The sequence below is a fragment of the uncultured Methanobrevibacter sp. genome (genome assembly GCF_937881195.1).
GTDB lineage: Archaea > Methanobacteriota > Methanobacteria > Methanobacteriales > Methanobacteriaceae > Methanobinarius.
In genome coordinates, this window is sequence record NZ_CALGFC010000048.1 from 1 (window position 1) to 50,876 (window position 50,876).

The 50,876-nt window shown below is 26.8% G+C and carries 19 protein-coding genes, 1 tRNA gene and 1 pseudogene; 16 read left to right on the forward strand and 5 right to left on the reverse strand.

The annotated features are described in order from the left end of the window. Nucleotides 1-266 precede the first annotated feature (266 nt). From ileS to Q0087_RS06870, 4 genes are all read left to right on the forward strand, one after another. Nucleotides 267-3,728: an isoleucine--tRNA ligase gene (ileS, locus tag Q0087_RS06855; protein ID WP_297898938.1), complete on the forward strand. Its 3,462-nt coding sequence runs from the start codon at nt 267-269 to the stop codon at nt 3,726-3,728. A gap of 83 nt (nt 3,729-3,811) precedes the next feature. After that, nucleotides 3,812-6,022, forward strand: coding sequence for a phosphoribosylformylglycinamidine synthase subunit PurL (gene purL, locus Q0087_RS06860; protein ID WP_297898939.1), 2,211 nt, complete (start codon nt 3,812-3,814; stop codon nt 6,020-6,022). Between the two features lie 84 nt (nt 6,023-6,106). Beyond that, complete coding sequence (glp, locus tag Q0087_RS06865) at nt 6,107-7,342, forward strand: gephyrin-like molybdotransferase Glp (protein ID WP_297898940.1); 1,236 nt, start codon at nt 6,107-6,109, stop codon at nt 7,340-7,342. A 214-nt stretch (nt 7,343-7,556) separates the two neighbouring features. Continuing rightward, the gene (locus Q0087_RS06870; protein ID WP_297898941.1) at nt 7,557-8,714 is read left to right on the forward strand and encodes a site-2 protease family protein; all 1,158 of its coding nucleotides are present in this window, start codon (nt 7,557-7,559) and stop codon (nt 8,712-8,714) included. A gap of 124 nt (nt 8,715-8,838) precedes the next feature. Here the strand turns inward: Q0087_RS06870 and Q0087_RS06875 are convergent, their stop codons facing one another. From Q0087_RS06875 to Q0087_RS06890, 4 genes are all read right to left on the reverse strand, one after another. After that, nucleotides 8,839-9,534: a DUF166 family protein gene (locus Q0087_RS06875; protein ID WP_297898942.1), complete on the reverse strand. Its 696-nt coding sequence runs from the start codon at nt 9,532-9,534 to the stop codon at nt 8,839-8,841. 113 nt (nt 9,535-9,647) lie between these two features. Beyond that, a complete protein-coding gene (locus tag Q0087_RS06880) occupies nt 9,648-10,025 on the reverse strand; it encodes a putative zinc-binding protein (RefSeq protein ID WP_297898943.1) in 378 nt (125 codons plus the stop codon). Between the two features lie 543 nt (nt 10,026-10,568). Continuing rightward, entirely contained in the window at nt 10,569-10,982 is a 414-nt protein-coding gene (locus Q0087_RS06885) for a ferritin family protein (RefSeq protein ID WP_297898944.1), read from the reverse strand. 291 nt (nt 10,983-11,273) lie between these two features. Beyond that, a complete protein-coding gene (locus Q0087_RS06890) occupies nt 11,274-12,506 on the reverse strand; it encodes an FprA family A-type flavoprotein (protein ID WP_297898945.1) in 1,233 nt (410 codons plus the stop codon). Nucleotides 12,507-13,360: 854 nt separating this feature from the next. Here Q0087_RS06890 and Q0087_RS06895 point away from each other — a divergent pair. Then, complete coding sequence (locus tag Q0087_RS06895) at nt 13,361-14,164, forward strand: V4R domain-containing protein (protein ID WP_297898946.1); 804 nt, start codon at nt 13,361-13,363, stop codon at nt 14,162-14,164. Between the two features lie 211 nt (nt 14,165-14,375). On the opposite strand, the gene Q0087_RS06900 is transcribed toward Q0087_RS06895, so the two are convergent. Further along, nucleotides 14,376-15,182 carry a precorrin-2 C(20)-methyltransferase gene (locus Q0087_RS06900; RefSeq protein ID WP_297898948.1) on the reverse strand — a complete coding sequence of 269 codons (807 nt, stop codon included), beginning with the start codon at nt 15,180-15,182 and terminating at the stop codon, nt 14,376-14,378. 314 nt (nt 15,183-15,496) lie between these two features. Here Q0087_RS06900 and Q0087_RS06905 point away from each other — a divergent pair, with 314 nt between their 5' ends. From Q0087_RS06905 to Q0087_RS06955, 11 genes and pseudogenes are all read left to right on the forward strand, one after another. After that, complete coding sequence (locus Q0087_RS06905) at nt 15,497-17,323, forward strand: helicase C-terminal domain-containing protein (protein WP_297898950.1); 1,827 nt, start codon at nt 15,497-15,499, stop codon at nt 17,321-17,323. 371 nt (nt 17,324-17,694) lie between these two features. Continuing rightward, a complete protein-coding gene (locus tag Q0087_RS06910; protein ID WP_297898952.1) occupies nt 17,695-27,369 on the forward strand; it encodes a hypothetical protein in 9,675 nt (3,224 codons plus the stop codon). A gap of 282 nt (nt 27,370-27,651) precedes the next feature. Continuing rightward, nucleotides 27,652-27,725: transfer RNA gene (locus tag Q0087_RS06915), tRNA-Arg, on the forward strand. A 251-nt stretch (nt 27,726-27,976) separates the two neighbouring features. Then, on the forward strand, nt 27,977-32,725 hold the full coding sequence (locus Q0087_RS06920) for a cobaltochelatase subunit CobN (protein ID WP_297898953.1): 4,749 nt from the start codon (nt 27,977-27,979) through the stop codon (nt 32,723-32,725). Nucleotides 32,726-33,067: 342 nt separating this feature from the next. Continuing rightward, nucleotides 33,068-35,989 carry an Ig-like domain-containing protein gene (locus tag Q0087_RS06925; protein ID WP_297898954.1) on the forward strand — a complete coding sequence of 974 codons (2,922 nt, stop codon included), beginning with the start codon at nt 33,068-33,070 and terminating at the stop codon, nt 35,987-35,989. 276 nt (nt 35,990-36,265) lie between these two features. Further along, nucleotides 36,266-40,822 (forward strand): right-handed parallel beta-helix repeat-containing protein, encoded by a 4,557-nt coding sequence (locus tag Q0087_RS06930; protein WP_297898955.1) that lies wholly within the window; start codon nt 36,266-36,268, stop codon nt 40,820-40,822. A 309-nt stretch (nt 40,823-41,131) separates the two neighbouring features. After that, nucleotides 41,132-46,300 (forward strand): hypothetical protein, encoded by a 5,169-nt coding sequence (locus tag Q0087_RS06935; protein ID WP_297898956.1) that lies wholly within the window; start codon nt 41,132-41,134, stop codon nt 46,298-46,300. Nucleotides 46,301-46,422: 122 nt separating this feature from the next. Then, nucleotides 46,423-47,061 carry a hypothetical protein gene (locus Q0087_RS06940; RefSeq protein WP_297898958.1) on the forward strand — a complete coding sequence of 213 codons (639 nt, stop codon included), beginning with the start codon at nt 46,423-46,425 and terminating at the stop codon, nt 47,059-47,061. 166 nt (nt 47,062-47,227) lie between these two features. Then, nucleotides 47,228-48,025 (forward strand): DUF4013 domain-containing protein, encoded by a 798-nt coding sequence (locus Q0087_RS06945; protein ID WP_297898959.1) that lies wholly within the window; start codon nt 47,228-47,230, stop codon nt 48,023-48,025. Between the two features lie 520 nt (nt 48,026-48,545). Then, nucleotides 48,546-48,989 (forward strand): L-lactate permease, encoded by a 444-nt coding sequence (locus Q0087_RS06950; RefSeq protein ID WP_297898960.1) that lies wholly within the window; start codon nt 48,546-48,548, stop codon nt 48,987-48,989. 467 nt (nt 48,990-49,456) lie between these two features. After that, nucleotides 49,457-50,876: pseudogene (locus Q0087_RS06955) on the forward strand (hypothetical protein); the annotation flags it as partial.

Consider the following 50,876-nt stretch of genomic DNA (forward strand, 5'->3'; position numbering starts at 1 on the left):
ACTAAAATTTATACTAAAATTTATACTAAAATTTATACTAAAATTTATACTAAAAATAAATTTCATAGAAGTAATAGAAGTATTTTATTAAATAATTTTTCAATTAAATAATTAAGGCATTACACTCAATATTTTATAATTAATAAATTAACTAAGAATTACTTATAATAGAGTATATAATTTAATAAAAACCTTATTTTGTAGAAAAATTATTAGATTAAAAATAATTAATAATAATCAACTCATTTATTAGAAGGAGAATTTGAATGCCAATAAAAGAGGCAGAAAAATCATATGAACATAAGAAAATTGAAAAAGAAATCCAAGATTCATGGGTTAAAAATCAAGTTTATTTTAAAACAAACCAGTTAAGAGAAAAAGGTCCAAAATATTCTTTTTTAGATGGTCCTCCTTATTGTAGTGGTAAAATACATCTTGGGACAGCCTGGAACAAGGTTATTAAAGATACTTTTCTTAGATTTAAATCAATGAAAGGTTTTTCACTTAGAAGACAAGCTGGTTGGGATACTCATGGTCTCCCTATTGAACATAAAGTTGAACAACTATTGGATATTAAAAATAAACAACAAATTGAAGAAGATATAGGAATAGCTAATTTTGTTTCTAAATGTAAAGAATTTGCATTAAAAAATAAAGATGCAATGACAAACCAATTTGAAGATCTTGGTGTATGGATGGATTGGGATAAACCTTATGTAACTTTTGATCCAAAATATATGGAATCTTCTTGGTGGACGCTTAAAAAAGCCCATGAAAAAGGTCTTCTTTTAAAGGATAAGAGAGTTATTAGTTGGTGTCCTAGATGTGAAACAGCATTAGCAGCCGCTGAAATTGACTATGAAGATAAAATAGATCCTTCAATATATGTTAAATTTCCATTATCTAAACCACTATTGGATGATGTTGATAATCCTGATGGACTATCTGAATACTTTTTAGTTTGGACTACTACTCCTTGGACTCTTCCAGCAAATTTAGCTATTTGTATGAATCCAAATTTTGATTATTCTTTTGTTAAGTTTCTAAACAACGAATCTAACGAATTTAACGATTCTAATAGCGGAAACAAAAATGAAAATTCTAATGAAGGAATATTAATTTTAGCTAGTGATTTAGTTGAATCTATTTTTGGTCCAGAAATTAAAATAACAAAAATTAAAAAAGATACTGGCGAAATAGACGAAAATGGTAAGTCTATTAAGAAAATAGAAGAAATCAAAGAAGAAGTTTATGAAATTATAAAAGTCGTTAAAGGGACTGACTTAGAGGGATTATCTTATGAATATCCTCTTATAGATGAAATTCCAGAACAAAAGAAATTTAAAAATGATAAAGATAAGATTAATGTTCATACAGTTCTACCTGGAGATCATGTTGAACTCGGAGAAGGAACTGGACTTGTTCACACTGCTCCCGGTCATGGTCCAGACGATTTTGAAATAGGAAAACAATTTAATCTTCCAATATTTTGCCCTGTTGATGAAGAAGGAAATTTTAATTCTCTCGGTGGAAAATATTCTGGAGAATTTGTTAAAGATGCAAATCCTGTTATTATAAATGATTTAAAAGAAAAAGGATTTTTATATATTGAAGAAACAATTGAACATAGATATGGGACTTGTTGGAGATGTAAGACTCCAATTATATATTTAGCTACAGAGCAGTGGTTTTTGAAAATCACTGAAGTAAAAGACAAAATGCTGTCTGAAATTAAAAAAGTTGAATGGATTCCTAAATGGGCAGGAGAAGGAAGATTCCATGATTGGGTTGATAATGCGAAGGATTGGACAATTTCAAGACAAAGATATTGGGGAATTCCTATTCCTGTTTGGGTATGTGAAGATTGTGGAAATATTAAAGTTATAGGGTCTGTCAAAGAATTAAAAGATAATTCAATAAATAAAATCACTGCTGATGATGAAGATTTAGTTCACAGGCCTTATGTAGATGAAATTATTATTAAATGTGATTGTTGTAACGAATCTAATAATTTGGATTTAAACTCTCAAAAGCCTAATAATACAAATAAAATTTGTAATGGGAAAATGAAGCGTATTCCAGATGTTTTAGATGTTTGGATTGATTCTGGTGTTGCTGGATGGGCTTCTCTTTATTATCCTCAAGAAAGTAAAATGTTTGATGAATGGTTCCCATATGATTTTATAACTGAGGGGCACGACCAAACGAGGGGTTGGTTTTATTCTCAACTTGGTACTGGAGTTATTGCTTTTGACCAAGTGCCTTATAAAAAAGTATTAATGCATGGATTTGTTCTTGATGAAATGGGTAAAAAAATGAGCAAATCTCTTGGAAATGTTGTCCAACCAGAAGATGTTATTGAAGGATATGGTGCTGATGTTTTAAGATTCTATCTTTTATGGGCGAGTAAACCATGGGATGATCTCAAGTTTGTTTGGGACGAACTTAATAATATAAAGAAGATGTTCAATATTCTTTGGAATGTTTATGTATTTTCAACAACTTATATGGCTCTTGATAATTTCAACCCAGAAATTTGTGATTTAAATGATGAAAATAGTATTATTCTTAGGGATGAAGATAAATGGATTATATCTAAGGCTAATTCACTAGTAAAAGATGTTGAAGAAGATTTAAACAGTGCTTTTTTCCATAAAGCTACAAGAAAAATTAATAATTTTATCTTAGAGGACCTTAGTCGATGGTATGTAAGACTTATAAGGGGAAGAACTTGGGTTGAAAAAGATGATCCTGATAAATTAGGTGCATATTATGGATTATATACTTCTATTGAAATTTTAATTAAAGTTTTAGCCCCAATAGCTCCACATATATCTGAAAAAATATATGAAAATTTAATTAAAGGTATTAAATCAGATTCGAAATTAAGTATTCATATGGAAAATTGGGATTATGACGAGAATTTAATAGATTCTGATCTTGAGAATAAAATGGATATTGTAAGAGATATAATTGAAGCTAGTGCAAGAGCAAGAGATATGGCTAAATACAAATTAAGATGGCCAGTTAATGATATAACTGTTGTTTCTACAGACAAATCTGTTATTAATGCAGTTAATCATCTTAAATCAGTAATTAAAGATCAATCCAACACTAAACAAGTATTGACTTCTGAAGAATTTGAAAATATTAAATTTATAGCAAAACCAAACTTAAAAACTCTTGGTCCTAGACTCAGACAAGATATGGGTATTGTTAATAAATTTTTAGCTGAAAATGATGGAAATAAAATCAAATTAGAATTAGAAAATAATGGAAAAATAGTTATTCCTATTTCTGATAATGATATTAATGATAAAGAAATTGAACTATCTGTTGGAGATGTTTTATTTGATAATGAACTTCCTGATGATATTGTTAGTTCTGATTTTGATGGTGGAAATGTTTTTGTCAATACTCAAATTACTCAAGAGATATTATCGGAAGCTATGGCACGTGAATTAATCAGAAGAATCCAAGATATGAGAAAAGATATGGATTTGGATGTTGAAGCTAATATTAATGTCACTGTTGATGCAGATAAAGATTTTAAGAATACAATTTTCGATAAAATTGAATTTATATCAAATGAAGTTAGGGCTAATAATATTTTGTTCGATGAACTCCATGGAGATTCTTTAAATTATAAGGATAATAAATATGATGATAAACATATTAAAGAGTGGAAAATAGAAAATGAGAATATTATCCTTAAAATCGAAAAATAGGGTATATTTTAATCATTATATTAAAATTAATTTTACTGGAAATTATTTATTCAAAAAGTTTTAAAAGGAGTACGTGTGTTTAAATGACATTAACAGATTCTGAAATGGATTATATTAGACAAATGCTTGGAAGAAGCCCTAATGATTTGGAAGAAGGGATGTTGGACGTAATGTTTTCTGAACACTGTTCATATAAAAGTAGTAGGCCCATACTCGGCCTATTTCCTACAGAAGGGGAAAATATTATAATGGGTCCTGGTGATGATGCAGGTATGGTTGCTATAACTGATAAATTAGCACTTGCAGTTGGAATTGAAAGTCATAATCATCCATCAGCAATAGAGCCTTATGGTGGTGCTGGGACTGGTATTGGGGGAATACTTCGAGATATTATTTCAATGGGTGCAATGCCTATTGCACTTCTAGATTCACTTCGTTTTGGGCCTCTTGAAGATCAAAAATCTAGATATCTTTTCGAACATGTGGTAAAAGGAATTTCTGATTATGGAAATCGTGTAGGTGTCCCAACTGTTGGTGGTGAAGTTGAGTTTGATGAATCTTTTAGAACAAACCCTCTTGTAAATGTAATGTGTGCAGGAATTGTTGAAAAAGATAAAATTGTTAAAGGAATAGCTCCTAATATTGGGGATGTATTTTTATTAATGGGTGGATTAACTGGTCGAGATGGAATTCATGGAGTTACCTTTGCTTCAGAAGAGCTTACATCCGATTCTGAAATTGAAGATAGGCCTGCTGTTCAAGTTGGAGATCCATTTACAAAAAAGAAGGTTTTAGAAGCCTCTTTAGAAATACTTGATAAAATAGATGTAGCAGGGGTCAAAGATCTTGGTGGTGGAGGATTAACTTGTTGTATCTCTGAACTTGTAGATAAGTGTGGTAATGGTGCATTAGTTAATTTAAATTCTATCCCTTTAAGAGAAAAAGGAATGACTCCTTATGAGATCATGCTTTCTGAATCTCAGGAAAGAATGGTTTTTGTTATTAATCCTAAATATATAGATGAAGCTTTTAAAATTTGTGATAAATATGAACTTCCAAGAGCTATAATTGGTGAGGTCACTGACACAAAATTAATGGTTGTTGTGGATTCAGATAAAAAAGATGACAAAGGAAATAATGAAACAATAGCTAATATGCCTGCTGTACTTTTAGCAGATCCTCCTTCTTTAAACCGTGAAATTAAAGCTCCAGAAAAAATTGAAGAGTATACTCAAGTTGAAGATCCTTCAATTGATTTATCTATCCTAAAAATTTTATCTTCTCCTAATATAGCTACCAAAAAATGGGTTTATAAACAATATGATCATGAAGTTCAAATCAGGACTATTGTAAAGCCAGGGGATGATGGGGCTGTACTTAAAGTAGATGATCAAAATGCAGTTGTTCTTAGCTGTGATTGTAATAGTATTCATACTAAATTGTCTCCTTATGATGGTGGTGCTGGAAGTGTTGCTGAAGCAATTAGAAATGTTGTTTCGATGGGCGCTGAACCGTATGCAGTTGTTGATTGTTTGAATTTTGGAAATCCTGAAAATCCTGAAATACTTTGGCAATTTAAGCAATGTGTTCAAGGAATGTCTGATTTATCTAGAAAATTTAAAACTCCGGTTATTAGTGGTAATGTAAGTTTTTACAATGAAACCGAAGGTATTAAAATTAATCCTTCTCCTACTGTAGGTGTTATTGGTGTAGCTGATCTTAATAATATTAGAACTATGGATTTTAAGAATGAAGGTGACAAAATTATAATTATTGGTTCAACCTATGATGAAATTGATGGTTCTGAATATCATAGGGCCGTTCATGGTCTTGAACAAGGAGAAGCCCCTAAAATTAGAATTGATAATGAGATTGAATCTTCAAAATCAATTTTAAAACTTTTAGATAGCGATTTTGGAAAATTTAATAATAATGAAAATTTTATCACTGCAATCCATGATTGTTCTGCTGGGGGAATTGCAATTGCACTTTCTGAAATGGCTATTTCCAGTGGAATGGGTGCTGAAATTAATTTAACTAATATTCCTATTGGTGATAATCAAAATATTAGTGATAATAACTTATTATTTTCAGAAACACATGGAAGGTATATTATAACAGTCAAATCTGATAAGCTTGATAATGTTTTAGATAGTATTGATGTTCCTTGTGCTTGTATTGGAGAAGTTAAAAATGATTCTTTAAGACTTTTTAGCAATTCTAATGACATAAATATAATAGTCAAAGAATTAAAAGATGCATATAATGGTGTAATAGAAAAATATATGGCATAATTAATAAAATTTTTCTGAAAATAATATTTTCATTTTTTCAGTAAGTGTAAAATTATATTAGTGATTATATTTTATGGAGGATCCATGTTTTTATCAGAATTAATTCCAATGAAAAATGCTTTAGGTATTCTTAAACAAAATCAAAAAATCATGAAAACAGAAATGATTAATTTGAAAGATTCTTATTTAAGAGTTTTATCTAAAGGAATTCATTCTTTTCATGATTCTCCTCCTTTTAATAAATCTGCTATGGATGGTTATGCTGTAATTGCTAAAGATACTTTTGGTGCTTCTCCAAATGTAATAAAAAAATTAGATATAATTGATCAAATTGGCGCTGGAGATTTTTCTAATAAAAAAATTAACACTGGAGAAGCTATTAGGATCGCAACTGGCGCTCCAATTCCTGATGGGGCCAATGCGGTTTTAATGGAAGAATACACTATTACTAGTAATAAAGATTCTTCTGATGAATATATAGAATTTCATTCTCAGGTTACTCCTGGTGAAAATGTTTCATTACAAGGAGAAGATATTAAATTAGGTGATGAAGTTGTTAAACCATTAACTTTAATTCGTCCTCAAGAAATGGGCCTTATTGCTTCTGCAGGAGTGGATTTTGTTGAAGTTTATAAAATACCAAAAGTTAAACTTATTATAACTGGAAATGAGCTAGTTAATCCCACAAAAAATCTAGAAAAAGCTCAAATTATTAATTCTAATCAATATGTAATATCTTCAATGATTGAAAGTTGTGGGGCTCAGGTAGATATTACTTCTGCTAGGGATGTATTTGAGGAAGTTAAAAAAACTTTATTTGAGTCTTCCAAAGATTATGATTTAATTATTACAACTGGTGGAACAGCTATTAGTAAAGGAGATGTTGTTGTAGATGCTGTTGATTCAATAGGGGATGTTTTATTTCATGGAGTTGCTTTAAGACCTGGGAAACCAGTAGGATTTGGTATTATTGATGAAACTCCTGTTTTTATGCTTTCTGGATATCCAGTAGCTGCTATGGGTCAATTTGATGCTTTAGTTAGAAAATTTTTATTCAAAATGCAAAATATGGAGTATAATCCTAGAAAAGAGAAGAGAACTGCTGGTGCTAAAATATATTCTAATTTAGGACGTACTGATTTTATAAGGTCTCATGCTGATTATAAAACTGTTAAGGCAGTTTTGAGTAGAGGTTCAGGTGTTATTAGGTCAATGGTTGAAGCTAACTGTTATATTATTATCGATGAAAATCAGGAAGGTATTTCTAAAGGAGATTTAATAGATGTTGTCTTTTTTGAATCAATGAACTGGAATAAGTGAAATTTCTATAAAAATTGATATTTTTAATTATTTAAAAATTATAATTAAAAAATTATATATAATTCTTATTGGTGTATTAAAAAAATTATTAAAAAATTTTGTAAATTATTTAGATTGAAATCGATTATAAGAATATTTAAGTTAGAAATAATTTTTAAATATTTATAATTGAAAATAAATAATAATTAAATTTATCCTGTTAAAGAGTGAAATAATGAATGGATTATGGTATTATGCAATAGCATTTGCTATTATATGGGCTATTGCCCTAATTTTCAAAAGTAAACTTACTAATCATGGATTAGAAGTGAATTTTCCACTTCTAATGTGGAAAACTAAAAGACTTAGGGGCTTTATTGATAGATTGGCTAATCTTTCTCCAAAATTTTGGAGATGGTTCATGAATATAGGGATTTTTATTTCTTTTGGTGCTATGATTGTAATGACATACTTATTACTATCTTCCCTTTCAACAATATTTGAAACTCCTTCAGTTTCGCTTGTTATCCCTGGAGTAGAGATTCCGGGTTCTCCAATATATATTCCATTTGTATATGGGATAATTGGTCTTGCAACGGTATTAATTGTCCATGAATTCTCTCATGGAATTTTATCTAGGGTTGAAAAAATTAATATAAAATCAATTGGGTTATTACTCTTTGCTGTTCTTCCAGGTGCTTTTGTTGAGCCTGATGAAGATGATATGAATAAAGCAAAAAAGACTTCAAGAATGAGAGTTTATGCGGCGGGTTCAATTGCTAATATATCTCTATTTGTAGTTGCATTTTTAATTACCATGTCAATTTCATCCTTTGTTATTCCAGAAACGTTTCATGAGGATGGAATTCAAATAGAACGAGTTCTTGAAGGTACTCCTTCTTATAATATTTTACAACCTGGAATGATAATTGAATCTTTGAATGGTCAAAACATTACTGATGGAGATACTTATTCAAATGCTATTTCAACTTTAAAACCAAATGAAATTATCAATGTAACAACGGATAGGGGAGACTATAGTTTTAAAGCAGGACAAAATCCTAATAATAATTCGCTTGGATATATGGGTGTTCAAGCTGTTAAAAATTATGAAATTAATGATAATATAGATAATACTTATGGAAACACTCTTCCATGGGTTTGGTTTTCAATCCTTGAATTGTTTAATTGGATAGCATTTCTAAATTTAGCTATTGGTTTGTTCAATCTTCTTCCAATGAAACCATTAGATGGGGGACATTTGCTTGAAGAACTTTTAGATTATAAATTACCTGAAAATATTGTAAAACCTATAGTAACTCTTATATCTTCTTTCATGATATTTATAATAGCTATAAGTTTAGTTGCAGGTTTTGCAGGAGGATTATTTTAATATTAAATTTATTATTTAATATTAATATTAAATTTTAATAATTTAATCTATAATTTTTAATTTTTTAGTGGCTTACACTAATATTCTTCATTTTGCTTGATTTGAATATTTGAGTTTTATTAGTTTATATAGTATTATTATTATTATTTTCTTTTGTATTATTTTTCAATGCTTTTTTAACTGATTCATAATGTAATTGTGATGCTAATTGTTTATGTGATTCCTCATCAGCAAATAACTTCAATTTATGGCCTCTACAAGGGTAATGTTGGATCCTAAGCCCTGCTCTTTTAGCTATGTTTTCTATATTGTCAATTTCTTCTCCTAAAATATCTTCCACCATGAAATTAGTTGCTCCACATGGAGATCCCTTAATAACAGTAATTTCAACAATTTTTTCTCCTTGACAATTTATTTTTATTTCTGGCTTTCCAAATACATTTGTGAATTCATCAAAAACTGGGTTATTTCCATCTGATTCTAATTCACACATTGCATCAGGAACAGAAACATTATTATATTTTAATAATTGATTTTTAAAACCTTCTCCTCTCCAAACTCCAACTATTATCCATGAAACCTTATTTTGCAACTTGTCTATAATTTCTAAAGTCATATCGGCCTGTTTTATATATGTTATAATCAAATCAAATTTTTCTAAATTTTCAATAACCTCTTTGTTTATTTTTATATCATCTATGAATGTTCCTTTCGGAGATTCTATATCGATAATTTTTGTTTCAAATTTTTCCCCAATAGTTTTCAATGCTCTTTCTCCAAGACTTGAATCATCTCGGATAATTCCAATTTTAATACTCATATTATCATTAATTATTTTTTATTAGAATTTTTATATTTTTAATTTGTTCTTTTTTAGAATTATAATATTTATATTTAAATAATTATTTATTTTACAAAAAATCAAACATCTATTTAATATTCTTTTAATTCTAATTTAATTAGATTTTTGAGTTCTTTTACAACTATTTCTCCTTTATTATCTAATCTTGAGGGATCTAAATCTTTTAAATCTTTTTCTTCTACTAATTTATCTATTTTCATTGATTTTTCTGATTTAAATCCTTTTGATATTAATATTTTGTCTATACAATTTTCTGAACATCCATTTATTGCAATTATTGGATATTTTTTAATTATATCGTTAAATTCGGGATTTTCTGCCACAGTAGCAGTAATACATATTGATATCAAATTATCATTCTCGATTACTAAATCATTGCATGCTGCTCTCCCAATAAGCCCTAATGCACTCATTCCATTACATGTAGCTATTGAAATTTTTTCTTCCATTTTCTCACCAACTATGCTTTAGGTTTATTTAAGAATTTTATAATATTTATAAATATTTTTATTTAATTTCAAATTTTTATTTAAATTACTAATTTTATATTATATTGTAATCTAAAAAAGAAATATATGTTTGATTGGCTTATATAATATATAAATATTAAAAAGATGATTAATTATTAAATAAAAATTATACCTGCCGAATTTTTAAAAATAAATCAGATATAATATTATAAAATATATTTTACTAATTTATATATTATATATGTAAATTAGTAATTTAAATAAAAAAAAAGATTTAATATGGGTTTAATAATGAATTCTATATATAAATTTATATTATAATTGGGAATAATGAATTAATTTTATTTTAAAAATAAAATGTCCTAAATTAATGTATTAAAAAATTTATAAATATATTTCAATTTAGTATATTTTAATTAGTATATTTTAATTAAATATATTTTAATGAATCACCATAATTATCGTATATTAATTTAAATTATGGTGATAAAATATAATATGTAATATAAAAATTTAGATTTTTTAGAAGTATCTTTCTAAAATCCCTTCTAATATTTTAGCATGGCGTCCTTCATCTTTAGAGCTTTCTTTAAAGAAATCGCAAGGATCTTCAAGTTCACATCCTTCAGCTTTTTCTGCAGCAGCTCTTTTTTCTTCATTAGCCATTAATTCTCCTTCTAACATCATTTCAATATTTTCTTTTAAAGTTGGCTTTATAACACCATTCATTTCAGCAAATCTTGCAGCATGCTCAGCTTCTTCCCATGCAAGCCTTTTGAAGACTTCGGCTAACTCTCCATATCCCTCTCTTGAAGCTTGTCTAGACATAGCTAAATACATTCCAACTTCTTGGGTTTCACCCATAAAATTTGCTTTTACTTCTTTTTCTAATTCAGTTCCTTTAGTTACTCCTATTTTGTGTTCATATTTTGGCATTTTATCTTCCTCTTATATAATATCCACTTTATTCATTTTATATATTTATTTCACATAAATTAATATAAATTTTTTTATTATTATAACTTTTTATTTTATTTCAGATGATTCTATATAGATAAATTAATTATTTTTATATTTAAATATATAAATATAGAAAATAGAAAATTTAAATTAAATATATAAATATAGAAAATTTAAATTAAATATAGAAAATAGAAAATAGAAAATAGAAAATTTAAATTGTAAATTTATTTAATAATATTCTTAAATTACCAAATTAAACTATAATTAAATCTTTTTTGCTTCTTCAACTAATTTTTGTCCTAATTTGAAGCATGCTTCATTTTCTTCTTCATCTGGAACATAATATACTTCACAAGTATCTACAACATCAAAACCATATTCTCCTAAATCTTTACCCAATGAAGCAGGTGCTCCTCCTTTTCCTCCCATAGAACCGAAAGTCACAGCTTTTCTTTTAATTCCAGTTCTTTCAAATCTTAAACCTTTTAAATAGTACATTAAGTCTCCAATACTTGGGTAAGGTTCATCATTAATTGTAGGAACTCCAATAGCTATTGCTTTACTGTCTAATATGCTTTTAACTATTTCACTTCTTTCATCTTCATGCAAAAAGAACATTTCTACATCATATCCTTCTGCCATTATTCCTTCAGCTATTTCATGGGCCATTTTTTGAGTTGAATAATGCATTGTATCATATACTATAGTCACTTTATCTTTACATTTTCCAGTTGCCCATTCACTGTAAGCACCAATAACTTTCATGGGATCTGTCCAGATTTGCCCGTGTGATGGTGCAATCATTTTTATTTGTTCAAGCAATCCAAGTTCTGTAACTTCTTCAAATTTTTTCAATACAAGTTTCGATAGAGGTACTATAAGATTTCCGTAGAATTTTTTAGTAGCGTCCATTAAAACATGCTCTGGTATTTCATGATCAAAACGCTTTGAATAACATAAATGTTGACCAAATGCGTCATTTGGGAATAATATTCCTTCTTCAACTAATAATGTAAACATACTGTCGGGCCAGTGTAGTAAAAATGCATCTAAAAATGCTAAAGTTTTTCCACCAAGTTCTAATGTATCTCCAGTTCCTACAGTAATAAATTCTGCTTCTTTAATATTTGGATAATGCCTTTTCAATCCTTTTACAGCTATTTCTGTACAATATATTGGAGCTTTTGGATATCTTTTGTGAATGTCTACTAAAACACCACTATGGTCTTTTTCAACATGGTTTTGTATAATTACATCTACTTTACATTCTTCCCCAGTTTTTCCTTCTTGTGCAAACGCATCATCTACACGAGCCATTAATTCTTCAGTTTTACCAGGGTATGCATTATCTATCAATGCTACTTTATCATCTCCAAATATTAAGTATGCATTGTAGCTTGTTCCATCTAGTGTATATCCGTGATAAGTTCTTAAATCCCAATCAAGAACTCCTATCCAATATACTCCATTACCTATTTTTTTTGCCTGTGCTTTCATTTTATATTTCTCCTTATATATTATATCTAAATTCAAAGATTTATTTAAATATTTTAAATATTTTAAATATTTTTAATATTATTCTTTACTAACTGTATATAATTACTAAAGAAATATTTAATATTTTAAAAAAATTTATATATTGAACCAATAAAATTTTGAATTATTTATTTCAAATTTTAACTGTTCGTATATGTATGAACATATATTTAACTGAACTCCTATTTAAAGATTGTTTTTTAATTTTATAATTTTTATTTTCCCGAAAAATTTAGTTATTATATTAAATAGATTTAATCATATTTTTTATTAAAACCTTTTATAATTTTGATATATGTATTATTAACACTTTTTTACTATTTATTTCAATCACTGTGGATTTTAGACATATTATATGTCTATTTACATACTTTCTGATTTATATTTGTCATTAATAATATTATATATATTCTAATTATATTTTCAATGAGTACGAACTGTTTTATCTTAATATATATCTTTGGTAAGATTTATTTTTTTTAAAAACATAATCAAACTTTATTTTTTCCATTTTAGAAGATATTATCTAATTATAATTTCCTATAAACTTATTTAACAATTATTATTTATCTTTAGTTTCCAAGAAAAAGATTTATATACTTCTTTTTATAAATGAAAGTATATATTCTTTCATTAATTGATTAGAATAAATAAACATATAATGTTCTCTTATGTCTAATTTTGGTACTTATATGGCACTATTAGGATTATAACAATTTAAATGAACATGAATTTCAATTAATAATAACAATTATTTTAATAATAATTTAATAATAGTTATAATTGATGTCATATTTATAATAAGGGGTATAAATATGGATTTTACTGATAAGATCAATGAAGCAAAAAAACAAAAACCTATTCAGATTTTCTCTAAGGGTCATAAAGAAATTGGGGTCAATGTAATAAAAAGCCCTGTCAAACTTGTTATATTATCTATGCTAAAAGATAATGAAATGGAATTCGATGAAATTGTTAAAAACACAGGTAAATCAAAATCTACTGTTTCTGTTCATTTAAAATCTTTACGAAAAGATGGAGTTATCTCTTTTAAATTTGATCCAGAGGATCAAAGAAGAAAAATATTCTATATTAATTCAAGATTTTTGGGAGAAATTGAACCTCCTGAACCATTCGAACTTGAAGAACAAAAAACTGATTTTTTATTAGAAAATATAATAAACAAAAATAATGATTCTGGTGGTAAATTTAATTTTTCTCATCTTTTATTCCATACATTTAGGTCAACACTAATTCAAGAAGGAATTAATATTAATCCTATATTGTATGAATCTGGACGTCGTATTGGCTTAGCATTGTATGAACAAATTAAAGCTGATGATGTCGATATTTTTATTAAAAATTTACAAGTTTTTTGGGAAGAATATGGATTAGGCCGTATAGAGTTTAAACTTGGAGAAAAAATAGAAATCACTACATATGACTGTTTTGAATGCGAATTACTTCCTAAAACAGGAAAACCTGCATGTTATCTAGATTCTGGAATAATAGAAGCTACTTTATCTTCTTTCTTAAAAAAAGATTTAAAAGTAATTGAAACAAAATGTTATACAATGGGTGATAGTTGTTGTGCTTTTGAGTTAGAACCAATTGAATAACATTATTTAATTGGTATATTTTTAATAATTTATCTTTAATAGTTTATTTTTTAATAATTTACCTTTAATAGGTTATTTTTTATTAAATTATAGATAATTTTCTATATATAACTATTTTTACTATATAGATATTTACTTACTATATAAATATTCTTTACTATATAGATATTTTCTAATTTTATTTATTAATTCTTATTATTCTTCTTAATTTTTATTTTTTTAATTTTAATATTGTTGTTGTTAAATAAGGTTTATTTTTTGGAAATCCCTCTATTATTTTCTCATTTTTCATTGTACAATTTTGAACAGAAGTAATCTCTTTTTCAACATTTTGTTCATTTATTATATTTTCCAATTCTTCAGTATTTCTGGATGTTTTCATTAAAACAAAGTTATTTCCTTCTTTAAGAAGATTACCAATATTTTCATTTATTTTTGGAATTATCATTAAAATCTCATCTTTTTCCACTAATGGTTTCCCAATACTTGAAGCACATGCTGTAAATGAATTAATTCCAGGAATCATCTCGATTTTAAAATTTTTTTCCAATCTCTTTTGAACATAAGAAAATGTGCTGTATATTGATGGATCTCCTAAGGTAATGAATGCAACATCAAGTCCTTTATTTAAATGTCCTGATATCAATTCTGATGCTTCATCCCAATGTTTTTCTAGTATTGTTATATCTTCTGTCATTGGAAAAACAGGTTCTAAAACTTTTAAATTTTCTTTATTTCCTTTTATATTAGTTTCTTCATCAGAAATTAATTTATTACAGGATTCCTCATTTTTAAAATCATTATTAATCTTTTCAAATGTACTTTTAATTTCCCTATTTTCTCTCTTTTTTAAAATAGGTCTAATGATTGATAGAGCAATGCTTTCTTTTTCTGGCGAAGAACGAGGAGAACATATAACTGGTACATTTTCTAGAACATTCAAAGCTTTTATTGTTAAAAGTTCATAGTCTCCTGGCCCAACTCCAATTCCAAATAATTTGCCTTTTTTCAATGTCAATAAAACACCATTTTTAATTTTTATAAAATTAGTATTATTTAAATCAATTATTAGATTTAAATAAATAATATTAAAATATTATTTTTTAATTTTTAAATTAGAATATAATTTTTATTCTAAATTAGAATATAATTTTTATTCTAAATTAGAATATAATTTTTATTTTAAATTATTATATATTTCTAAAATAGATCATTTTTTCATCATTACTTATAATATTCCATTCATTATTAATAAAAAATTTCAAATAAAATATTATTTTTCATAACCATTAACTATCATTTATTTATACTCCCATTACTAATATACTTTTGATGTCAAATTCTTTGTTTTGCCCAAATTGCGGAATGTTAAAAAACAATTGTGTTTGTAGAAAAACACAAGCAGATTTAAAATCTAATTACTCAAATAGTTTTAATCATCAATCAAAAGATAATCAATCAAAATCTTTTAGTCAATCTATTGATGATGTTTATTCAATAGAAAAGAATTCTCTGGAAGAAGCAAAAATAAATAAATTAAAAACAGAATTTCCGAATATTAATGAAGAAATAATTGAAAATTTCCCATTTAAATCTCCAAGAGAAGGTCAACTTGAAATTATATCTGATATAAATGAAGCTATTGAAAATGGATATAAATATATCATTCTTGAAGCAGGGACTGGTACTGGAAAATCGGGAATAGCCACTACTTTAGCTAGAATGTATCAATCAGCATATATTCTCACTATGACTAAACAATTACAGACTCAATACTTTAATGAATTTAATTTTCCAATGGTTAAAGGCAGGGGAAATTTTTATTGTCTAAATGATGATTTAGATTCTACTTGTGATGTTGGGACATGTAAAACAACTCCAACTTCAAAAAATTTCTTTTGTAAATTTGGAGTTTCTAAAAACCCAAATTTAACTGGGTCTGAAGCTTTTGAAAGTCCATTTGGCGGTTCTATTTTTTATCAATCTGATGAACATTGTCATTATTGGCAACAAAAGTCTAATGCTATTAATTCTCCAATCACTTTAATGAATTATGATTATGCAATCCTTGAATTGAATTATGTAAAGCATTTTCCTCCTAGAAATTTATTAATTCTTGATGAAGCTCATAATATCGAAAATAAATTAATGAATACAATGGAACTTACATTATACAATAGAAGGCTCAAGAAAGACATTAATAGAATTATTAATCCGAGTATACTTAAAGAAAAGGATTATAAAGAATGGATAATGGAGATTGATGCTATAAAAGATGCTTATAGGGATATTGAAATAAAAGATCTTCCAAAAAACAAAGCAGATAGGATTAATTCTACAATATCACGTTTAAAACAGCTTAGAGAAAATCTTGAAAATGAACCTAAAAACTGGATTATTGATTCTTTTACTGATGGTGTTTCATTTAAACCGCTTAGAGTTCATCAATATGCTAAAGACTATTTATTTAAACATGGGGAAGTTTGTATTTTTTTAAGTGCGACTATTTTATCTCATAAGATGTTTTCTAAGTGGTTAGGATTAAACCCTAATGATGTATATCATATAAAAGCTGATAGTCCTTTTTCTCCAGATAAAAGACCTATTGAATTAAATATAGCGGGTAAAATGTCATCTAATAGGATTAAAAGGAGCGCTCCTAAAACTTTGCCAATTATTGAATCTATATTGGAAAAACATAAGAATGATAAGGGTTTAATTCATACTAATAGCTATAAATGTCAAGAATATATTGTTAAAAAAATAAATAATCCTCGACTGATTTCTCATACTTCTAAGAATAGAGAAAGAGTTTTAAATCATTTTGAAAAAACTAAAGACTCGCTTGTTTTAGCTAGTCCCTCCATGAGTGAAGGAGTTGATTTACCCTACGATAAGTGTAGATTTCAGATAATATACAAGGTTCCTTTTCCCTATTTGGGAGATGAACAGGTAAATATGAGAATGAAAAGAGATAGAAGATGGTATGCATATAAAACTGTCATGACTTTAATGCAAGCTTATGGAAGAGGTATGAGGGCTGAAGATGATTCTTGTTATACTTATATACTTGATGGGGACGTAGATATTTTATTTAAAAGTCCACTATATCGTTCTTTAGTTCCAGAATTTTTTAAAGAGGCTATTATTAAAAAATGAATTATATTATTTGTACTTAAATGTTTTAACCTCTTTTAATTATATATTTATAATATTATTTTATCTATTTTTTACCTTTTATTATTATTTTTTTAGTTATTAATATATAATTAATATATATTTATTATTATTTATTAACTAATTTTTATTTCTATTTTTGTTCAATTATTTATGCTTTTTCATATTAATTATTAACTTTTTTTATTTTTTCACTGTTATTTTTTCTAGATTGTTTAATTTTTTTAATATATTGAATATTTAATTAATTAAGAATATTTTAATAAATACTAAAACTTTATATATAATTAAAAATAAATCTTTTTTTTTAATTTCTTTAAACTTATTGTTTTTAGAAATTTTGGGGGGAGAATATGAAATTTAGATTACACAATGTAATCCTATTTTTAATCTTAGTTTTAACAATAACTTTAAGTATTGGTTTTGTATGCGCAACAGACTCACAAGTAAATAATAATGAAATCACAGATGATTCTATTACTGTTCTTGGAGTTAATGAAACTTCTTCATCTAATTTTATAGATAATGATTCTAATTCTTTATCTGATAATAATATTATATCAGAAAATAATAATAATGCTATTAATACTTCCAATGATAAAATTAATACTACTTCTAACAAACTTAAAAATATTTCTATCTCTGGAAAAGTAATTAGGTGTGATTCTGGTTTAGCTTTTTCTGGAGTTACTATTAAAATATTTGACTTAAAAAACAATTTATTATATTCTACCAAAACAGATCAAAATGGTAAGTATAGTATAAACTTAATTAGTCAAGATTCTACTTTTAATGTAGTTGCAAGTTATCCTGGGCATGTTACTTTATCAAAAATTTTGAATTTGTCTAATATTAATGGATCTTATTTTGGAACTGCTAATTTTCAACTAGGTCCAGAGCCAATTATTATATCTAATGGTGCTTTAAGTGAGTTTATAAATGAAACTTTTAAATTCCAAATTAATTTTGACAATGTGGGTAATGAAACAGGTTTTGGCCCAATTGTATATTTGACACTACCCCCAGGTATTCAATTTAAAAATGCAACTTTTTTAGGAAACCAAGTTAAAGTGACTTTTGTTGGAATATTTCCTGGTAACTCAACTGGGACTTTAGTGGATCCTCTCACTAAAATGAATGTGACAGGTATATCAGGAGATAGTTTTTATGTGTTAGAATACCCATTAGGTAGCTACACAAAAGGACAACCTATTGCTACTATGGAGATAACAGCATTTCTTTTAGGTAATAATACCATTGGCCTACCTCTGAATATTACTGCTACCCCTGTTTTCAGATTTGGTGCAAATGAAACTGGGACTACTCCTCTAATTGGAAATAAAACTAATTTAAAAATTACTCCTAATGTAATTAAGATTACCAAAGTTTCAGATGCTCCTGAAGATGAAATTGCAACTGGTAAAAGTAATCCTCATATTTATAAGTTAATAATTGACATTGCAGATGGCCAAACTGTTACAAATATATCTCTTAAAGATATTTTACCAAATAATATTCAATTCATTGAATTGCTTAATGGTGCAAATGGTACAATAATTTATTTGCCTTCTCAAACAGTTCCTGGAGGAATATTAGAATTATATTTCAATAATATAACTGGTACTTTAGGTAATGATAGAATTATAACATATTCTTTTTATGCTCCTTTACTTGATAGTATGAATCAATCTGTTATTGATCCGAATACTGGAGCATCAGTTAATGCTACAAATCAGGTTAATATCTCTGGTATATATAATTCATATAATGTTTCATCAAGAGATAACAATACAGTAATTTTAAAATCTGTAGCAACTCAAAAATATGTTAATGATACTAGTTCGTCTAAACCAAAACCTACTGACATTTTAGAATATGTTATTAATTTTCAAATTTCTGACTACTTCTCTTTAGATAATTTAGTCATCACTGATATTTTGGGTGATGGTCAAACTTTCCTAGGAAGTCAAACTCCATATTTAAATATTCATCTTTCTAATGGAACAACAATATTTTTATATTTTAATCTCACTAATCCAAATCAGTTTCAAGCTGTCTATGATGGGATATCCGGAATTACATATCTTAAATTTAACATAACTAGACTTTTAATAGATAATCAATATGATGGTGGTTTAGAAGGGGCTGATTATTATGGTAATGGATCATTAAGTCAAGTTTATGGAAATTTAACATTTAGAAGTAAGATTAATATTAATTATGTTGTAAATAATAATACTATAGTTTCTAATGATGTAATAAGAAATAATGTCGATTTGAAAGCAAACTTAGATAATCAAACAGCAATTGTGGGAGATAGTAGTGGAACTCAAATTACAATTGTTTCTCCTGTTTCAAAAAAAATTATTTATCAAATTAATGGAAAAAATGTAACTGGTTCTAATTTTGTAATTAAGCCAGGGGATAATATAACATTTTCTTTAGAAATCTATGTTCCTACTAGTAATTTGAATTCTTTTGTTATAATTGATTATTTGCCTATACCTTTTTTAACTGCACTTCAATTTTACACAGGTCAATTACAAAATCTATCTTTAACTGTTCCTGCCAGTGGGCAATGGAGATTAGGTGAAAAAGATACTTTAACTGCTTTAACTGGGGTAATGCCATATTTAACTATTGATACTGCTCAAAATGCACTTATATTTTACTATGGTAATATTTCTCAAGAGTCTCAAATGTCTTCAACTGCCCATATACTCTTTACATTAACAGCTACTGGAGCTCCAATGGCCGATGGGTTATCTCTTGCAAATTTTTTAAATGTTAAATATGAAAATACTGAAAATCTTACTTTTTCAGATAATTATATTGTTAACTTTATAACTTCTGAACCAGAATTATCAATTGAAAAAAATGCGACTCCTAAAAAAGATTTAGAGGCAGGAAATAATGTAACTTACACTATAATCATTAAAAATAATGGTAATGGAACTGCATATAATGTTGTTGTTAAAGATAGTTTATTAATAGATAATCCTGGTTATTTTGATTCAATTAATATCATAGCTTATTATCTTAATGGTGCCCAAATAACTGGATTAAACCTTAATGATTTATTTACTTCAAATGGTTTAAATTTTGGGGAGTTATATCCTATTTTTGGAGTTAATGGTACAAATAACACTATAATAATTACTTATAATGTAACATTAGGTCCAAAAGTTTATCCATTACAAGTAATAAATAATACTGCAAAAATCACTAAATTTACTTCATTGCCTGATGTTTCAAGCCCAAATTTTGTTCTTAATCCTTCTGACTATGAAAGTAATGCCACTGTTAGCCTTAAAGGCATTGATTTTAATAAAACATATATTGGATCTAAAAATGGTTCAAGTATTGGTTCTAATTTAACAATTGGGGAAGTAGGAACATATAGGCTTGTGATAACATTACCTTCTGGACAAATAAAAGATATTGTCATTGTCGACACTCTTCCTAATGGTCTTAAATATGTAAATAATTCTATAAATGTTGTTTCAAATGGTAATATAGAATTACCTAATTATACAATTGATATAGTTGGTAATGTTATTACAATACACTTTACTGGTTTAACTAACACTTCAGATGGCACAAATAAAACTTTTTATGTAGATTTTGATGCAATCGTGCTAAATAATGCTACATTAAACCCTCCTAATACAAATAATAGGAGTAGAACAAACACAGCAACTATTGATTGGAATAACACTGGCCATATTCCTATTACATCATCTGCTACAATTAATATAATAGAACCGAAAATCACTGCAAATAAAACATTTAGTACTAATGTTGTTTATGGTGATAAATCTATAACTGTTTATATCAATATAAAAAATGATGGGCTATCAAAAGCATATAATGTAACTATTAAAGATTATCTTGCTAGTGCAGGTAATATATTTAACTTGACTAGTTCTAATGTAATTGAAATATCTACTAAAGCAGGTTTTACTTTTAATTATGATCCTATTAATAAAATTGTTACTTATACTGGTGGAAATCTTGACGTTGGTGAAACAGCTACTTTTTCATTTAATTTAACTGCTTTACCTGATCCGGTGTTAGGTTCAAATTATACTAATGTAGCTAATGTCACTTATTGGTCACTCCCTTGGATTGATACTATTCCTAATCCCGATAGTAGGAATTATAACACTTCTGGAATAGACAGTCTATTAGTTGGTGATCCTAAAATAAATAAAGCAGTCATCAATTCAACAATTCATGGTTCAACAGGTAAATTAACTATTGGGGAATATATAACTTATCTTATTTCAATAGAACTTCCTAAGGGAAATGCAACAAATCTTTTAATAACTGATATCTTGCCTAATGGATATAGTTATATTAAATATACATTAGATTCATCTACTTGGATTGGTAGTTTAGGTAATTTAGTTGTTGGAGTTAATGGCACAAAAATAAACTTCAACTTCACAGGAATAACTAATAGTCTTTCTAATAATAATACTTTTTATATTTATTTAGTAGCTCAAGTACTTAATGATTCATCAAATAGGGTAGGGCAAATAAAGACTAATAATGTAAATTTAACATGGGATGAAAATCTTAAAGGACCATTTAAATCTTCTGTAAATACAACTATTGTAGAACCAAGTTTACAAATTGTTAAAAGTGCAAATGTTACTAATGTTGATGGTGGAGATAAGGTTTTAATCACTATTAAAATTACTAATAATGGTAATTCTAATGTTTATAGGTTAAATATAACTGATTTATTAGATACAAATTTATTTAATCCAAATACTGTTAATTTTAATTTAGTTAATGGATTTAATTTTACAAGAGATAATAATATCATATATATAATAGCGGATAATGATACATCAATTGCACCAGGAAATTCTGTAAATTTCACTTTCTCTGTTAATGTAATTCCTAATGTTGTAAGTAATTCTACTTTTACAAATATTGTAAATAGTAGCTTTTCATCTATGCCTAATGGATATGATATTACAAGAAATTATACTAATATTTCAAATATTCTTCAATTTAAAACTAACTCTCCTAATATTTCTAAAACTGTTAATTCGACTTCAGAACCAGGATCTACTGGATTATATTTATTAATTGGGGAAGTTGTTACTTATAAAATTGATATTACCATTCCAGAAGGTAAAACACTTGCTGCAGTTCTTAAAGATATATTATCAAACAATGTAATATTTAATAATGGTTCAGCTAAAATAATGCGTAATAATATTAATATTATTGCCTCAGATTTTGATTTTAATTCTAATCCTAATGAATATATTAATTTGTCTGATAGTTACTTTTTGAATAATATTTTGAATCTTTCCTTTGGGGATATATCTTTTAATGGTAGTGAAGGAACTAGCAATGGGTTAATAAGTATAATTTTTAATGTAACACTTTTAAATATCCCTCAAAATCAAAATGGAACTAAAATATCAAATAATGCATCATTAACATTTAATAATGCTAGTGGAATTCAGAAAAATATAGTATCTACTGCTTCTAATTTAACAGTAATTACTCCTAAACTTATAATTAATAAAACATCTAGTAAAAACATTATTGAGGGAGGAGAATCCTTTTCATATATTATAATACTCCAAAATAATGGTACGGCTCCTGTTTATGATATTGTAATCACTGACTATTTGCCTGATGGTTTATCTTATGTTAATTATATACAAATTCCAGAAAATTGGACTATAAACATCACTGGTCAAAAAATAACTTTCATTTCACCTTTAGGATTTAATATTAGCTCTGGAAATAATGTAACAATAGAATTTAATGTTACTGCTTCACAAGACATAAATTATGATTCAAAAATAATTAATAGTGTTAATGCTACTGGAACAAGTTTACCTGGTATACATGGGACTAATAATTCAACTATAGGCAATCCTGGAGAAACTAATGGTGAGAGAACTGGAGATTCATCTCAAGGTACAGTTAATAATATATTTGCCAATGCTACAAACACTATTAATACAAGGGCACCATCAGTTTCTAAAGATGTAAATAATAAAACTGCTCCAATAGGAGGAAATTTAAATTATACTATTGTTATTAATTTACCAGAGGGATATACAAAAAATCTAACAATTTCCGATTTGTTACCTTTAGGGTTAATTTATCTTCCTGGAACTCTTAATATTTCTTCCTCTAGTTCTATAAACTATGAAAATATTATAATTAATATAATAGGTAATAGAATTGATGTTAATTTTGGATGGTTAAATGCTACATCTAGTGGTAATATAACTTTAATATACACTACATTAGTTCAAAATATTCCAAATAATGTTAACGGTACTATTTTATCTAATAATGTAACAATTACATTCATGAATGGAACAGAAAATAATTCCACTGTTCGTGATAGTGAAAATATTACTGTAGTAGAACCTAAACTTAATATTAATAAGACTTCAAACAAAAATAATTACGTCCCTGGAGAAAATGTTGTTTTCACATTAAAAATAAGCCATAAAAATGGAAGTGCATCATCTGCTTATAATTTAATTGTAGTGGATAATATACCTGTTGGATTAATTTATGTAATTGGGTCATCAATACTTCCAGCTGGATGGTTTGTTGATGAAAATCAATCTAACTCTAATATATTAACATTTTATACTACTCCTGGTTATGAGCTTCCATTAGGTCAAGAAATTACAATTAGATTTAACTGTACTGTTGGTAATTATATTTTTGCTGGTCTGAATTTAACCAATAATGTTGCTTTGAATTATTCTTCAATTAATATTACTAACAATTCAAGGTTGTATGGCCCAATTAATGCTAGTTCTACTATTCATGTTATAGGTTCAGATATTTATGTTATCAAATCAGGAAATATAACTATAAATGCCGGTGAATCATTCAATTATTATATTGAAATTGGAAACAATGGGCCAGATTCTGCGATTAATGTTACAATTTATGATTTAATAGATCAAAATTGGTTTATATGGATGAAAAATGTTAAATATTATTTAAATGGAAATTGGTATAATTTCACTAATCCATTAAACATTACTATAATAGGAACATTATTGTCTGGCCAAAAGATTTTTATAAATGTTACAGGGATTTTAAACTCTTCAGCACCAACTGGAAATGTAACAAATAGCGTTGTTGTTAATTCATCAACTCCTGATCCAAATACTAATAATAATATGGACAATTGTACAACTGAAATAAAACAAAAATCTGTACTCATAGTAAATAAAACTGTAAATGAGCCTATTGTTATAGCTGGAAATTCGATTCATTATACTATTAAAGTTACAAATATTGGTCCAAGTTATGCTTATGATATAATTATAAATGATAATTTGCCTCATTATGTAACTGGAAAATATTATTCTCTTAATAATGGTACTACTTGGGTTCCATGGGAATCTGGGTTATTAGAATTTAATCATCTAGCAGTTGGAGATACTATAGAAATATTGGTTAATGCAACTGTGGATTCTTATGCTCCTAATGGTACAATTTTAAACAATATTGTAAAAGTAAGTCATCTTGGGGCCCCTGATGAAGAGAAAAATGCATCTTCTATTGTTTATTGTGTTGCTAATTTGACTTTGGTTAAGTCTAATGATCCTGTTTTGGTTGTTGTTGCTGGTGAGGGTATTGTTTATCAGCTTGTTTTAAGGAATAATGGTCCTTCTGTAGCTTTGAATTTGACTTTTAATGATAAGTTGCCTGTTGGTTTGTTTGATTCTTATTATCGTTATAGTGTTAATAATGGGTCTTGGTCTAATTGGGTTAGTTTTAATAGTCTTTTGTCTTTGAATGTTTCTGAGTTTTTCCCTGATGGTTTTGACTTGGATGATGTTTTTGTTGTGGAAATTAAGGCTATTGTTAATGCTTCTACTGTTAATGGTACTGTTTTGGTTAATAGGGCTAATGTGACTTCTGGTACTGATCCTTTTGTTGTTGTTTCTAATAATGTTACTAATGTTGTTAAGAGTGTTGCTAGTTTGTCTATTAATAAATCTGGTGATATTAAGGTTGTTGCTGGTGGATTGATTCATTATGTTATTACTGTTCATAATGGTGGTCCTAGTGATGCTGTGGGTACTGTTTTAATTGATGCTTTACCTAATTATGTTAATGGTTTGTATTATTCTCTTGATAATGGAGTTACTTATTATGCTTGGCCTTCTACTGGTAATATTAGTTTAGGAACTTTAGGTGTTAATGAAACTGTTGTTGTTTGGATTAATGGTAGTGTTGATTCTGCTACTCCTAATGGTACTATTTTAAATAATACTGCTTTTGTTAGTTCTCCTTTTGATCCGGATTCTCATAATGATTCTTTTGTTACTAATGTTACTACTCAGGCTAATTTAACTTTGAATAAGAGTGTTAATTCTATTATTGTTGTTGCTGGGGAGAATCTTGTTTATACTATTGTTTTGACTAATAATGGGCTTAGTGTTGTTCGGAATTTGACTTTTTATGATGGTCTTCCTAATGGTTTGATTAATTCTCATTATAGGTATAAAGTGGGTAATGGTTCTTGGTCTGCTTGGGATGATTTTAATGGTTCATTTGTGATTGTTTTGCCTGATGGTTATCTTTCTGTCAATGATTCTGTTGTTGTTGAGATTAACTCTACTGTTAATTCTAGTGTTGTTAATGGTACTGTTTTGGTTAATATGGCTAATGTGACTTCTGGTACTGATCCTTTTGTGGTTATTTCTAATCCTGTTAATAGTACTGTTGTTTCAGTTTCTAATTTGAGTTTGAATAAGTCTGTTGATCATGTTTGGGTTTATGCAGGTAATGGTTTGGTTTATTCAATTGTTTTGGTGAATCATGGTTCTTCTGCGGCTTGGAATGTGACTTTGAATGATGCTGTTCCTAGTTGGTTGGTTGATCGTTATTATCGTTATAGTCTTAATAATGGGTCTTGGTCTAATTGGGTCTTGTTTAATGGTGATTTAGTATTGGATGTTTCTGGTCTTTTCCCAGATGGTTATGTTGGGGTTAATGATACTTTTAATTTAGAAGTTAAAGGGTTTGTTAATGCTTCTACTCCTAATGGCACTGTTTTGTTTAATAATGCTAGTGTTGTTTCTTTAACTGATCCTGAAGGGGTCATTTCTCCAACTGTAAACACAACAGTAAAAACACTTGCTAATTTGACAATTACTAAAACAATAAATGTTGAAAAAATAGTAAGGGGTCATTCAGTACAATATGTTATTGTGATAACCAATTTGGGGCCTTCTGATGCTTTAAATGTATCACTATACGATTATTTTGATACAAGTATACTAGTTAATACTATATATTCCACTTCTTCAGGAGTTTCTTGGACAGCTTTCAATGGTCCATTGAATTTAACCTATCTTGTATCTTCACTTTCTGCTGGAAGCAATGTTACTATATGGGTTAATGGAACAATTTCTAACAATACTACAACTGGTATTACAAATACTGTAATAACTAGTTCTGAAACTGATCCTGATGGTAATAAATCTGCTAATGTCACAACCCCAATACAAAAATCTCATATAACTATTAAAAAGACGGTCAATAATAAAAAACCATATCTTCATGAAACAGTTTATTTCACATTAACAGTTAAAAATTGGGGTCCAGATACTGCTATTGATGTTTATGCAATTGATATTCTTCCAAAAGGTTTTAAATTTGTTTCATTTAAGACTAAATACGGCTCATATAATTATAAAACTGGGTTATGGTATATTGGAAATATTTCTAATGGAAGCACTATTCGATTGGTAATTGTAGCAGTAGTTGAAAAATTAGGAATTATTGTAAATAATGTAGAAGTTTTTACAGCTTCTTATGATGGCTCAGAAGAAAAACACAACGCTTCTGCAAATGTAACGGTTTCTCCTGTCCCTGATCCAGATCCTAAACCTCAGCATAATCATGGTAATCTTATACCTATGAAAAACACTGGAATGCCTATTCCAATAGCAATTTTGGCAATTTTAATAATGTTTGTTGGTTTAGTAAGATTTAAAAGAAAATAAGGTTTTTATAATTAATTATTTTTAATTTTTTATAATCTCATTACTTTTTATTTTATTATTTTTTAGCTATTTTTTTAATTATGATATTATAGATTATTTATAAAAATTTTTATATCGTGTTTTTTCAATATTTTCCATTATTTTTTTATTATTTTTTAATTATTTTTTCAATTATTTAGATACTCATGAAATCCAATAAAAAATTATTTAAGTGTTATTAACAAAGATATTAATGGATTATATATATTTGAAAAATAATCTATTCATTACTTATTTTATCCAGGGCCTGTGGTCTAGCCTGGAATGACGTAGGACTTCGGATCCTAAGATCGAGGGTTCAAATCCCTCCAGGCTCGTTTTACTTTTTATTATATTAATTAATATTTTTATTTTTTTATTATTCTTTCTTTTCTTCTTTTATATTATTTTTAAGATTTTTTTAAACTTATTATTGTCTCTATCATTAATTAAATAGTTTTTTATAAAATTATTTTATCAACTTTACTTGAATTTTATTAAAATTAAATAGATAATTTTATATTGTTGAATATTAAAAGATATTAGTTATTGGATTAATCTATTTAACATAATTAATGAGGAAAATTTTATGGGTCTTAAATTTAAAAAAATAGCTATAATAACATTATTAATGATATTTGTAAGCTTAATTTTTATTAATGCATCTTTTGCTGCTTCTGGATATGTTGATGTCATTGTAAAGGATGCTCATAATTCAACTTCAAACAAATATTCTGAAGAAGGCTTTGCAGTAAAAAATGCTACAATTAAGGTTATAAATAAAACAACCAATAATGTTATATTATCTGGTAGTACTGATAATAATGGTAAATATAGAATCTCTACAAATAATTTGAATCCAGGGGTTTATTTATTAAATATTAGCTATTCTACATATTTAACATACTCAACAAATCTAACAGTAAATAAATCTTCCAATGCTGGTGAAGTTAAATGGAGATTCACTCCAGATATTGCTTTTGTTTGTTATTATGCTGGCCATAAAGAAAAAGTTAATAGCTTGATGAATATAAGTAAGAGGGTTTATTATATTGATTCTATGAACTATGATCAAGAAAAAGAAGATAAATTATGGCTATTAAGGTATGCACAATTTTTATATTTAGATATGTATGCAGATGGATCATATACTTTTGATACTAGAATCTTTTCAAATATTCCTGCAAATATAAACTATAAAATTGCCTATTGTTTTGGGGATTATAATCCTGATAGATTAAAAGATTTTGGATTAAATTTTATTGGTTCTAATTCTTCTAATAATACTCCTCATACAATTGAAAACACTTTTATTGGGTCTTATTTTAAATCTCAAAGTTCAGAAAATATGAACTTAGAAATACTAAATGAGAATATGCAAAATTTATTTGATTATATTAGGTATTTATTAGAAGAAACAAACACTAACCCAACTGATGATAATTCTAAAACACCGAAATTAGATTCTTTATGGGGTATATATCATCCAGACTATGGAACTTGGGAATTTAGAGTTGATCAAACAAATATAGCTAATTGGATTCGTCAAAATCCGGGTTATACAATTAACACTTCTGGTAATTTGAGATGGATGGATGAAGAGTATATCAGCTGGCTTTCTACACAAAATATCTCTTCATTATATTCTGATTTTGAAAGTTGGTATAAATCCATTAAAAAAAATATAACTTCTAATTTTATAGTAATTGCAAGTTATAAACCTGGAGGAATTTTAGTTGATGCATTGATTAGAGCTTATGAATCTCAAGGTAGAGCAACTTTCAATGTTTTTCAAATTGAACAAAAACCTTCAATGGCAACCATCCTTTTAAATTTGACTAATGCACTTACTCGAAAGATAGTTGCTATCAACTCTTTGTATAGCTGGTCTATGGATTATCAGAATATGGGAGAAGATGGTGGTGCTATAGATGAATATCTTGGAATAGATGTTGAAATTATAAGGGCTTTAAATGATATTAGTGAAATGAGCTATCTTAGTGATTATGGTCCACAATCAGAATGGACTTATTCAGTAACAATCCCTAGTATGGAAGGAGTTTTTGGGGCTATAGCTGTTTCTTATATTGATTCTGCAGGAAAAACTCAAATTATAAAAGCAGGAGTTGATAAATTAGTCGAAACAACTCAAGGTTGGGCTAATTTGAAGGAAAAAAGTAATGAATATAAGAAAATAGCTATAATTCTTTATAATTATCCTCCAGGCAAATTAGAAATTGGTGCTTCATATTTGGATGTTTTTCAAAGTGTTCATGATCTTTTAGAACAGTTGTATGATGCAGGTTATAATATTGGGATGAATAAAAGTGAAATTCCTACAGTTTCTAGACTTGTTGCACTTATTCAAGATATGGGTAATAAAGGAACTTATGCTCAAGGACTTTTAAATGAGTATGTTGAGAAAAATTGGGATACTTTGATGAAATATGGGCAACTTGTTGATGAGATAAAAGTTGGCGAATATCTTAACTCTTTAGGTGTTGATCTTAAGGAACAATTACTAAAAAAATGGGGTCAAAATGGAACGATGGGTGGAGTGATGGTTTATACAAATAAAACTACTGGTAAAAAATACATTGTTATCCCTGGAATGATGTTTGGAAACATTTTTCTGACATTTCAACCTAGTAGAGGTTGGGATGAGATGAAATCTGTTGAAGATTACCACGACTTAACGTTACCTCCTCATCAACAATATGTTACTTTTTATAAGTGGTTAGGGGATGTTTTTAAAGCTGATGCAATGATACACATGGGGACTCATGGAACATTAGAATTTTTGCCTGGAAGATCTCTTGGCCTGCAAGATGATGATTGGACATTTGTTCTAAGTGGTATTCCAAATATATATCCTTATATTGTCTCCAATCCTGGTGAAGCATCAGTAGCTAAAAATAGGGCAGGTGCATTAGTTATAAGTCACATGACTCCAGCTTCTGTAATTTCCCAATTATATGGAAATTATACTGAATTAAATACTCGTATAGATTCTTATGAAGATGCTGTGAAATTTAATAATTCATTAGCAGAGACATATAAAAAACAAATTCTAAATCTTTCTAAGTCTTTAAATATTGATCAACCAACTTCAAATCAATCTTTTGATGATTGGCTTGAAGATGTACATCATTTGCTTGAAGGATTAGATAATGATATTATCACTATAGGATTACATACTTTAGGTTATGTACTAACTGGGGATGAAATGATTCAAGGAGTTATAACGATTGTATCGTCGAAATCTAGTATTTATGATAATATAAAAGAATTATTATATCCTAATCTTAGAAATGTGAAATATTATGATATGGTTAATGGAGTTAACAGTACTAAATACGTTTCACAGGTTAAAATAATACAAAATTGGTTAACTAAATATGTTACTGGACTATTAAATGGTTCAATAACTAATATAACTCAATTTTTAGAAGAAAACAATATTTCTAATGCTAGTGGATTTTATAACGACTTTTATGACGCTCTGGTACTTTGTAACACTACAATCAGGGATATACAAAATAATTTAGAATGGGATTCAATAATGAAGGCTTTATCTGGGGAATATGTTTTACCTGGCTTAGCTGTTGATCCTGCTTATGGTGACTCATTACCTACTGGTAGAAATGTATACTTTACAGATGCTACTAAAATGCCTTCTAAAGCTGCTTTTGAAACTGCTAAAGAAATCGTCGATAAACTAATTGTTGAATATTATGAAGCACATAACAAAACTTTTCCAGAGCTTGTTGGTCTTGTGATGTGGGGTACAGAATTATTGCGTACTGAAGGTATTGGTATGGGAGAATTTTTATACTTGTTAGGAGTTACTCCTGTTTGGACATCAAATGGCGTAGCTAAAGGGGTAGAATTAATTCCTTTGTCTGATTTGAAAGTTACATTATCTAATGGTACAACTATAAATCGCCCTCGTATCGATGTTTATGCAAGTGCGGTTACTAATAATGCTAAGTGGATTAAACTAATGGTTTCTGCAGTTAATTTAGCTTATAATGCTTCAGATGAGACTACATCTCAAAATTATGTTAAGAAGCATTTTAAAGAATATCCTTCATTAGATAGAATTTTTGGTCTTCCTGGAGCAGTTCTTGAAGGAACTGGCATGAGTAATTTTATTCCGAACACAAATAACTGGCAAAATAACACGAATATTAGTGCAACATTAGCAGATATTTATCTATCCCGAGTTTCTTATTCTTGGTCTATTGATTCAAAGGGTAGTATTGTTGTAACTAGTAATAGAGGTGCTTATGAATTTTTACTTAAAAAAACTGATTTAATAACTCAAAATGTAGATAGTACTTGGAGATTTTTAGATAGTGATGATTATTATGATTGGTTTGGTGGATTATTAGGAGCTTCTCAATACCTTGGTGGAACTCCTGATACTTCTATTGTTGATATAAGAAATAAAAATAATTTAATAACTAGAAATCTACAAGAACAAATAGACTTTGAAATAAGGTCCACGGTTTTAAATCCAGTTTATAGGGATGCTTTACTTGGAACTGCTGCAGGATGGAATTTTTATTCATCAAAATATCAATATATTTTTGGGTTTAATACTGTTGCCTCAGGGGGTAATGGAATAAATCTAGTTTCTAGTGGAACATGGATTTCTTTAGGTTATAATCTATTAGATTCAGCTTTTAATGTTGATAGTGGATATAAATCTTATTCTTTCCAAAGTATGTCTGGTTGGGTTTTAGTTGCAGCTCAAAAAGGAATGTGGTCTGGAGATGCTAAACTTTTAACAGAACTAGCTAATAAGTACCTTAGGGCAGCAATTCAGTATGGTGTTGCATGTTGTCATCATACTTGTGCAAATTTAGATTTTAATAAATGGGTTCTTCAAGTGTCTTCTTTATCTAATGCAGAAAAACAAAAGTATTCTGATATATTGAAAAAAGCTACTCTTGGGGGAGCTGCTTATGCTTCTTCAACTAATAATGGAGAATCTAGTTCTAATGGTGGAGATTCTCAATCTAATGGGAAAGGTTCTTCTAGTAGCTCTGATATGGGACAAATTTCTCAAGATACTTCTTCTAATGGTCAAGTTGGAGATTCAAGTTCTTCTAAGAATAGTAAAAGTCAAAGTTCAGATGCTTCTAGTTCTTCTGATAGCTCAAATGGTGCTTCAGGTAAAAATGATGGTAAAGTGAGTGAAATATCAAACAATCAAAATTCTTCATCTAGTTCTGATTCCTCAATTTCTGCAGCATTTATAGCTGCTGTTTTAGCTATAATCGCATTGTTTGTTGTTGGTTATATTAGAAATAAAAAGAATAATGATTATTAAGATTTATTTTTATAATAATTTATTTTTTATTATAATTTATTTTTTATTATAATTTATTTTTTTTCACGATTATTTCCGAAATCTTTATAAATATTGAATATAATAAAAATATTCATTCAGTCATATTTGATATTTTATAAAGCTTGTTTGATATTAACTGAAAATATTCAACTATATTATTCTTTAATTTAGATAAATTTCAATTTATTATCTTGCTTTATAAAATCTTTTTTTGATTGATATGATGGGAATCTAATAGAATTTAAGATTAATTTTTTTCTATTAGGTTATTATTCAATTAGGTTATGGTTTTTATACCAAATCAGATGAAAGGAGATAATTATGAAAAAATTTAAGCTAATTATTCCATTATTTACTTTGTTAGTATTTTTGGCAATTGGTTCTGCTACAGCTGCTAGCTATGATATTAATGAAACTAGCTATTCAAACTATTTTAATAATGATGGCTCATTCAAAGTGGATTCTGGAATAAATAATGGGGATGAATTAGTTATTAATGGGGAAATTAAAAATAAAAATTTCACTATTGATAAAAATGTAACTATTAATGGAAATACAAATGGAAAAATGATAAATAGTACTATTAGATTATTTGGGAGTGATTCTAGTGGTTCTACTATAAATGGGATTAGTATTAATAATGTTAATCAAAATGGTATTGAGATAACTAATGGTGCTTCTCATATAATGATTAATAATACTAATATACATATTAATGGAACAGAAACTTTTGGGGGTTATAGTTTATATGGTATATTAGCTACTGGTGAAACTTCTTATGTTAATATTATTAATAATATAATTTCAATGAATGGAAATGTGCCTTATAATTATGGGATTTCTGTCTCTTGTTTTTATGGAGACACATATCAAATAGCTCCTAATCCTAATAATTATGTTATAAATGGTAATAAAATAAGTTCTAATATTAATAATACTTACTCTGCAGGTATATATGCAGATTCTCCAATTAATTTTACTATAAAAAATAATAATTTGGACTTGATGTCGAACAATTTAATATATGGTATAACTATCACTGACATGTTTTTAACTGATTTTTCTGGTGATGGCAATTTAATTCCTTCTAGGGGAATAGAAATCTCAAAGAACTCTATTTATGGAACTGGTAACTGTATTTTCTTAATCGAAATTTTCCAGCTAGGTATTTGGGAAGCTATGGATGATTATGGTGAATTTAAACCTATTTTGGTTAACGAAAATAATCTCTATGGTAAAGGAACTTCTGTATATGGTATTGCTTTAGGTTCATCTCATTATATTAATATTAATGGAAACAATATAACAACAATTGGGGGAAATTACAAATCAATAAATAAAACCAATGATTCAGCAGCACCTATAGGGGGTATAGCTCCTATTAATTTACAAAGTGATTCATTTGAGAGATGCCAATATTTAAATATTACAAACAATCATTTTGAATCAAATAATGGCTTAACTGTTGGAAATACTAATTCGTCTATTGTCCCGCAGAATATTACTTATTTGGGTAATTTACAAGATTTTATAATTGACGATGAATCATATTCTAATTTCTTTGATAATGAAGGAAATTTTTTAGATAATTTGAATGTTACTACAAATAGCACTTTAAATTTAGGTAATCTATTTAGGAAAAAAATTGTAATTGATAGGATGCTAAATATAATGCCCTATGATAATGCTTCCATGTTATTATATACTCAAATCATTTTAAAAAATAGTGCTTCTGGATCAATTATCCAAAATTTATTCTTTGTAAGTGATAAAAATGTTTTAAACCTTGAAGGGTCTTCTGATAACATTTTTAAAAATAATAGAATTATTATAAGAAGTATAATTGATGATTATTATCCTAACAATTCTTTAGATGGGATAACTTTAACTGGAGATAGCTCTAGAAACCAAATCTTAAACAATGATATTCAAATTGATGGAACCATGAATCCTACTAAAGGAGCATATTTTTACGGTATTCAGATTGGAAGTTATGATGGGTCTAATCCTGATTCTAATATTATAGATGGGAATACTATAGTCGTTAATGGTGTTTATGCTAGTGCACTATATTTTAATTCTGTTAAAAACACTATTATAAAAAATAATGATATTTTTGTCAATGGAAAAGATTTTGCATATGTTATTGTTATTCAAGATTGGAGTTACCTTTCATCTGCTCCATCATTGAATAATCATATAATTAATAATAAAATTTTTGGAAAAGGAAGTATGATTTATTTAATTGAATCTATTAATTCTCAAGGAACTATTGTAAAAAATAATATTATTTCTGGTGATGGTGATGCTGTATATGGTTATGCTTCTTCAGGATCTAAAAATGAAGTTATTGAGGCAAATGAGTTTTATATAAATGGAACTGATGTAGCTAATACTCCTTTAAACTTTGATATTATTAAATCGTCTCAAGCTGGAATATATGCTGAAAAAGTTACAAATATGACTATAAAGAACAATAAGATTATATCTAAGTATAATAAAGGAGGAGATTACGGAGTTAATATATTAAATGCATCTGCAGGTTCTAAAAATATTATAGAAAATAATTATCTCTCTTCTGATAATGGAAGGAAATTAGGAAAAGAATCTATTTACAGTGTCAATGCTTTAGATTTGATTAACAATAATACTCCAAAAAGAACAATATTAACTTTGAAAACATCTAAAATAACAGTTGGAAAAACTGCATCTATAATTGCCATTCTTAAAGATAATAATGGGAAAGCTTTAGTTAATAATAAAATTCAACTTTTAATCAATGGAAAATCTTATAGTTCAACCACTAATTCTAAAGGTGAAGCTATTTTTAAAATTTCTTCTCTTAAAAAGGGTAATTATTCAATTAAAGCTAATTATGTTGGAAATAATAATTATATTTCGACATTAGCTACTCAAAAACAAATTGTTTTAGGAATTGCAGATTTAAAGATTACAAAGATTCGAACTAATGGTAAAAGGTATATAATAACTATTAAGAATATAGGCTCAGAATCAGCATTGAAATCTAAATTTCGAATTTGGTATAAAGATTCTAGAAATAAAGTATTAAAACCACTTATAATAAATACTAAGTCACTTTCTGCAGGTAAATCTTTGAATATATCAATTAACCTCTTCAAAAAGTATCCAAAGAAAAAATATGTTGTATATACTCAAGCTAATTATAATAAGGCTGTCAAGGAATCAAATTACAAAAACAATTTAAAAAAAGTTATAGTGTAACTATTATTACGCTATAATAAAAAATTTTAACATTATATCTTCATACCAAATCTATTATAATCCATTAGTTTTAATCTTGTGTTAATTTTGATTTTATATTGGATTTAAAATTGTTTTTTGGTATTTTAATTGTTATATTTGATTATATAATTTTAATTTTTATAATCGGATTATATATGTTTAATTTTTATAATCTGATGATATAATTTTAATTTTTATATTTGAGGATATTTAATTTGTTTTTGATTTTTTAATAATAATTTAAGGAGAAATATGATGAAAATATCGAAAAATATTATTTTAATTGGCATTTTAATAGTATTTTTAGCTACATCTATCGGTTCTGTTAGTGCAATTGATAATAATGTATCTAATACAAATACAGATAATTATGCCGTTAATGATCTAGGGATTAATCAAATTAATTCTAATGTTGATGATAATATAAATACTAATGATAATACTACTATTACTACTGATTTTAATAATAATGATAATACTACTGGTTATAATACTACTGGTTATAATACTAAAGATTATAATATAACTGATTCTATTAATGAAGATAAAGATAATGAATCTAATGAGGAAATTTTAAATGTATCTACTTCTTTAAACTCTAATTCTAAGAGTTTTAATACTATCAATGTCCTTAATAGTCCTCAAACAATTATAATAACTGATAGTTCTTATTCTAATTATTTTAATAGTAATGGTACTATAAAAACAGGTAGTGGACTAGTTGAGGGAGATATATTAGATATTCAAGGAACTCTATATAACAAAAATTTTGTTTTAACAATTCCATTGAATCTTATAACAACTTCAAATGGCAAACTTGTTAATGGAACTATATATATTAGAACTAGTGGTTCAGGATCAAACATCACAGGATTAACAATTATTAATACTAATGATAATGGTCATGGTGTTTATTTACTTGAAACTGAAAATAATACTATAAAAAATTGTGATTTTACTATAAGTGGTCAAGGGGCATATTCTCTACCTATGGTTCGTTCTAATTATAATAAGATTATTGGAAATAAAATGGTTAATTTAATTAATAATTATTCTCCAGGAATGGATCCTAGTGCAAAAACCGTTATTGTTTTAGGTAACTCCCATAACAATACAATAGCTAACAATACTCTTGCTTCAAATGGTTCTAATTGTATTTATTTATCTACTTATTCTTTTTTAGATTATGGTTCTGGTGAAGGAGCATCTACTTATAATAATATAATAAATAACACAGTTTATGGTGCAGATACTTCCTGGTGTTATGTAATTCAGATTATGGGAAATTACAATAATATTAAATATAATACTGTGTATGGTGGATATAGGGGAATTTCATCTGTAGGCACATATAACAATGTTTCTAGCAACAAAATTTTTGATACTGCAAACACTGGAATTTATGCAGGCACAAATAATATAATTTATGATAATTTCATAAATCAGACAGGTAGTAGTACTGGAATAGTTGTCACTGGGTCAAATGTTGGATTAAAAAATAATGTTATATATGTTGTTAATGGAAAAGCAATTGATGTTTCTTCTAATAATAATATAACCATAGAAAATAATAATATATCCTCTGTTGGGGGAACTTGTGTCTATATTTTTGGTAACTCTAATCAAATTTCTATCTTAAGGAATATTATTAATTCAAATACTGGACTTTGTATTTCTATAAAAAGACAGGACTCTCAAACATTTCCAACTAATATAACAATCAGAAATAATACTTTAAATACTGAAAATAATTACTCAATCGATGCTAAGGATTGTGATAAAAATACTTTTGTTCTTGGAAATGATAATACAATAAAAGGCCAGATTATAAGTCCTGGTGGAGAAATTATTAATCCTCCTATAAACAATTTCACTGGAACCTTACATATTATTAATGAATCTAATTTCGATGACTATTTTGATATTTATGGTAATTTAAAGAATATAGTTGATGATGGGGATGTTTTAAATATAACTGGTAATTTTTATAATAGGGATATTAAAATAACATCTACAATAAAAATCATTGGAGATTTAGCTAATTTTTATAATTCTACATTTATAATAACTGCTAGAGGAGTATGGATTGAAAATATAAATATAATCAATGAAGCTAAAATGGGAATTATTATTAATCAAACTGAATCTGCAACTATAAATAAGAACAATATAAGTTCAATCCACCCAACTACTGCTTATGGGATTTATATTTACCAGTCAGATAATAATATAATTTCATCAAACAATATTTATGTTAAAGGAGATTTATTGACTTATGGAATTTTGTCTTTTGGGTCTTTATCTAATGTTATAAAAGATAATAATATAAAAGTTAATGGAACAGGCAATTTACACAAATATGAGTCTGGTATTTGTATTGATGGTGAACATATTGTAAATGAAATATTCAGGACTTATGGGATCTTATTATTATACTCATCTAATAATAATTTAACTAATAATCATCTTAATATATCATCAGCAATTGAAAATTCACCTAATCAATCAGATAATTTTACAAATTCCATTGCAGGGATTGACATATATTATGATAGTCATAACAATAATATAATAGGTAATGATATTATTATTTGTGCCAAAGACCCCTATTTATATGGATTAGGAGTTTTAGGTGGTCAAACAAATACTGGTAACTTAAGATCTGAAAATAACACATTTAAAAGTAATAATATCCAAATAGATGGAAGCTACTTTGCAACTGGATTTATTTCTGGATATAATAGTTTTAATACATTATTATATGGAAATTCCATATTTTGCTCAGCTAATGACTATGCTTATGGAGTAACATTAGAGTTATCTCAGTTTAATATAATACAAGATAATCAAATAGACTTATTTGCCATAATTAATTATGCAATTGAATTATATGCTTCAAATGATAATCAAATAATACAAAATTTGGTTTATGCTTCTGGTAGTTATAGTTATGGTATTGCTGCAATTTCTTCTTCTAGAAATCAAATAATATTGAATGATATTGAGGTTTATGGTGATTTGAGCAAAGAACCAATACAAAAAAGACATGGGGATGCAATTCCTTATGGCAATGCGGGTATGCTATTAATGTCAAATTCTGACAATAATATTATAAAAGATAACAAAATAAAATCTTCTGGTGAATATGCAATTAATGGGACAAGCATTAAAAACACTACTATTGATAATAATTTTTTAAATGCAACTGGTATTATTAATAGTTCTACTTCTGAGGTCATTGTTGAAGGTAAGAAAGGTATTTACTCTATACTTGTATCTAATAATACAGAATCTGGAAATACAATAATTAATAATTATGGTAATTTCTTTGATGAAGGAGATTTGCTTTTCCCACAAGCTAATACAACAGTTAATAATTCAGCTAAATTTAATATATCAGTAATAAATAATTTAAGTGTTTTTGAAAATGGAAAAGCATTTTTTTATGTCTATTATAATAATGAATGGATAAGAATTGGAATAGCAAATATTAACAATGGTAAATTTGAATATAATTGGACTAAAATTTATGATTCCATGATAGTAGGATCTTATGATATTAAAGCTGTAATTAATAAAGTTGATTATGAAAACTTAACAATTTTTTCAACTATAAATGTTGGAAAAGCATCTGTTAATGTTTCAATACTTAATTCAACAGGTGTTAAGGGAGAATATGCTACAGTTTCTGCAAAAGTCACAGATAGTAGAGGAAATCCTCTTAATGGAATTGAAGTTAGGTTCTATGTTGAGGGTAGCTATGTAGGAAGAGCTTACACTAATTCTAATGGTACTGCAATTTTAGACTATCTTTTAAGCTCATATCAAGACATAGGTGATTATTATTTAAGAGCTGTTACTATTGAATCTGATAATTACTTGCAAGGATCTGGTGTTGGAAATCTTTTGATAAAAACTAAAACATATTTGATTCCTACTATATCTCCTGTAGATTTTGGAAAAACAGCTGTAATTAAATTTACTTTAAAAGGATCAGATAATAAATTATTGTCTGGAAGAACAATTTACATGCTTTTAGATGGAATAATAGTTTTAACAAATAAAACTAATTCTAAGGGTGTTGTTCAATTTACTATTCCTAGATTAGCTAAGGGAAATCACACGATTTTAGCATATTTTGCAGATAATGATCCAAATTATGGTTCTTCTTATTATCAAGGAAAACAGGTTATTAGGGCTAATGCAGATTTATTAATTACTAATGTTAAAAAATATGGAAATAATTATAAAGTAACAATTAAAAATCAAGGATCATCTAAATCTTCTACTAGTAAATTAAAAGTGTGGTATTCTAAGAATAAATATAGGACAGTTGTAGTTAAACCAATATCTACTGGAAAATCCTTAACTGTTTTAGTTAAATTTTTCAAATACTCAACTCATAAAAAATATACTAAATATGCTCAAATAAATTACAACAAAGCTGTTGTTGAGTCTAATTATAATAATAACAAAGTATCTTTTAAAAATTCAAATTATCAAAGATATAAATCTGATTTGGTAATTTCATCTATAAAAAGAGTTGGAAACAACTATAAAATAAAGATAGTGAATAAAGGAACAGCTAACTCTGGAACATTTAAATTTAAAGTTTGGTTTGGAAGTGGAAAGAAGACAAAGTCTAAAGTTTTCACTATTAGAAGCATACCTTCAAATAGATATGTAACAGCTACTTTTGCTTTCTTCAAGTATTCTGAACATAAAAAATATACTAAATATGCTAAAGTAAATTATAACAAAGTTGCTATAGAATCTAACTATAATAATAATTTATTTAAGTTTAAAACTTGATATCTTTGTTTTAAAGTATTTTTTATAGAAAAAAAATAAAATATGAATTAACTTTAATTTTTTATTTTATTTTTAAATTTATTTTTTATTTTATTTTTAAATTTATTTTTTAATTTATTTTTTATTCTAATTTCATATAGTAAAATTTATATGTGTCATTAATATATTTATTATTAGTTAATCAATTATACTTTATATTTTATCAATTAAACTTTAATTATTTTTATCATTCGATTTATCAGTAATCTTTTCATTATACTATTGGTTAACTATATTTTAATAAAATAATTAAAAAGGGGGTAATTCTTTTTGAAAATTAATAAATTTTTTCTTGTGAGTGTTTTGCTCATTTTTTGTTTGTTTTCTGGTGTTGTAGTGGCTTCTGATGTTTCTGCTGCTTCTAATGATATTTATGTGTCACCTAGTGGTAATGATTCGTCTAATACTGGTTCGATTGATAGTCCTTATCAATCTATTGGTAAAGCTGTTAATCAATCAAATGATTCTAGCAATGTCAATATCTATTTGGATGAGGGTACTTATAGGGGTAAAGGTAATAATACTGGAATCTTGATTAATAAGGCCCATATTAGTCAAAATGGAAGTATAAGTATCATTGGTAAAGGTGTAGATAAAACTTTTATTGATGGTGATTCTGCTAACTTCTTATTTGACATAAAATCTGATTCTATTGTTTATTTGTATAATCTAACTATCCGTAATTGTAAAAATACAGATGGTGGAGCAATAACAAATAATGGTAATTTATCAATTACTAGTTGTAATTTTGAAAATAATCAAGCAACCTCTTATGGAGGTGTTATATATAGTGACTATGCTTCTAATTTGAATATTGTTAATTCTATATTTAATAATAATACTGGACCTTATGAAGCTGGTGTAATCTATGGTTCTATTATAAAACTTAATAATTGTAGCTTTAATAATAATAGGGCAGGTTCTAATATTATATATGGGTCTAATGCAAATTCATTTGTATACAATTGTTACTTTATCAATAATACGATTAATAGTACAAGTTCTTGGATTTATGGCACATTATATATGAATGGTGGTTCTATAGTAAATAACACATTTATCAACTGTTCAGCTCCAAATAGTGATTCAACTCCTACATTATATATCGGAGGGACTGTTTACCTTAAAAACAATACTATTAATAATTGTATTAATAAAAATAATCTAAGTTTTATTAAGTCTGATGGGGCTAATTTTAATTCTAATTTGACTTTTTTAGGTAATTCAACTGTCGATGTTAATAAACCTAGTAATATCCGTTTAAATGCTATTTTAACTGATGATATGGGTAATGTTATTAATGGAGGGACTGTTTATTTTATTATAAATGGTATATTAAATAAGAGTAATTCTACTAATGCTGGTGGTATAGCTACTTATACTTTTACAAATTTATTTGATAATGGTTTGTATGCTGTTTCAGGCTATTGTGGTTCTGAAAATGCAACTTCAGTTAAGACTGGTCTTATTAATGTGAATATTAATAGAAATCCTGTTACTTATTATGTTTCTAATAATGGGGATGATGATACTGGTAATGGATCAGAGACTAATCCTTTCAAGACAATTCAAAAAGCAATTAATCAAGGCTTTGCAGTTTCAATTTATCCAACTATTATGATAATGGAAGGAACTTATAAAGGGGTTGGAAATACAAACTTAACTTACTCCGATCTTGGTATATTAAACATAATTGGTGTTTATAATAAAACAATCATTGATGGAGAATATAATAATTGGGGATTATATCTCGGAGATTATATTCAGGCTAATATTTTTAATATGACCTATATTAATTGTAATTCTTCTGGTGATAATTATTATGCTTTAATTTCTGCACATGGAATTACCAATATTACAAACTGTATTTTTGAAAATAATAATAATGTTTATTATGGTTTTATGGACCTTGCTTATGGAAGCAAAATTATCAATTCTATATTTAGGAATAATAATGCAAGTATGGGTCTTCAAAGTCAAATGATTATTATTAACAATGGATTAATTGAAAATTCTTCATTTATAAATAATTCTTTTCCAAGAGCAATATTATTAGGTTCAAATAATTATGTTAAGAATTGTTCATTTATAGGTAACACTCTGACTGATGAAAATGCTAATAATATTTTATCTGGTAGCGGTACTTCAATAAATAATAATTTTATAAACAATTGTGCACCTTCTTATGGTACAGTTTTAGGATCTTTTAATAGTTTTAATGATACTTTTATTGGTAATAAAGGTATTAATGGAGCAATAACTGCTTCTTCTGCTAATTTTACTAATGGTACTTTTATTAATAATTCTGCTTCTGGTAATGGATCTATTGTGTATATATCTGAAAACTGTGTTGTTGATTTTATTAACTGTAATTTTGATGGTAATTATGCTAATGGCACCGGTAACCCAATATATATTTGTAGTACTTTAAATAGTGTTGGTGTTTTAACTACTGGTAAAGTTAATAGAGTTAATGTTACTTATAATTCTATTTATACAAATAAATTTAGTTTTACTTTAACTGCACATATCACTGATGCTGAAGGCAATATAATTGATGGAGGATACTTAAGATTCTATGCAAATGAAAAATATTTAGGCATAGCACCAATAATTAATGGTACAGCTACTTTATTTTATATTGGCCTAGAAAATGGCAATTACACAATTACTGGGGACTGCCCATCTGGTGTAAGTGTTTCAATAATAACTGCTAACCTTGAAGTAAATGCTAATCTTAAAACTAATGCAACTTTTTATGTTTCTCCAAACGGTAGTGACTCTAATGGGGATGGTTCTAAAAATAATCCATTTAAAACAATAGGGTTTGCTTTGAATAAAGCTTATGGAGATTCTAAAAATGTATTTATATATGTTTTAGAGGGAATTTATAATGGTTCTGGTAATGAAAACTTAGTATTGCCTGGTGATTTTAATGTTACAATTATTGGGAATAATAGTATTATTGCTGATATTATTGGTAGATTTATCACTTCTGAAGAAGGCTATGGTATTCATAAGTTAGCTAATTTAATTTTACAAAATTCTGAAAGTATTAAAGGTAGTAGTCAGATATCTGTTGAATATGGGTTAATAAACAATTATGGTTATTTAGAGATTTATAATTGTGTCTTTAATAATAATACATATACCGTTATTAAAAATAATGGAACTATGGTTATTAGTAATTCTATTTTCAAAAATAACAAATATGACCCACAAAGTAATTCTAGTCAGTATGCTACTTTAACTCGTTTAGGTGTTATTGAGAATGGTAAGGGTAATCTTTCTATTTATGACTCTCTATTTGATAGTAATTGTTATACTCTTAGCGGTTCTGACATTCGTAACCCTTCAAATCTATTAATAGTTAACACTATTTTTAATAATAGTATGTCTTCTGGTATTTTTCATTCTGATTATTCTGGTTTTGGTTATTGTAATGTAACTTTAATTAATAGTTCTGTTATTAATTCGTTAGCTGTTGTTACTAATAGATGGAGTAGTGGTGGTTCACAACAGATTTTAAATGTTTATAATTGTAAATTTGAAAATAATACTCTTTTTGACAATCTTTATGGAGTAACAGTATTTTTAACAGCATATAATTCAATTTTTAATAATACTGGTTCTGTTATTAAATTGTGGAATAATTCTATAATTAGTAACTGTATTTTTATTAATACAAATAACTCAACAGGTAATTTAACAAAAGGCAATTTAACATTTAATTTTAATGATAATCGTGGTTGTAATTTAACTGTCATTGATTCAGCATTTGCAACTTATTTGAAAGTAATTTCTAATACTCAGGTTTCAGAGATTAATTTAAATTATAACTGGTGGGGAAATAATGATAAACCTAACATAATTATTAATGGTCAAAATTATACAATTGATTATTGGATTGTTATGGCTTTAGTTAATAGTGCTAATTCTGGTTTAAGTCAGAATATTAGTGTTATTCCAAAAGTCACTGATAATAATGGCAATTTGTATGATTATGATACTAGCAATGTTCCTATTCCTTCTGAAGATAAGGAGTTTACTTTGGAAGTTGTTAATGGTACTGGTTCTATAACACCAAATACTGGTAATGTTAGTAATTCTGGATTTAATTCTACTTTCACTGGTAATAATTATAGTAATCATACTGTTAAAGCTGCTTTTAAAACTTTTAATGCTTCAAAGATTGTTGAATTATACATTTTAGGAACTAGTACTAATGTTACAGTTTCTAATCCTACTGGTAAAAATGGAAGTACTATTATTGTCACTGCAAATGTGAAAGATAATCAGGGTAATCCTGTTAATGGGGGTATTGTTGAGTTCTTCTTTAATGGTGCAAGTGGTAGTAAATCATTAGGAAATGTTAGTGTTATAGATGGTGTAGCTAAATTTAATTGGATTGTTAATGAACCTAATTTTGATAATGGTCAAATTTATGCACAATACCATGAGAATGATGCTTACAATGAATCTGTTGATACAACAGATTTCCGTGTTTTAACTGTTCCAACCAACATGACAATTGATTTATCTAAAGTTTCTGGTAATCCTGGTGATAAGGTTTTAATCACTGTTAATGTTCGAGATAATAATGGTGGTCTTGTTAATGGGGGACTTGTTGAAATCTATGCAAAAGGAATATATCTTGGTACTTTTGATGTAGTAAATGGAAAAGCTTATGTTAATTGGACTGTAAGTGGTAATCCTGGTAAAATAAGTGTAATAGCTAACTATACTGATGATTACACTTATGTTGATAATCAAAAAACTAATAGCTTTGAAATCAACAAAATAAAAACAAGTACAAGTATGAGCAATTATAAAGGAACTTATGGTAAAAATACTCTTTTAAAAGCTACTTTAAAAGATGCAACTGGTAAAGCTGTTGTTGGTAGATATGTTAAGTTTTATGTGAACAATAAATATGTTGGTCAAGCTAAAACTAACTCACAAGGGCTTGCTTCTTTAAATTATAAAGTTGCAATTACTGGTTATTTAGCTGTTAAAGCAGTTTCTGTTACTGACAGTACTTATCAAAGCTCTATTGTTTCAAGTAAATTGACTGTTCCAAAATTAAGTAAAGTTAATATTAAGAATTCTTATGCTGTTAAGGGTAAAAAAATTACTTTTAAAACTCTTTTAGCTAACATTGGTCCAGATAAAAGTAGTCTTGTGATTTCTTATAAGCTACCTAAAGGTGTTAAACTTCTTAAAAGATCTATTAGTAGTGGCCTTGTTAAGTATAACAAAAAAACTGGTATTTTATCCTGGACTGTTAAGAATTTGAAATTTAGCAAATCAAAATCAGCTTATTTAACTGTTTCTTTATCTGCTAAAAAAGGCAAATATTATATTAAAAATTCAGTTAAAAAATCAACTGGTGCAGTTGTTTATGGAAACAATGCCTTAAAAACCATAAAAGTAAAATAAAAATGAAATTTTTTTTAGATGATATGAAGTTTTTTATAAAAATTTCTTATCATTTATTATTATTTTCTAGATTTTTTAATTAATTTAAATTTTAAAAATATTAACATTCTTATGTGATTTTTATGGAATTTTTAAGAGTAATTACTATTATTATCTTGATGTCTATTATTTGTTTAGTGTTGAATTCAGTGAAATCTTATTTTCTTGAATATGCAGATAAAAAGTTTTCTTTGAATGTTTTACATGAGGGTACTAATTATAAAGTTAAACAAAGTTGTTTAACTATTCAAGGAAAAGTTGTGCTCATATTTTTTTCAGTTACTTTAATACCACTTCCCTCTTTATTTTTGTCTGAGTTTAATTATTTTTTTAATTTAGGGGTTTTTTTGAGTTTTTTGTTGCCTGGTTTGATGCTTTTATTGAGGATTAATACTTTTAATGATGATAATATTTCTTCTGAAACTGGTTTAGGTTATGATCCTACTTTGTCATGGATTTTAGCTTTTCTTGCTTTGTCGATGGGGTTTGCAATTGGTTTTTCAGATTTGTATTTTAATGATATTCCTAAATATATTCCATTTGTACTGATTTTGTTGGCTTTTTTATCTTCTTTGATTCCTATATTTCCTGATAAGATTAATAAGTATTTGTCTTTTGATATTCGGAGTGAAAAGGGTGTTTGGGATTTAAAAATATTAACTGCATTATCAATATTTATCCAATCATTATTCTTTTTACACTCATCCCTTTTTCTATTATAATCAATCAATTTATAAAAGTATTTAAAGGAAAAAATTATTATATTATTTTTTAAATTTTAATTTACTTTTTTTAAAGTTAAATGGAAATATTTATAATGGTATTGTTTATAAATATATTTTTGTGTTTATTTAATTCATTATTAAAAATTAGTTAGGGGTGTTTTTTATGGATATTGTTGAAATTTTTAAGGATGCTTTTGTTTATCCTACTAAAAATATGAAAACTTTTGCTATTATTGGTATTTTGGTTGTTTTAGGCAATTTTTCAGATGCTTTTGATTATGGTTTATTAAATGGTGGAACTTTTATTGTGGGGATTATTTTTACTATACTTTTTATAGCTATTAGTTTATTAATTCTTCCTGGATATTTCTTAAGTGTCATTAGAAGAACTGTAAATGATTCTAATGATCTTCCTTCTTTGAGTTTGGTAAAAAATATTATTGATAGTTTGAAGCTATTAATAATGGGTATTGTTTATATGATTCCTATAGCTATTATTCTTCTGGTTTCTGCTTTTGCTTTAAATATTTTTGGATTAATTAATCGTGTGCTTTTTTATGTAAATAATTATGGTGCAGATTATGCGAATTATATGCCAGATGATTTGTTAATAAGTTTTGGAACTGGAATTTTAATAATGGGGATCATATTATTAATATTAGGTGTTTTATACTCGATTATTATTTTTATTGCTCAATCTAGACTAGCTAAGTATGATAGTTTAAAATCCTCTTTTCAGATTAGAGAAATCTTTAATGATATTTCTAAAATCGGCTGGGGTAATTATATAATTTGGTTAGTTTTATTAGCTATTATTGTAGTGATTTTTGCAATAATTTATGCAACAATTTCTGTTTTAGGGGTTATTTTCTTCATAATAGCTGCATTTTTCATTAATACTTATTTACAAATATTTATTGCTAGAAACACTGGTTTAATATATAAAAAAGCTTTAGAATAAGAATTATCTTGTAAAAATATAAATTATTAAATATAAATTATAAAATTTAATTTTTATGTTTATTTTTATATTCTAAACTTACATCCATGAAAATTTGAGGTAAATGGTTTAATAGTTATCATGTTTTCAGTAATATGACACAATATGAAACTATTCTTAGTCATTATAAAAATCACACTTCTGGAATGTATATGGAAAACTTTACTAATACCTTAATATAAAATCAATAAAAGTAAAAGATTTGTAAATATTTTCAGATAATAATGGAACAAAAACTTATTTTTTCAAAGTTAAAAATTTAGGAGTAGTTTTTGAATATCATGAAGATTTAGATATTAATCCCGAAGCAATAATTGTAAGTTCATATGAATAATGTGATTAAATTAGAGTTAATTAATTAAAAATTATTTTTTTAAAACTCAAAAAAATATTATCATGTTTAGAGAATTTTTAACTCTTCTTTCATGATTTAATAATTTATTTTATTTGATAATAGATTTATGAAAATAGGATTGATAGTATGGATTATGGTAAAATTCGTCAAATTAAAGTTAGTGGAGAGGAATATAAAGATAATTGTAAGGAAGATAAAAAAGAAATTAATAATAAAATATTCATTTTTTCATTACTTTCTATAGTGATTTTTTATATTTTAATAAACTTTTTCACTGGCTATTTTTTTACTGCATTAGTATTCTTTTTAGGATCATTAATTGTTTTATTATTTGAAAAAACCTATGAAAATAAATATGAGTATGATTTTGAAAAATTAAAAAGAGTTTATATTCTTATTAATAATGTATATAAATATTTTTATATTATAATCATTATAACCTTATTAATTTCTCTTATTTTATATTTTAATCCATTTTCAATATTGATTAATGTTCTTTTAATTTTATGGTCATTAAAACAACTTAAAAAAATAATCAAAGAAGATATTATAATTTATTATACTGACTAAAATATATTATTTAAAAATAATTAAAAAATTTAAAATCAACTATATAAAATTTGAAAATCTTCATTTATTAATCTTAAGATTAGGAATCATTAGTATTTAATTTTATTATTATTTTTTCATATTTCATTTTTTTAATCTTTTTATTTTACTTATTTTTTAAATTTTAGCTATTATAACTTTTATATTTGCTCATTTAATTTTATTTATTTATATTTTCTTATTTTATCTACTTTTTCTAGTTTATTTTAGATAGGGGGGGGGGGCCATCTAGTTTGTTTTTTATTAATTTTTTAACCTTTTATGTGAGTGTTCGGTATTTTTCGATAGTTTTATATAGTGGTTGTTCGCTATTATATTATAGAGAATAATTACTATGTTATTCTCATGAACTTTTTAATATATTGACTAAATTTTACATCCCAATTTTTTTTTTAGAGGATGTGAAATTATTTATTTGGAGGTGAATAATGTTAAATTATTCAAAAAAATTAGATAGGAGAATCCTAATTCCAATCTTAATTATCTTTGCTGTTTTTTTATTAGCTAATACAATGCAAACTGGTTTTGCAGCAAATGTAAATGTTGATAATAGTACGGCTGGAGGAGGAATACTACAAGGTTTAGATGACTGTATTGATCCTGATAACACAATAACTTTAGCAGATGGGAATTATACAGGGACTAATAATACAGGTATAATAATTAATAAAAATGTAACCATAAAAGGTAGCTCAGCAGATAATGTAATTATAGATGCAGAAAAAGCAAGAAGAATATTTATTATAAATAATAATTTGAATGTGACTTTTATAAACATAACATTCATAAACGGGAATGAAAGCGTTGGTCCTGGTGGAGCAGTCGCTATAACTGATTTTTCAACAGTAACATTCATCCAATGTAAATTCGAAAATAATACAGCAAGTACTATGGGTGGAGGAATTTACTCTAGAAGCAACACAACAATTATTTCTTGTTCTTTCATCAATAATTCGGCTTATAATGGTGGGGGTATATTTGTTGCTTATGGTTTTGTTAATATTACTAATTCTTTTATATTAAATAATACGGCTGATTATGAAAATGCAGGAATTGTTGTTTCTTCTTGCCCTGTTTTTTATGTTGTAAATACTACTATATCTGGCAACATTGGAGGTAATAATGCAGGAATGTACATATATACGGGCGCTATTAATCAAACAATGAATGGTATTATTCTTGATTCTATTATTACTAATAATTATGCTAATAATCATGGTGGGGGAGTATCTATATCTGCTCAAGGTCAAGATTCTATCATTAGTTGTAATATTACAAATTCTATCATTTCTAGCAATGTTGCTGGTACTAATGGTGGGGGGATTTGGGTAACTGCTGATCGTAATGCTATAGTTAATGTTAATATTTTTAATTCTACTATGAATGATAATTCTGCAGATAATAATGGGGGTGCTATATATTCTCGTCCTCATGATAATAGTTCTGCTGATATTGAGGTTATTGTTGGTGGTTCTGATTTGAGTGGTAATTCTGCTGGTAATGATGGTGGTGGTGTTTCTTCTTCTACTGGTGATGGTAGTAGTGGTGATAGTAGTGTTATTATTGATGATTCTACTATAAATGACAATAATGCTGGTAATAATGGTGGGGCTTTGTCTTCTAATACTGGTGAGAATAGTTCTGGTGATAGTACTGTTATTGTTAGTGGTTCTGATTTGAGTGATAATTCTGCTGGTAATGATGGTGGTGCTGTTTCTTCTTCTACTGGTGATGGTAGTAGTGGTGATAGTACTGTTATTATTGATGATTCTACTATAAATGACAATAATGCTGGTAATAATGGTGGAGCATTGTCTTCAAATACTGGTGAAAATAGTACTGGAAATA

Bases quoted from the DNA above. Each gene is read 5' to 3' on its own strand.
- Q0087_RS06940 (WP_297898958.1), top strand. From the start codon at position 46,423: ATGGAATTTTTAAGAGTAATTACTATTATTATCTTGATGTCTATTATT.
- Q0087_RS06890 (WP_297898945.1), bottom strand. From the start codon at position 12,506: ATGAAAGCACAGGCAAAAAAAATAGGTAATGGAGTATATTGGATAGGA.
- Q0087_RS06875 (WP_297898942.1), bottom strand. From the start codon at position 9,534: ATGAGTATTAAAATTGGAATTATCCGAGATGATTCAAGTCTTGGAGAA.
- purL (WP_297898939.1), top strand. From the start codon at position 3,812: ATGACATTAACAGATTCTGAAATGGATTATATTAGACAAATGCTTGGA.
- Q0087_RS06930 (WP_297898955.1), top strand. From the start codon at position 36,266: ATGAAAATATCGAAAAATATTATTTTAATTGGCATTTTAATAGTATTT.
- Q0087_RS06925 (WP_297898954.1), top strand. From the start codon at position 33,068: ATGAAAAAATTTAAGCTAATTATTCCATTATTTACTTTGTTAGTATTT.
- Q0087_RS06885 (WP_297898944.1), bottom strand. From the start codon at position 10,982: ATGCCAAAATATGAACACAAAATAGGAGTAACTAAAGGAACTGAATTA.
- ileS (WP_297898938.1), top strand. From the start codon at position 267: ATGCCAATAAAAGAGGCAGAAAAATCATATGAACATAAGAAAATTGAA.
- Q0087_RS06920 (WP_297898953.1), top strand. From the start codon at position 27,977: ATGGGTCTTAAATTTAAAAAAATAGCTATAATAACATTATTAATGATA.
- Q0087_RS06950 (WP_297898960.1), top strand. From the start codon at position 48,546: ATGGATTATGGTAAAATTCGTCAAATTAAAGTTAGTGGAGAGGAATAT.
- Q0087_RS06905 (WP_297898950.1), top strand. From the start codon at position 15,497: ATGTCAAATTCTTTGTTTTGCCCAAATTGCGGAATGTTAAAAAACAAT.
- Q0087_RS06880 (WP_297898943.1), bottom strand. From the start codon at position 10,025: ATGGAAGAAAAAATTTCAATAGCTACATGTAATGGAATGAGTGCATTA.
- glp (WP_297898940.1), top strand. From the start codon at position 6,107: ATGTTTTTATCAGAATTAATTCCAATGAAAAATGCTTTAGGTATTCTT.
- Q0087_RS06870 (WP_297898941.1), top strand. From the start codon at position 7,557: ATGAATGGATTATGGTATTATGCAATAGCATTTGCTATTATATGGGCT.
- Q0087_RS06945 (WP_297898959.1), top strand. From the start codon at position 47,228: ATGGATATTGTTGAAATTTTTAAGGATGCTTTTGTTTATCCTACTAAA.
- Q0087_RS06895 (WP_297898946.1), top strand. From the start codon at position 13,361: ATGGATTTTACTGATAAGATCAATGAAGCAAAAAAACAAAAACCTATT.
- Q0087_RS06910 (WP_297898952.1), top strand. From the start codon at position 17,695: ATGAAATTTAGATTACACAATGTAATCCTATTTTTAATCTTAGTTTTA.